Below are 46,308 nucleotides of genomic sequence, written 5' to 3'. Positions count from 1 at the left end.
GGAAAAATGGTGAAGCTGCCGGTACGAAGAGAAAGGGCCTTTCCTAGAGTGGTGAAGGAAAGGCCGCATAAATATGGCAAAGCTAGGAACAAAAAAGCCAGTCAGTTGCTTAACTGACTGGCATTACCACCTTTACAGGCAGCGGTTCAAATTTAACCGCTTACATCCGCATAACTAACCTTTCGCGTGGGCTATCGCTTCGCGGGCTAATTCGGTTATCCGGGCAAAGTCGCCTTTAGCAATGGCATCGGCCGGTACTAACCATGAACCGCCAACGCAAAGCACGCCGCTTAACGCCAGATAATCACGGCAGTTGTTTAACGTGATACCGCCGGTCGGGCAAAAACGCACCTCAGAGACCACGCTACAGATAGCCTGCAGCGCTTTTACGCCGCCGTTAGCTTCTGCCGGGAAGAATTTAAATTCACGCAGACCGTAGTCCATACCCAGCATCAGTTCAGAAACGCTGCTGATACCCGGAATTAACGGGATATTGCCTTCCACGGCCGCTTTTAATAATGGCTCTGTCAATCCAGGGCTAATGGCGAACTGGCCGCCTGCGGCAACGACGTCGGCCAACTGCTGCGGATTTAGCACCGTACCGGCACCAATAATGGCTTCAGGCACTTCTTTTGCAATAGCGCGGATAGCGTCAATGGCGCACGGCGTACGTAATGTGACTTCCAGAACGCGAACGCCGCCGGCAACTAACGCCTTGGCTAACGGAACGGCATCTTTAAGCTCTTTAATCACAATAACCGGCACAACCGGCCCATCGGACAGAATTTTTTCAGCGCTTACTTTCCAGTTCTTCATTTACTCAACTCTCCATAAAGCCAATCAACATCGATTATCGCTATTGTTATAGCGGCGAGCGTCAAAGCCGTTCTAAATTAACGTGTAACGGATCACACGCGGATACTAAATTTGTTTATGCGGACCAGAACACGTCTACCGGCGTTTTATCCTGATGTATTACGCTACGAACCGGCATCTCATTAACGTCATGCCCTTCCTGTGCCTGATGGTAAACGGCTCGTTTCGCTTCACCAACCAAGTGCAGGAATATGTGGCGGCTGTTAAGCAGCGCCGGTAAGGTGAGCGTGATTCTGTCGAGCGGTGCGGTTAACGGCGTCATTCCCATACACAGGCGGCCAGACTTCATATCTAGCGCAGGGAGCAAATTCTCGGCCCCGGGAAACAGTGACGCGGTGTGGCCATCGTCACCCATGCCCAAAATCACAACGTCAAACGGTCTGGCCATAGCCTTAATCGATGACTCAACGTCGCTAGCCCCTTCGAACGGCGTTTTTGCCGCACTCTTTAACGAGACAAAGCGAGCGGCCGCGGCTTTACCCTGTAATAAATTTTCACGCACTAACTTTTCATTGCTGGATTCATGATGCTCATCAACCCAACGTTCATCGGCCAGCGTGATGGTGACTTTATCCCACGCCAAAGGCTGCTGACTGAGCAGTTTAAATAACCCTAATGGCGTTTTGCCGCCGGAAACCACCAGACTTGCATTTCCCTTTGCGTCTATTCCTTTTTGCAACTCACTGGAAACCCGCTGGGCTAAGCGACGATTTAATTCATCCGTTGTGGGAAAGTTGGTAAAGTTTGCCATGATAGTTACCTTCATTAGCGGACCTTAATAACACCGGAATAACCGATGAACCACCCGATAACCTCAGGTGGCGTACTGATTTAGCCAACGTGCTGGCTAAGCGAGTTACTCAAATTCGCTCCATGACCGCCCGTCTCGGGTGATCATCGCCACCGATGCAACCGGCCCCCACGTACCCGCCTGATATGGCTTAGGCGGCTCGTTATCGGCAGCCCAAGCGTTCATGATTGAATCAACCCACGTCCAGGCTTCTTCCACTTCATCACGACGCACAAACAGCGCCTGAATGCCGCGCATCGTTTCAAGCAGTAAGCGCTCGTAGGCATCGGCCACGTGCTGCTCGTGGAAGGTGTCAGAGAAGCTTAAATCAAGCTTAGTCGTTTGTAAGCGGTGCTTGTGGTCTAAACCCGGTACTTTATTCAGAATTTGAACTTCAACGCCTTCATCGGGCTGGAGACGAATGGTCAGCGTGTTAGGCGGTAGCTGCTGGTAAGACTCTCTGAACAGGTTTAGCGGCGGATTTTTAAAGTAGATAACCACTTCTGAGCATTTAGACGGTAAGCGTTTACCGGTTCTCAGATAGAAAGGCACGCCAGCCCAGCGCCAGTTGTCGATATCAACGCGTATCGAAACAAACGTTTCGGTGGTACTGCGCTTATTGGCACCCTCTTCGTCCAGATAGCCGGGCACTTTTTGCCCCTGCACAAAACCGGCCGTGTACTGACCACGCACGGTGGTTTCGCGAATATTGGTGTGATCGATGCGGCGCAGAGAACGTAAAATTTTCACTTTTTCATCGCGGATGCGATCGGCGCTGAGATCGGCCGGCGGAGACATCGCAATCATGGTCAGAATTTGTAGCAGGTGGTTTTGCACCATGTCGCGCATTTGGCCAGCTTTGTCGAAATATCCCCAACGACCTTCGATACCCACTTCTTCTGAGACCGTAATCTGTACGTGGTCGATGGCGCTGTTGTCCCATTTAGCGGCAAACAGCGAGTTGGCAAAGCGCAGGGCCAATAGGTTCAGAACGGTTTCTTTACCCAAATAGTGGTCAATACGATAAACCTGGGATTCATCAAAATATTCAGCAACCTGATTATTAATTTCCTGAGATGACTTGAGGTCCGTTCCCAGCGGTTTTTCCATCACCACCCGGCTTGGATACTTGTTCAGACCGGCTTCGCCTAAACCACGGCAAATCGCGCCAAAGGTGCTTGGCGGCATAGCAAAATAGTTGATTGTCGCGCGATTTTCCTGATCCAGCATTTCACCAAGCTGCTTAAATGATGCGCTGTCATTGACGTCCAGATTGCAGAAATCTAAACGGCTGCTGAGCTTTTGCCACACTTCAGGAACAATGGCTTCTTTCATAAAGGTCGTGAGGGCTTTTTCGATAACCGCCGTATATTCAGCCTTATCCCAATCAGCGCGGCCAACGCCAAGAATGCGCGTGTCCGGATGGATATGACCGGCCTTTTCCAACTGATAAAGTGATGGTAATAGCTTGCGGCGGGCTAAATCGCCTTTTGCACCAAAAATAACTAAATCACAGGCCTGAGCTATTGAGTCATCAACCATAACTATCTCCTCACAAAGCCCTGCCCGGTGGTTAAACACGGCTTCGAAAAATATGTAATTTTATTACATAAGTAATGTACCTCTTTAATTGCGCGCCGTAAACAGGCGCAATTAAAAGGTCTAAACTTAATAATAAATTCAATTTAAATACGTTTAACTGATTAAATTAACAGGATTTAACCAATTATCTCTCCTCTAACACAACCAAAAGGCAAAAAAATCAGAGGTCAGTCAAATATTATGAAAAAAAACTACAAAATTATTCTCTCTTACTGCATGGTCCGTCATGCCGTAGTATATTTCCATAGATCGGGTATCGATTTCACCTTTGAATGCAATAGGCAAAGAGTAGCGGGATTAAAATATGCTAGAAAGAATTCATAATTTTAGAGAATCATTAAGCAAATCCGAACAAAAAGTTGCCGATGCAATACTGGCCGCTCCTCAAACCGCTATCCATTCAAGTATTGCTACCTTAGCGAAAATAGCTAACGTTAGCGAGCCTACCGTTAACCGGTTTTGCCGTCGTTTAAATACTAAAGGGTTCCCCGATTTTAAGCTGGCATTAGCCCAAAGTCTGGCAAACGGAACCCCCTACGTTAACCGCAACGTAGATGAAAACGACACCACCGATGCGTTTACCTACAAAATATTTGAATCAGCCGTTGCCAGCCTGAATATGGCGAAAAACAGTCTTGATATTATAGCGATTAATCAGTGTGTAAATTTGCTTACCGCGGCTAAAAAGATCTCTTTTTTTGGCTGCGGGGCCTCTTCCGTGGTGGCACACGATGCGATGAACAAATTCTTTCGCTTTAATATTCCGGTTATCTACTTTGACGATCTGGTTATGCAACGCATGAGCTGTATAAATTCTCATGAGGGGGATGTGGTGGTTCTGATATCACACAGCGGCCGGACTAAAAGTCTGGTTGAGCTGGCAGAAGTTGCCCGCCAGAATGGCGCAACCGTGATTGCAATTACCTCTCAGGGTACTCCGCTGGCTAAGGTTGCCAATCTCTCTATTTTATTAGACGTACCGGAAGATACCGATATTTATATGCCAATGGTTTCTCGATTGGCTCAACTTACGGTGATCGATGTGTTGGCGACGGGCTTTACCCTGCACAGCGGTTCTTCATTCAGAAATAATTTAAAGCGGGTAAAAGACGCGCTGAAAGAATCGCGGTTCGATAAAATATAAGCGCCGCACGTTCAATCAAATTAGACCATATTTGAGAACCTAGCTATATAGTGGTATAAATCCCCCAAGAAATTTAGAGATCTACGTTTACTTCATTTGTTTCTCTTGGGCTTAACGCATATAACGCGTAGGTTATCTAGAGAAAACACCATGTTGATAGTAAAACGCAAGAAGCGGCGTTGGAATTAATGCCCTGCATAGGGGCACGGCCATCGCCGGAATTCAGTACTGTAAGGATAAAAACTTTATCATGTTCAATGGAGTTATACATGTCCAGAAGGCTTAGAAGAACCAAGATTGTTACAACGTTAGGCCCGGCAACTGACCGTGACAATAATTTAGAAAAAATTATCGCTGCCGGAGCCAACGTAGTCCGCTTAAACTTCTCCCACGGTACCCCAGAAGATCATCAACTCCGCGCTAACAAAGTCCGAGAAATCTCAGCAAAACTAGGTAAACATGTCGCTATATTAGGCGATCTGCAAGGTCCAAAAATTCGCGTCTCAACCTTTAAAGAAGGGAAAGTATTCCTTAACGTTGGCGACAAATTTCTGCTCGATGCTAACTTATCTATTGGCGACGGTGATAAAGAAAAGGTTGGCATAGATTATAAAGGCCTGCCTGCCGACGTGGTTCCCGGCGACATTCTGTTATTAGACGATGGCCGCGTTCAGCTTAAAGTGCTGGAAGTCCAAGGCATGAAGGTCTTTACCGAAGTCACCGTCGGCGGGCCGCTGTCAAACAACAAAGGCATTAACAAGTTAGGCGGAGGCCTTTCGGCCGCAGCACTAACCGAAAAAGATAAGGCCGACATTCTAACCGCCGCTAAGATCAACGTTGACTATTTAGCTATCTCCTTCCCGCGTACCGGCGAAGATCTAAATTATGCCCGTCGACTGGCGCGCGATGCTGGCTGTAATGCAAAAATTGTCGCTAAAGTTGAACGGGCTGAAGCCGTAGCAACCGACGCGGCAATTGATGACATCATTCTCGCGTCTGATTCCATTATGGTCGCCCGGGGCGATTTGGGCGTAGAAATTGGCGATCCTGAGCTGGTTGCGGTGCAGAAAAAACTGATTCTGCGCGCCCGCCAGCTCAACCGTACCGTGATTACCGCTACGCAAATGATGGAATCGATGATAACTAATCCGATGCCAACTCGTGCAGAAGTCATGGACGTAGCCAACGCCGTACTCGATGGTACCGATGCCGTTATGCTGTCTGCTGAAACCGCAGCCGGTCAATATCCTGCCGAGACCGTTGCCGCCATGGCTGGCGTTTGCCTCGGTGCAGAAAAAATGCCGCGCTTAAATGTGTCTAAGCACCGCCTTGATATCGAATTTGACAATGTCGAAGATACCATTGCCCTGTCGACCATGTATGCGGCAAACCATCTGAAAGGCATCAAAGCCATTATTGCGATGACAGAATCGGGCCGCACGGCGTTAATGATGTCGAGAATCAGCTCCGGTTTACCGATTTTTGCCTTATCTCGTCACGACCATACGCTAACCCTTTGTGCCCTTTACCGCGGCGTTACGCCGGTGAAGTTCAGCGGAGACTGCGATGGCCTACTGGCGGCAACCACGGCCACTAACCAACTGCGTGATAATGGGTTTCTGATGTCAGGAGACTTGGTCATTGTGACTCAGGGTGACGTTATGTCACAGATAGGAAGCACCAATACCTGTCGTATCCTGCGGGTGGAATAATGATGAGCATCGCTGGCTGATAGTCGGTAAAAAAACCGCCCCAATCGTCGTCACCCCGTTGAAAAACGGGGTCTGTCCTTGAGCCAAACGTTAATTTATTAGCTAAAACCTGGGTCCCGGCTTTCGCCGGGATGACGAAGTCGCGGTTTGTCAGTAACCAAAAAGGGCCGTTGAGGCCCTTTTCTGTTATCTACCGTTACCGAACGTTCCGGCTTACCCTTTATCGTTGGGCCAGAGATCCTTTCTTTTATAGGGCTCAATATCACCGTCTTTTCGGGTTTTAAGAAACTTAAGCACCCATACATACTGCTCAGGATTCGAGGTAATCAGTTTTTCAACTTCTTCATTCATCCGGCGAGCAATGGTGTGGTTATCCGCATCGGCGATATCGTCCATTTCTGGGTTGATGTAAATATCCAGAATACCTTCGTCAGCCCGATAAACCGGAAATAGAGGAACAATGGCCGCATGGCACACTTTCATTAAACGCCCTACCGCCGGTAACGTCGCTTTATAGGTGGCGAAGAAATCAACAAACTCACTGTGCTCTGCGCCATGATCCTGATCGGGTAGATAATAGCCCCAATACCCCTGACGAACCGAGCTGATAAACGGTTTAATGCCATCCTGACGGGCGTGCATACGACCACCAAAGCGACGGCGTACGGTATTCCACATCCAGTCAACTAACTCGTTTTTCTGATGATGAAACATAGCGGCCATCGGCTGACCGCGGGCGGCCATCATCATGGCAGGAATATCAACGCTCCAGCCGTGAGGGACCATAAAGATCACGTTGCGGCCAGATGCTCTAATCTCATCAAGCAGTTCGTCACCGTGCCAGCGAACTCGCTTTTTGAGAAATTCAGGGCTGCGTACGCTTTGCTCTACCATCAACATGGTTGAGTGGATCGCGGTGATCCACATTTGCTCAATGATTTTTTCCCGCTGCTGCTCGCTCATTTCAGGAAAACAGTAATATAAGTTTATTCTGGCCCGACGCTTAGCACTGCCAATAAAACGCCCGGCAAACCTACCTAAGGCGTTTAACGCCGGGTTTCGGATCTTAACCGGAACATAGGCCAGCAGCAGCATAACGCCAACGCCAGCCCATACGCCCCAATACTTGGGAAGAAAAAAAGCGCGTTTAAACTGGGGAATAAATTCGATGTTTGCACGTTTTTGTTTTTGCATGCCATAGCTCATTAGGTAGAGAAAGCAGTAATCCGGTGTCCATCGGGTAGTCAACGAATTAAGTTAAATAAAAAATTGGTCAGCGGCTAGCTTAAAAACAAAACGCTACCGAGAAACTGTCTCAGTAGCGTTTTTATTTAACAATCAGAGATGAAGTTGAGGAATCACTTCTTTAGCCAGAGCCATATAATCTGAACGATCTTTACCAATCAGCCCTTCCGAACGAGGCAGGGTTGCGGTCAATGGATTAACCGCTTGGTCGTTCACCCACAGTTCAAAATGTAAATGTGGGCCGGTGGAACGGCCGGTATTACCGGATAATGCGATGCGATCTCCGCGCTTAATCTTCTGACCTTGCTTAACTAAAATTTTATTCAAATGCATATAACGGGTGCTGTACTGGCGACCATGACGGATAGCGACATAGTTACCCGCAGCGCCGCTGAACTTAGCCACCACCACTTCACCATCGCCAACGGCCAGAACGGGCGAACCAATCGGCATTGAGAAATCAACGCCTTTGTGAGGTGCAACGCGGCCGGTAATCGGGTGTAATCGACGAGGGTTAAACGGAGAAGAAACCTTATATTGCTTTGGCGTCGGATAGCGCAGGAAACCTTTCGCCAGCCCGGAACCTTCGCGATCGTAGAATTTGCCGTCGCTAGAAAGAATCGCGTAATAGTCTTTACCCGAATTCTGCATTCTGACGCCAATCAGCTGGCTCTGCTCGCTTTTTCCATCCAGAACCTCTCTGGAAAGCAGCACCGAAAAACGATCGCCTTTACGTAACTTACGAAAATCAAGCTGCCATTGCAGTGCTTTCGTCACCGCATGGATTTCACTGTTGGTTAACCCGGCAGCTCTGGCGCTGGAAACAAAGCTTCCGTCAAGCGTTCCGGTCAAGACGTTATTTTTCCACTCGCCTTTTAACGTATTAATGGTTTCAGTAAAAGCATTACCATTACGCTGGTAAACCCGAGTTTCACGGCGGGAAACCGCCCAGGTGAAACTTTGCAGATCGCCATCATCGTTTAACGTCCAGCTCAGCTGTTGCCCGATTTTTATGTTAGCCAGCGCTGGATTTTTGTTGGTTAACAAATAAACGTCCGAAGAATCAATGCCAAACTGGGTCAAAATAGAACTTAGCGTATCACCGCTTGAAACCACATATTCGTTAGGAACAACCTCACCGCCGATTTTCTCATCCAGCTCGTCTTTAGGAATATCGTCATCCGGCGTTGGCTGATCCATTGGCTCCGCGTTATCGGCCGTTTGGCTGTCGTCAACGGTTGAGGTAGTTGTGGTGGTTGATATAGGGGGAATCGTGTCTTCGGTCTGCGGTTGGTAAATGGCCGCCTGCCATACCAACATGGCCCATGTAAGAAACAACAGGGCCCCAAACGTTAACCGCTGGGCCCGTGACATATTGTTATACTTTAGCGCAATGGTTCTAACTACTTGGAGCACTACTCAAATTCCTCGTTCTGTTACTCCAGACAGCCGGCAAACTGTTGGGATAGCTGAGTTAGAAACTTTACATAGCTATCTTTACCTAACGCGATATTGCTGCCTAGCGGATCCAATGTCCTGATACGTACATCTGTTCCTTGGGCGACAGCATTGATTACGGCTGGCTGGAATTGTGGCTCAGCAAAAACGCAAACGGCTTTATGCTCAACCAACTGTGTTCTAATTTGGTGTAAACGTTGCGCTCCCGGCTGGATTTCTGGATTCACGGTAAAGTGCCCTGCTTGGCTTAAGCCAAAGGCTTTTTCGAAATAACCATACGCGTCGTGAAAAACAAAATACCCTTTGCCGTGCAACGGCTGCAGTATGTTAACAACTTTTTCTTTTGTTTGCTCGAGTTCTTGCTCAAACTGATGAAGATTAGCATCTAATTTGGCCTTATTTTGAGGCATAAGTTCCAATAATTGGTCATGAATAGCGATAGCTGACCGCTTTGCAATCTCCGGTGACATCCAGAGGTGCATATCGTAATCACCATGATCGTGGTCATGTCCGTCACTGTCAGCATGATCGTGCTGAGAATGGTCATCGTGCTCTTCCTGTTCCGTTCCTTTGCTTAATAATGGTTTGACGGAACTCAGTTCAGATAGGGCTATTTTTTTCTTTTCATCGATTTGCTGCAGTGGTTTAGTCAGAAAAGCTTCCATATCCGGGCCAACCCAGATAACCAAATCGGCAGAACGTAAACGCTGGACATCTGACGGGCGAAGAGCATAATCATGCGGCGATGCGCCATCCGGAAGCAGAACTTCAGTAGGCATTATGCCGTCAGTAATTGCTGAAGCAATGAACCCGAGAGGTTTCGTTGTCGTTAAAACCGCCGCTGAAGCTTGAGTTGCTATGCCAGCCATAACAAAGGTGCTTGCCAGTACCGCACGGTTTAGCCATTTAGCATTTGAGATACGCTGCATTTATTTTAACCTCATCATAATAGTCATTGTCATCGATATGTTATATTATAACATATCGTAAATTCTGCAAGAAAAATGAATATGTCCAGTTTGCTTAGTTTAGAACATATCTCTGTTGTTTTCGGTAGCCGCAAGGTGCTGTCTAACGTTTCGCTTACGCTAAACGCGGGGCAGATATTGACAGTGATCGGCCCGAACGGCGCGGGGAAATCAACGCTAGTACGCGTGGTACTCGGCCTGGTTACGCCCTCCGCTGGAAAAATGAACTATCCTGCAGGATTACGCATCGGATACGTTCCACAAAAACTTCACCTCGACCCAACGCTGCCGCTAACCGTCGATCGCTTTATGCGCCTTCGGCCCGGCGTAAAGAAGGCGGATATCATTCCCGCCCTCAACCGCGTGCAGGCTAAGCATCTGCTAAACATGCCGATGCAGAAGCTATCCGGCGGTGAAACCCAGCGAGTGCTGTTAGCCCGAGCTTTGTTAAATCGCCCGCAGCTGTTAGTGCTCGATGAGCCTACGCAAGGCGTGGATATTAACGGCCAGCTGGCGCTGTATGATTTAATTGAGAAACTACGTTCGGAGCTGAACTGCGGGGTTCTTATGGTATCTCATGACCTGCATTTAGTGATGGCAAAAACCGATGAAGTGCTTTGCCTTAATCAGCACATATGCTGCTCAGGTGCCCCTGAGGCGGTTTCAGAGCATCCGGAATTTATTGCGATGTTTGGCCAACGCGGAGCTCAAAAGCTGGCCGTTTATCACCATCATCATAACCATCAGCACGACCTTAAAGGCCGTATTATTCTTAAGAATTCAGGCGGCAATAAACATGATTGAACTGTTATTTCCGGGGTGGATGGCGGGTGTTTTACTGGCGTTAGCTGCCGGTCCGTTGGGGTCGTTTGTTGTCTGGCGTCGAATGTCCTATTTTGGCGATACGTTAGCCCACTCCTCACTGTTGGGCGTAGCCTTTGGACTATTGTTAAACATCAATCCTTTTTACGCGGTTATCGTTATTACGCTGCTTTTAGCTATCGGATTGGTATGGCTTGAACGCCGCCCACAGTTTGCCGTAGATACCCTACTCGGTATTCTGGCCCATAGCTCACTCTCGCTGGGCTTGGTCACCATCAGCCTGATGTCTAACGTCAGAGTTGACCTGATGGCTTACCTGTTTGGCGATCTGCTGTCTGTCACCATGACCGACCTGTGGATGATTGCTGCCGGTGTAGTAATCGTATTACTTACGCTTTGGTGGCAATGGCGCCCGTTACTGTCAGTAACCGTTAGCCCTGAGCTTGCTCACGTAGATGGCATAAACCCCGAGCGGGTACGGTTATTACTGATGCTGGTCACGGCGCTCACTATTGGTCTGGCAATGAAATTTGTCGGAGCGCTGATTATTACGTCATTGCTGATCATTCCGGCTGCCACCGCCCGACGCTTTTCCCGCACGCCAGAACAAATGGCTGGTTTTGCAGTGATAATTGGCATAATTGCCGTAACCGGTGGGTTAACCTTCTCATCTTTCTATGACACGCCCGCGGGCCCTTCCGTTGTGCTTTGCTCCTGCTGTTTGTTTATTCTTAGCCTGATAAAGAAACAGACGGATTAACATAATGGAAAATAACAACAAAATTTTTTTACCATTGGCCAATAGAAAACCGAAGATTTTAGTATAAATCGGGCCACAATAGCGTTTAAAATAGCAGCATATAAAAGCCTTGCTTTCGTGATTTGATCATTAACGCAAGGCTCTTTTTATGTGTGGTGATATAACATTGCTTCTTTTCTCAACCAACCGCAGATAACCGTAAAGTTAACATTGTGAATATTGATATTATCGGCCTACTGAACAGTAACTATATCCTCCTGTTATTCGTCGTATTAGCATTAGGCTTATGCTTAGGAAAGATAAAGTTAGGTTCTATTCAGCTAGGTAGTTCCATCGGCGTATTAGTGGTATCCCTACTGCTTGGTCAACAGCATTTCGAGCTCAATACTGAAGCGCTAAGCTTAGGCTTTATGCTATTTATTTTCTGCGTTGGCGTGGAAGCCGGGCCAAACTTTTTTGCTATTTTCTTTCGAGACGGTAAAAACTATTTGATGCTGGCACTGGTGCTAGTTGGTAGCGCAATGTGCATCGCGCTTGGCATCGGTAAATTCCTTAAATGGGATATCGGCCTGACCGCAGGAATGCTAGCCGGCTCGATGACTTCAACGCCAGTATTGGTCGGTGCAGGCGATGCGTTAAGGCACACCACGGACAATGCTCAACAGCTTGCCGCGGCTCAAGATCACCTCAGTCTGGGCTATGCATTAACCTATTTGATTGGTTTGGTCAGTCTGGTTTTTGCCTCCCGCTATTTACCTAAGCTACAGCGCCAGGATCTTCCTACCTGTGCCCAACAAATTGCCAGAGAGCGCGGTTTAGATCATAACAGCCAGCGTAAAGTCTACCTTCCGGTTATCCGAGCCTATCGGGTCGGTTCTGAACTGGTGGCTTGGGCTGCGGGGAAAAACCTGCGTGAGTTAGGTATTTATCGTCAGACCGGCTGCTATATCGAGCGTATCCGCCGTAACGGAATCATTGCCTCGCCCGATGGCGATGCGGTATTGCAAATCAATGATGAAATCGCGCTGGTTGGTTACCCTGATGCGCACGCCCGTTTAGATCCTAGCTTTCGCAACGGCAAAGAGGTTTTTGAGCGTGATTTATTAGATACCCGCATCGTGACCGAAGAGATTGTGGTTAAAAACAATAATGCCGTAGGAAAACGCCTAAGCCAAATCAATCTGACCGATCACGGCTGTTTCCTTAATCGGGTCATTCGCAGTCAGATTGAAATGCCGATTGACGACAATATCGTTTTAAATAAAGGCGATGTTCTGCAAATTAGCGGCGATGCGCATCGGGTAAAAGGCGTGGCCGACCGCATTGGTTTCATCTCCATTCACAGTCAGGTTACCGATCTGCTGGCCTTCTGCGCCTTCTTTATTCTAGGTTTGATGATTGGCCAAATTACCTTCCAGTTCAGTAATTTCTCATTTGGTATCGGTAATGCCGCCGGATTATTATTCTCAGGCATCATGCTGGGCTTTATGCGGGCCAACCACCCGACTTTCGGCTACATCCCTCAGGGTGCGCTAAATATGGTTAAAGAGTTTGGTCTAATGGTATTTATGGCCGGTGTCGGTCTGAGTGCCGGTAGCGGAATTAGCCATAATCTGGGGCTGGTTGGCGGTCAGATTTTGATTGCCGGATTGATCGTCAGCTTAGCGCCGGTAGTGATTTGTTATCTGTTTGGCGCTTATGTACTGCGCATGAACCGTGCATTGCTATTCGGAGCCATTATGGGCGCCCGTACCTGTGCTCCGGCCATGGAGATTATCAGCGATGCCTCGCGCAGTAACATTCCGGCGTTAGGATATGCAGGGACTTATGCCATCGCCAACGTGTTACTGACCCTAGCAGGTTCACTGATCGTTATTATTTGGCCTGAATTTTTATAAAAATTTATTGTTAATTAGCTGGTTATAGATTTTTTTCAAATTTATTATATTTGAGATGAACTATTTATCACCGTCAGCGTCTTAATTAGTGCCACTGCTTTACTTTAGAACTCCCTCATTGAGGTTGGCCCGATAAGCCCTTATTTACGTTTCATGCTTATCGGGCTTTTTATTGTCTTAAATTCCTGCACGTTCATTTTTCCCCATGCATGTGATACAACAATGACATACAATGATTGGATGCATTATTCAGCATAAGCCACCCTAAACCGTCATGATAAGTGGATTCCTATGTCATTAATGAAAAAGATTTTTATCGGCTACATCCTGTGTTTTGCTATCGGCACGGCCATGCTGTGTTTGTACTATTTACCATCAACAGATATTGTCAAAATAACCGGTTCTGAAGTAAAACGCGTTGATAACGACGGCCCTATTTCTGCCGATAATCCGGCCGATGGCCCAACCCGTGACGTTTACTATATTTATACCAGCGACGTGAATAAGAAGATCATGGTATACCGTAACGAAGATACTGGCTGGAGCGTTCCGTGGTACTTCAAATTTAACAGTGCCGATATTCAGGCTCAGGCCCAGTCTGCCAACGATGCAAATCAAATGTCGCGCATTGTCTATTACGGATGGCGCTTCAATATGGTGAATATGTTTAAAAACATCGTATCCATTAAGCCCGTTGAAGGCTTTGGCGCATCAACCTTTTCGTTCTATACCATTTTGAAATTCGCAGGCTGGATTATCTGGCTGGCGCTTATTTTAGTGCAGCTAGCGATTCCAATGATGATTCGCCGCAGAAGAGAACGCAGAGAACTGGCCCGCCCTGACGGCTCAATTGTTGAGTAATCTGAAGTAAATTAACAATGCTTAACGGCAGCCGAATAGAAATCGGTCTGCCGTTATTTTTTACTCTAATCAAAACTGTGTTCCTGCACCCTACCGACCTGAACCTAATACTTCGAAAGAATATCGATTATCTTATTTTACGGTCATACCAACGGAAATAGTCTTCCGTACACTCACGCCCCGATTTAACCAACGCTATCTTATTCTCGTCAGTCAGATGAAAATCTGTCGTTTTGACGTCCAGAGTATCGATATAAATGGTTCTTTGCTTATCATCGCTTAAAGCATGGCTTAATTCCTGAGCATCAAGAACCGTATGAACAAGCGCCTGCGCATAATCAATAATATTATTAATTTTTGCATGCTCATTGATGTTGTTCCTGAAATTAGAAATTTCTTCTTTCGTATCTAGCCTGAAACCCAGCGTCTCCTCATTATATATGCTATTGGAAGTAAATCTCTTGGGTAATCGGCAGGTGGTATATATATATCTCCTGCTATCGAATAGTTTGATGGGATAATTATTCACCACGCCGCCATCAATATATACGTCTCCACGTTGGCTATTGATCGGAACAAAAAATAGTGGAATTGACATTGAGATCCTCATTGCATCGGCAACGATCATTTGTGGCGTATGCTCAGCCGAGAATATTTCTTGAGAGGATGTCGATAAATTAGTGCCAATGAGATAAAGCAATTTGAATCCCTTCTCTTTCTTCATAATATCCATATCATAGAAAGTAGCTTCACTGTTCCCAGTTTTTCGACCAATTAAATCACCAATCCAGCTTCTGAGATATTCTCCCTGATACCAGCCAAATTTACTCAATAGCCTATTGGTATCCCTGACAACACCCCATGTATCATCCATAAATTCGCTGAAATCCAGATCCCATAATATCTTTTCGGCTTCTTCTAACGTATAGCCTAAGCTAATAATCGTCGCCCATAGAGCCCCGGAGGATGTCCCTCCGGTTCTAATGATATTGTTTATTATTCCTCGTTTAGTAAGCACTTCAAATGCGCCTAAATAAGCGACGCTCTTCACGCCACCGCCCTCAAAAACAAGATTGCTAAAATTATAGCTCATAACCCTATTCCCTTTAATAGTATGATCTTAGTTAATATATAACCAGTATCATTAATGAATAATAAGAACGCCCATTTTCATCTATAAAATTACTCTTATAGATTCTCTGCGGATTAATAACCAAGGTTTATATAACTCCCAGAATTAATATTTAACCAACGCAAAATCATTATTCTAAATATAATGATTTGGTTAGCTCCAAGCAAAAAGATAATTATAATTAATAAAATATAATAATTATTAAAGATTTATTGCATCCATTGCGTGTTTAAATGAGATTTTTTATTATGATTGTTAATCCATTAGCGTTATCCTGATAAGTAATAGTTATTTTGATGTACCGTTGTTATTGTCTGCATTGAGTGTAATTCAGAGGAAAATACGATATGCCAGTATCATCAATGTAAATATGGAGGTGTATAATGAATAACAGGATAATAATAGAAGGTGTAGTATTTGATTTTGAGAGTTACTTCCTTCGGAAAGGTGATTTCTCAGTATATCTGTCTGAGATGGAAATGAAACTCTTAAAACTATTAATTGATAATAGAGGGAGAGTAGTAACTAAACAGGAAATATCTGAGGTGATATGGGGGGTTACTGAGGGTAATGATGAGAATGTGGTTCAACTAACCCATAAAATTAGAAGGGTTATGAAAAATTTGTCTATCGAACATTTGATCAAAACCAAAAGAAATATGGGCTACATCTTTAGTGGCGAAGATGACGATATTAATAATGATATGAGATACCAGAGTGACGATAGCATTCATCACCAAGACAATGTTCACATAGGCTCTAAGATTTTAGGAGTGGTGAACAAGAGTAATCTACTGATTGCCGTTGTTACCGTTATTGTTGTTTTTATTTTATCTCTTCTTATTCTTAATATTATTAATACTCTTGGAATACAAACACTGATTGATAGGCTTAATATAAAATAGGCCATCACTATTTCCTGACATTCAAGCCTCATATTGGGAGTTTATAGCTCCCAACATCCCTACATATTTATGATGCATGTTATACGTTGACTTTATAAATAATATTACTGCGATGCTATTTAATAATTAATGATAAATTGCTTTTAATCTTAAAAAGGCATACCTGCTATTATCCCACATAACCAGAAATAGCAAGTTGTGTAATATGGAAAAATGAAATGCCGATCTGTCCCTGAAATTAATTCTACCTAATTATGCTGCCGCCTTATAATCAACCGGAGACAAATAGACCAACGTTGAATGTTTGCGACGGCGACTATAGAACACCGCTATATAATTGAATATTAAATTCATTGCTTCTGCTCAGGTAATAAATATCTTTCCCTGTATCAGCGCTATTTTTAACGTGTGATAAAAACCTTCCATCACCGCATTGTCATAGCAGCAGCCCTTACCACTCATTAAGTTAATTAAACACTACCCCCCCAATCTTTTACTCGCAAATATAATTGCCCACATTAGAAGTGGGCAATTATATTTGCGAGTAAGACTACCTAATCTTCCCTATATAATGAGTATCTTAATTTATCATCGCATTAGCATTACGCGCAGTTACAACCCATAAAGTATCTTTTAAAGCACTCTGCCCCTGGGATGAACACGCTTTAAGCCCCAAGCGAGACCAGCTTTGGCTCAAACTGCTTATATACATACATTTTTGTGTCCTTAGATTTTTTAATTGTACCGCCCCAGTGGATGTGTATACCATATTCCAATGAGTTTCACTTCCACCACAATCACGTTGAACGACCACGTCTCCATACACTTCTTCAAGAACGCCAGAAGCTAAACATTGCATAGAGCTTTTATTTTTGAATATTAATGCTGCCGTTCCGTTATCAAGACCTATATATGACAATGTAAAGTTCTGGGCACTTGAATTTTCTGCCGCCCTATAGTCATAAGCACTATAAGTAAATACACCGCCCTCCGAACCGTTAATAACGGTTATATTTTGACCTGTTTGGATGTTATATATAGAGGCTATCTCATTTTCTGCATCCTCAGCATAAGAGCTATGAGTAAAACCAGTTAATAAAAAGACAATAGTTGCTGTAACGTAATATAAATATTTGTTCATATTATTTTCCTCGATTATAAATATTAATTAATGTTTGTTGTAAAATAAAACAGGTGCGTGATCGGAAGCCATAACGTAACCGGCAAGTTGAGCAAGATAAAGCGTTGCGACAATTGCCGGAGTCCATTGAGCACCAATTTGGCCGACAATAGCATAATCTAAATTACCGCCCCCGGAATGGGTGGCAGAACCCTGACTAATAACGGTTACATTGCTGGCAACAGTAGGACTTAAAGTCGTTAATGCCTGTATGAAGTTAGCCGAAGCCCGGTTGTAGTCACCCATTACGATCCATTGGTAACTTGTTGACTGAGGCAGTCTAGAGTAATAGTTTCGAATGTCTGCTATTACCTGTGGTGCTTCGTTATTTGGATGTGCTCCTGCATGATAAGTGTAATAATCATCGTTACCATATCGAATACCCATAATATCTCTTGCTGTCCGTCCTGTTGACGGATTTCTAAAGAGCAGGATTCTGCTTGGTGCTTGCGTGGTTGCAATAGCAAGATTTACGCGGCTTAGCCCAGTACTCAGGAAATAAATATAAATATTATTGGGCCTAGTTGCTGTCCCCAAATTCCAAATATATTGACTTACCTGCTGAAGACTATTGTTTACATTATCAACGGGCACCGGATTTGGATTAATCACTGCTGATATAGGTGGGGCTCCGACCTCCTGTAAAGCAAGAATATCAACATGCCCCTGACCATTAATTAAACTCCTAACGGCCGTTTGCCATTTATTTTCCGAACTAGCATTAATTCCCTGCATATTCCAGGTTGCTGTGGATTTTTTATTAACGCCAGCCTGCACATTAGCAATTGCACAAAGACTTAATATAAAAATCTGGAATAGCAACCATCTTTTAGATGTGAATTTCATAGTCTCTCCTAGGTATACATTGTTAAAGAATCTATCTTATTCCTCTGTCATTCATATCGAATGTTGTATTATGCAATGAAAATAAATCCAGACGATAATATAACCACCTTGTTCTATATCATGCAAAGTTGATAATATAAACATTCTCCGAAGACACAAGGAATTTTATTATTAAAAATATATTTCTATAATTAATAATAATTGGTAATTATTTAATGATAATATTATATCAATCCATTCTCTTTATTACTCCCTCAGCAAAGTAGAATATTTAGCGATATTTTTCATATTCAGAGGAGTATAAATTTAATGGAGTGGAAATGGCTGAACGATAATGTTGATGTCGTTTGTCACCAGAGCGCCTAACATAGCTATATAAATTTCTCCTCAAGATCGGTAGAATTCGCTCTAATTCCCAACGGTCATCAACACCGAAGAATCCCTCTTCTACCGTATGACGAAATCAATGAGTTTTAAGTAATGTCCAATACTACGTCCCAAGCTCCAACAATCGGCTTTGTTTCGCTCGGCTGCCCAAAAAATCTGGTGGATTCTGAGCGCATTTTGACGGAGCTACGCACCGATGGTTATCAGGTAGTGTCAAGCTACGAAGGCGCAGATCTCGTCATCGTAAATACCTGCGGTTTTATTGAGGGCGCAGTGCAAGAGTCCCTTGAAGCCATTGGTGAAGCGCTAAACGAAAACGGTAAAGTGATTGTGACCGGCTGTTTGGGCGCGAAAGAAAATCAGATTCGGGAAGTACACCCAAAAGTACTGGAGATAACCGGGCCGCACAGCTATGAGCAGGTACTCAAACACGTTCATACCTATGCGCCGAAACCGGAATATAACCCCTTTACCAGCTTGGTTCCTGCTCAGGGTATTAAGCTTACCCCTAAGCACTACGCCTACTTAAAAATCTCTGAAGGCTGCAATCATCGTTGTACTTTCTGCATTATTCCGTCCATGCGTGGCGATCTTGACAGCCGCCCTATTGGCTCAGTGCTTGATGAGGCTAAACGCTTAGCCGAAGCGGGCGTAAAAGAGCTATTGGTTATCTCTCAGGACACTTCAGCCTACGGCGTTGATATTAAACATCGTACCGGCTTTTGGAACGGTCAACCGGTTAAAACGGATATGGTCAGCCTGTGTGAGCAGCTGTCGGCGTTGGGGATTTGGGTTCGTTTGCACTATGTTTACCCTTATCCACACGTTGACGATGTCATTCCGTTAATGGCTGAAGGTAAAATTCTGCCTTATCTGGATATTCCGCTCCAGCACGCCAGTCCGAAAATTCTGAAAGCGATGAAGCGCCCGGGTTCTGTAGAACGCACGCTGGAACGCATTAAGCGCTGGAGAGAAATATGCCCCGAGCTGACGCTGCGCTCAACCTTTATTGTTGGATTTCCGGGCGAAACCGAAGAAGACTTTACCATGCTGCTAGACTTCCTAAGCGAAGCGAAGCTGGATCGCGTTGGCTGCTTCAAATACAGCCCGGTTGAAGGCGCTACGGCCAACGAACTTGACGATCAGGTTCCTGAAGAGGTTAAAGAACAACGATTCCATCGTTTTATGCAGCTTCAGCAGAAAATTTCAGCCCAGCGGCTGCAGGATAAGATTGGCCTGACCTATCAGGTTATTATTGATGAAGTGGATGAAGAAGGCGCAATTGGGCGCAGTATGGCCGATGCGCCTGAAATTGACGGCGTTGTTTACCTTAACGGTGAAACTAAGCTGAAGGTGGGTGATATTGTTCAGGTTAACATTGAGAACGCCGATGAGTACGATTTATGGGGCTGCGTCGCGAAATAAATTGGCTTTATCTTTTGGTGAGTGAAAGGCACTCTTCGGAGTGCTGAAACCGTCGGCAAAGCGGTTTAATTTGGTTTATGCCATTTTCAGTTCAAATGATATCCTGACGGTCCTGATTTTATTGCCGAGCAGAAGGATATTGATCGTGTACCACTTTCTTTATAGCTCCCCCGTTGGCCAGTTAAGGCTTGTCGCCGATGACGTTGGCCTGCGCCAGCTATGGCTGCCGAATGAAGTAGAAAACCGTCAGCCAAACAATAGCTGGTCAGAAAATGCCAACCACCCCACCATTAAACTTGTGATTAAAACCTTAGATGATTACTTTGCGGGTAAACCAGTCAGCTTTAGCGCTATCCCGTGTGCACCGCAAGGGACCGAGTTTCAGAAAAAGGTATGGCGGCAGTTAACCACGATTAATTATGCCAAGGTTATCAGCTATGGCGATATTGCAGCCGCATTAGACAACCCAAAGGCCGTTCGCGCAGTTGGCGGTGCCGTGGGCCGCAATCCTATTGCCATCATTCTGCCCTGTCATCGAGTGCTCGGAAAAGATAATTCGCTGACCGGATACTCCGGTGGCCTGACGGTAAAAAAAGCACTGTTGGCAATTGAAGGCATAGCCTACAAGGCTTAGCGTAGCCAGAATGTCGATGTGATTACTGGCGCTTTAACAGCGTCAGTACTTCGTAATGAGCGGTGTGCGGAAACATATCAAACAGTTGAGTGTTAATAATCTGGTACCCTGCCAGCCGCTGTATGTCTTTGGCCATGGTTTGAGCGTTACAGCTTGAATAAATAATATAGGCTGGCGACATCTCGGCCAGATACCGGCAAAGTTGCTCACCAATACCCCGGCGAGGCGGGTTAACCAAAACCAAATCCGGTACGGCAAGTTTACTTTCAGCAAACCGGGTTGAATCCAGTGCATCAAAGTGAATATCGGTTAGCCCGATAGACTGCGCCGACTTTTGCGCACATTCAATGGCTTCTGCGCTGATTTCAATGCCGGTCAATGAAATAGTCGGAATCTTTGCCGTCGCGCAGTGCAAACCAAACCCGCCAACGCCACAGAACAGATCCCACATGCTGCTAACGTCTAGCGTCGACACCCACTCTCTTGCCGTCTGATAAAGCTTCTCGGCCACTTCAGGATTAGTCTGGAAAAAACTGCGCGGGCGGATAAACAGCGGAATGTGGTTAAAATGCTCTTCTAACGATTCGTCGGGGGTCAGAATAATCTCCCGATCGCCTTCCAGCACCGCCATATGCACCGGTTGAATATTGGCAGAAATAACGCACAGTAAAGGTAACTGAGATTGCAACCACGGTAAGGCGGTTCTGAGTTGGTCCAGTTTGGCCTCTGAACGCAGCACAAAGCGCAGCATTAGTCGACCGTTAATCCGGCTTTCAGTTAACAGAATAAACTTCAGCTCGCCCCTTCGGCGTTCAACGTTATAGGGCGTTAACCCCGCTTTGGCGATAAAGGTTTTCAATATCGGAAACGCTGGCATCATCGATGACGTATAAAGCGGGCAGTCGCACAGGTCAACGACAGTTCCCTCTTTTACCGGTAGCCCCAACGCAGGTCGTTCAACGCTGCCGCTGACCACCATTTTTGCTTTATTACGAAAGGCCGATTCACTACTGCCAACCGGTGCCAACGAATGTTGAGTCGTTTGCCCAGCCATCAGCATGGCTAAATCATTCTGCTTGTCGGTAAGCTGCTGTGGGTAAGGTTTATCAATCCACCGGCACGAATAGCACAGCCCTGCGGCATGAAGATCGCACTGCATCAGCGTTGGCTCCGGGGCTTATGGTTGAAAGAGCATATTGAATCAAAAAAGGACATGAATTAGTGCAGACGATGAGCAACCGGTGCAATAACCTGAATATCTTCTTCACCGTCGTTATCACTGACGGTCAGAAGATCGTTAGCTTTGGCTTCCATAATGATCTGAGTCGTCTGCTCTTCGCCTTCTTGCAGCAATAGGCTGAACTGTTCAAGCGTAATACCCGCGCTAACGCTTATAGACTGACAAATAACCATTTTAGGTAGGTTATCATCCTGAATATCGATAAATACTTTCATCGTGAGCGAAGAGGCATTGATTTGGCTAAGATCGGCAACCAGAGGAATTAACGCAACCGGACGGATTTCCGCTACGGCAGAAAACAGAATCACATTATCCAGCAGGTCCACTTTAGCATCAAAAATTCCGTCAATGCTCTGTAGATGCGGTAAATGCAACGCCTGGCAAGAGTCGCATTCAAAGAAGGACACGCCCAACTGCTCAAGCCAGCTACGAATTAAGGCTAAGTCAGGAACTATCAGCGTTTCCATGGGGTATGCCCTCAGTAGATCAAAAAGGAAGTGCAATAGGATACGGAATATTACCTTATTTAGCACCTATTGAGGTAAGTTATTATGAATTCTTATGTGAAACTGGAGAGAAATGTGGCCTTACAACATTTTCAGAATATGGATCCTCACCTACTGCTTAGCATCGTTAATATGAAACTGAGAGACCAGTACCCATCGTTGAACGATCTGGCCCGCAGCTATGATATTGACGCCAACGCGCTTTGTCGCAAGCTGTCTGAAGCAGGCTATGAATATCAGCCTACCAACAATCAGTTTAAATAGCGCGAAATTACCTAGCGGGTTGCCCAACCCTGCTTATGTAAATAGGCCAAAATAAACGGACGACTCTCTTTACGTACCGTTGCCGATATTTGATCGCTCCAGCTAACCTGCTTCTGGTTATCAGTACGAGTTTGATAATAAGCAACAATATGGGCATCGTACTCGGCCAACAATGCCCGGTTTAGCGGTTGGTAACTATTTTCATGTACAAGAATGCCCGCAGGTAATCTCGGTTTTAGCTCCGGATTTTGAGCCGGATAGCCTAAACATAAACCAAATAAGGGTAAAACGTGGTCGGGCAATTTCAGCAACTCCGTCACCGCACCGATATGATTTCTTAAACCGCCAATATATACACCACCCAACCCTAATGATTCAGCCGCCGTTAATGCATTTTGTGCCATCATCGCGGTATCCACCGCCCCAAGCAGTAGCTGTTCAGCATAGCCGAGCTCTGCATCGGGGCAAATCTCTTTACTGCGGTGAAAGTCTGCGCAAAACACCCAAAATTCAGCAGCCTGAGCCACATACTGCTGCCCTCCGCTGGCTTCCACCAACGCTTGACGTATATTGTGATCGGTCACCCGAATAATCGACGTACACTGCAAAAAGCTAGAACTGGAGGTTGATTGAGCCGCCCGGATAATGGCTTCCCTCTGCGGCTCACTGATAGCCTGTGGAGTAAAAGCGCGAATAGAACGATGCGAACAGAGTAATTCGATAGTTGGTGTCATTGGCAAAACCTCAGGATTCAGACAAATATTTTCAAACGAATTTATTGCGAAATTATATGCGGTTAACACCCGATAGATAATAATTATTAAACTAACAGGTAATTCCTGCTTTTTTTTATTACTGATGGAAGGCATAGTAACGCCAGCGTTATTATGTTATTGGTCAACGGCTAAAGGCCAAAAAGAAATTAAACCGTTAAGGAGTATTCATGTTTGTAGTTATTTTTGGTCGCCCGGGCTGTCCTTACTGCGTTCGCGCTAAAGAATTAGCAGAAAAACTAAGTCAAGAACGTGAAGACTTCAGCTACAACTATATCGATATTCATGCAGAAGGTATTACCAAAGCCGATCTGGAAAAAACCGTCGGTAAACCGGTAGAAACCGTACCTCAAATCTTTATCGATCAGGTTCATATCGGCGGTTGTACTGATTTTGAAGCCTATGCAAAAGAGAATTTAAGCCTGTATCAATAAGCATTAATCTACTCTTATTTAGCAAAAAACCGGACTGTTTAAACGTCCGGTTTTAGAAGCTACACAAAGTATCTCAATGTAGTTTTATCGTAAGTTTCATCTATCTTTACCCATTCGCATCATTAACGCCGGAATATTGGTTTCCCCTAGCGGCCGAAGCGCCATATTTTCAAGTATGAAGCACTTCGCTTACCATCTCGAGTGCCTTTAGCTATCGGGCTGCTCTCTGGAAATCCCAAAGTGCCTATAGGCATGCTGAGTTGCCATTCGCCCTCTCGGCGTACGCTGAATAAACCCCTGTTGAATCAAATAAGGTTCGATTACGTCTTCGATGGTTTCTCGTTCTTCGCCAATGGCCGCCGCCAGGTTATCTAGCCCCACCGGCCCGCCCATAAACTTATCAATAATTGCCAGCAACAGCTTTCGATCCATAAAGTCGAAGCCTTCAGCGTCGACATCAAGCATGTCTAACGCGCGGGTCGCCACATCGCCACAGATAGCGCCGTTGGCCCGGACCTCGGCAAAATCTCGTACCCGACGTAATAAACGGTTTGCGATACGCGGCGTACCTCTGGCCCGACGGGCAATATGGTTGGCCCCTTCATCGCTCATATCCAGACCTAAACACTGGGCGCTGCGGGCAACGATATATTCCAGATCTTTAACCTGATAGAACTCAAGCCGCTGCACGATGCCAAAACGATCGCGTAGAGGCGAAGTCAATGAGCCCGCTCTGGTGGTTGCGCCTATCAGCGTAAAGGGCGGTAAATCTATCTTAATCGAACGGGCCGCTGGCCCTTCACCGATCATAATATCTAGCTGATAGTCTTCCATGGCAGGATAGAGAATCTCTTCAACCACCGGTGAAAGACGATGAATTTCATCGATAAACAGAACGTCATGGGGTTCAAGATTGGTCAGCATCGCCGCCAAATCGCCCGCTTTCTCTAATACAGGACCCGACGTGGTGCGTAAATTCACGCCCATTTCGTTAGCCACAATGTTAGCCAACGTGGTTTTACCTAGGCCTGGAGGCCCGAAGATAAGCAAATGATCGAGCGCATCACCGCGCATTTTTGCCGCCTGAATAAAAATTTCCATTTGCTCACGTACGTGGGGCTGGCCCACGTATTCGCTAAGCAGTTTCGGCCGCATCGCGCGATCGATAGGATCTTCTTCTTCAAACTGTGCTGCAGGTGAAATTAAGCGGTCAGCTTCAATCATGCTATATCTCTTTCAACTTAAAGTGCCGCACGAAGTGCTTCACGAATGAGCGTTTCACAGTCCGTGTCCGGTTTCATCACTTTGCTGACTAATCGGCTGGCTTCCTGAGGCTTATAGCCCAGCGCAACCAGCGCAGAAACGGCTTCGGCTTCGGCGTCATTGTCGGCGCTCTTAGATGGGCTTAGCGGTGGTAAATCTGAATTATTATTGAACAGATCGCCGTTAAGGCCTTTGAAGCGGTCTTTCATTTCAACAACCAAACGCTCGGCAGTTTTCTTACCGACGCCCGGTAATTTAACCAGAATACTAACCTGTTCTTGCTCAACGGCATGAACAAACTGCTGTGCAGACATGCCGGATAAGATCGCCAGAGCTAGCTTAGGGCCAACGCCGTTAACTTTTATCAGTTCGCGAAACAGCGCCCGCTCTTGCTTGTCATTAAAACCATATAATAGCTGAGCGTCTTCACGCACCACAAAATGGGTAAAGATAATCGCTTCTTGCCCCCGATCGGGTAATTCATAAAAACAGCTCATTGGCATAAACACTTCATAGCCCACGCCGTTAATTTCGATTAACACTTCAGGCGGCTGCTTTTCTAGAATAATTCCACGTAAACGACCAATCACGATTCGGACTCCTTATACCCACTCACGGTGATTCTATATCATAGCAATCTTTATACGGGTATTACACAACAAAACTGTATAAATAAACAGTTAAAATTAGTGATAGCCCTAAGATTGGTCTAATATCGTTCAAAGTCACCGCTCTTTATCCGTCAGAAAACGGTTATTTTCTAACGCTATCGACGCGAGCGAAATTTATACTGAAACCAAAACTAAACGCTAATTTGTTAGCTAAAACCTGAATCCCGACTTTCGTCGGGATGACGGAAGTAAGGTGCGGATGCAGAGATACTGTTCCAAAATGACGAAGGTCAGGTACGGGTGCAAACCAAATGATTTTATCTATAAACCCAGTCTAACTCATCCGCCCGCGTGCCAACGTTAACCTACCGTTGCCCATTCTCAATGCATTCTGATTCATATGACAATGCGTAATCGCAATAGCTAAGGCATCCGCAGCATCAGCCTGCGGATTAGCCGCCAGCTTCAACAGCGAACGGACCATGTGCTGAACCTGTGCTTTGTCTGCCGCACCGGTACCAACAACGGTTTGTTTTACCTGACGGGCAGCATATTCAAACACCGGTAAATCGGCATTTACGGCGGCAACGATGGCCGCGCCGCGCGCCTGACCCAGCTTCAGGGCTGAATCCGCATTGCGCGCCATAAATACCTGCTCGATAGCAAAACAGTCTGGCTGGAACTGGGTGATAATTTCGCTGACGCCGGCATATACCAGCTTAAGTCGGGTAGGAAGATCGTCGACAGCGGTACGGATACAGCCGCTGCCGAGATACTCTAACTTGCGCCCCAGCTGGCGAATCACACCGTAACCGGTAATTCGCGAGCCGGGGTCAATACCAAGGATAATGGTCATTAAAGGGTAGCTGCGACCTCATCAGAGATTTCACCGTTATGGTAAACCTCTTGAACGTCGTCTGAATCTTCCAGCATATCAATCAGCCGCAGTAGCTTAGGCGCTGATTCTTCATCCAGATCGGCTTTAGTCGATGGAATAAGCGAGACTTCAGCGCCAATAGACACCAGCCCGGCCGCATCTAATGCGTCTTTAACGTCACCAAATGCTTCTGGCGTAGTGTAAACGTCAATAGCACCGTCGTCATAAGTGACAACGTCATCCGCTCCCGCTTCCAGTGCCACGTCCATAACCGCATCTTCATCGGTACCGTCGGCAAAGGAGATTACGCCTTTTTTGGTGAACAGATAAGAAACAGAACCGTCAGTACCTAAGTTGCCGCCGGTTTTGGTAAACGCATGACGCACTTCAGACACGGTACGGTTGCGGTTATCGCTCAGGCATTCCACCATGACGGCAGTGCCGCCGGGGCCATAGCCTTCGTAAATAATGGTTTCCATGTTGGTGTCTTCATCACCACCAACGCCGCGGGCAACCGCACGGTTTAGCGTATCCCGCGTCATATTGTTTGATAACGCTTTATCGATAGCGGCACGTAAACGCGGATTCGAACCCGGATCGCCACCGCCTAATTTGGCTGCGGTAACCAGCTCACGAATAATTTTAGTAAAAATTTTGCCACGTTTTGAGTCCTGCGCCGCTTTGCGATGCTTGGTATTGGCCCATTTACTATGACCTGCCATAAAAAATCTCCATTAGAAAGCCGCTATGGGCTTAATGACAAATAACAAATTCTTTAATCGCCTGCCGGTTGCTCCATGACTTTGTCAGTTGAGCAGCCTGTTGTACATCCAGCCACTGATAGGCCCGGTGCTCAGTGAGCACGATACTACGCTCTTGCGGTAACGCTAAACAGAACCAGTGTTCTAAATTATACGCGGTATCTGGGGCATAACGGTGGCGAAAATGGGCGAATATTTCAAACTCCACGCTACGTTGGCAGTCCTGCAAGACTAAGCGTTCGGCTAAGATATCAATCCCAGTCTCTTCTTTGACTTCACGCAGCGCCGTTTGTTGCGCTGACTCCCCGTCTTCTAGGCTACCGGTTACCGATTGCCAAAAGTCAGGGTCGTCATTACGCTGTAGCATAAGCACCCGACCGCTACTGACGCTATAAATCACAATCAGCGCAGATTCCGGATGCTTATATTGCTTCATCCTACTTTTCAGACTTAGGCAAATTAACGCAGATCGCTAATTCGTTAAGCGAAGCCTGATTAGCAAAACTCGGCGCATCGGTCATCAGACACGCCGCTGCCGTTGTTTTAGGAAATGCGATAACGTCACGTATATTATCGGTACCGGTTATCAGCATCACTAAGCGGTCAAGGCCGAAAGCGATACCGGCATGCGGCGGAGTACCATACTTCAGAGCATCTAATAAGAAGCCAAACTTCTCGCGCTGCTCCTGTTCGGTAATGCCAAGAATGCCGAATACCGCCTGTTGCATTTCGCTACTATAAATACGAACCGAACCACCGCCAACTTCATAGCCGTTCAACACCATATCATAGGCATTGGCAATCGCGGTTTCAGGATCGGCTAATAGCTGGGCTGGCGTCATATCTTTTGGCGAAGTGAACGGGTGGTGCATCGCCGTTAAACCGCCTTCCCCGTCGTCTTCAAACATCGGGAAGTCAACAACCCACAGCGGAGCCCACGCATTCTCTTTGGTAATCTTGAGGTCGCGGCCCACTTTTAAGCGCAGCGCACCAATGGCGTCGGTAACTACTTTGAAGCTGTCAGCGCCAAACAGTAAAATATCACCGTCCTGCGCTTGGGTGCGATCCAAAATCGCTTCCAGCACTTCAGGGCTAAGGAACTTGGCCACCGGGCTTTGAACCCCTTCCATTCCGGCTTTACGGTCGTTGACCTTAAGCCATGCCAAACCTTTTGCACCATAAATAGAAACAAACTGGGTGTATTCATCAATTTGCTTACGGGTTAACTGAGCGCCGCCCGGCACGCAAATTGCCGCCACCCGGCCTTTAGGATCGTTAGCTGGCCCGGCGAAAACGTTGAAATCAACGTTTTTCAGCAAGTCGGCCACGTCAACCAATTCAATCGGGTTGCGCAGATCGGGCTTGTCGGAACCATAGCGGCGCATGGCTTCAGCAAAGGTCATCACCGGGAAATCGCCCAGCTCAACGCCCTTCACTTCATTCCACAGTTCGCGCACCATTTTTTCCATAATAGCGCGAACCTGATCGGCACTCATAAACGAGGTTTCAACGTCGATTTGGGTAAATTCTGGCTGACGATCGGCCCGTAAGTCTTCATCACGGAAGCATTTTACGATTTGATAATAACGGTCAAAACCGGACATCATCAGTAGCTGCTTAAACAGCTGAGGAGACTGAGGCAAGGCGTAGAATTTACCTTTGTGAACCCGGCTTGGCACTAAATAGTCACGGGCACCTTCCGGCGTAGCCTTGGTTAACATAGGCGTTTCGATATCGAGGAAACCGTTGCTGTCCATATAGCGGCGAACAAAAGCGGTAATGCGCGCACGGGTTTTTAGGCGATCGGCCATTTCCGGGCGGCGCAGGTCCAAGTAGCGGAATTTCAGGCGTTGTTCTTCAGTATTGGTCTGGTTGGAGTCAAGAGGCAACGGCTCAGAGCGGTTGATGATGTTCAACCGGTCGGCAAAAATTTCAACGCCGCCGGTGGCCATATCTTTATTTACCTGACTTTCAGGGCGGGCACGCACGGTGCCGGTAATCTGTACGCAGAACTCATTACGTAGCTCAGAAGCCTGTTCAAAAGCCGCTTTGTGGTCAGGATCAAAAAACACCTGCACGATGCCTTCACGATCGCGCATATCAATAAAAATCAAACCACCGAGATCGCGGCGGCGGTTGACCCAACCGCATAAAGTTACATCTTGCCCAACGTGAGAGGTGTTGATTTGTCCACAATAATGAGTACGCATAACGCTATCCTTTTATTCAGCCGATGCTGCGCCCGGGCAATTTGCCTGACAGGCCGATCCAGCACATGATTTATCTGATGCATTTTTTTTAGAAGTTTTTGGAGCTTCGCTCGCATACCAGCCGGAGCCTTTTAGCTGAAAGCTTCCGGGGGAAATTAATTTCTTTAGCGCCGCCTGACCACACTCGGGGCAATCAACCAAAGGAGCATCAGCAAACTTCTGTAGTTTATCCAAACGATAGTGGCATGCACCACATTGATATTCATAAATTGGCATAATGGTTATTCTGAGTGCTGGTAACGTAATTAATGTTGTTTAATCGGCCGAAAGGCTATCAGCGCCTCGACAGACAAAAAGGGGTCTATTATAAAGGAAATAATGTCCGCCGATAAGTGCGCAAGTTCAAGTCGACCACTGTATTTCACACTAATTGATGCTTAACCGTATAAAAAAGCAGCACTCAAACCCTCTAATTCCAATACTGTCCGGCTATAAAACAATTTTATTTATCTAAATGCCACCGCTATCGTTGATAAAGGAGTACAAATGTTGAACAATATTAATGAATTGTAAATTTTAGCTATTTTTTACTTTATAAATTAGGAAGTAATAGATTTATTACTATTTTATAGTAAAAATTTTTGCTATTACCCGTTATTATTCTGTGGTGAAAATCAAATTTAGCGAGGTAGAGAATGGTTAGCGCACTGTATGCCGTGCTGGGTGCACTACTATTGTTCAAGCTGTCTTTGGATGTCATAAAACAGCGATCGCAGTATCGGGTTCCTTTCGGAGACGGTGGCTTTTACGATCTGCAAATTGCTATCCGCATTCACGGCAATGCGGTGGAATACATCCCTATTGCTCTCATTCTAATGGTTATTATGGAAATGAACGGTGCTAACGCTTGGCTGGTTCATACCAGTGGCATCATGCTGTTCGTTGGTCGTTTGTGCCATTACCATGGTTTAAAGCATCGCGACTGGCGCTGGCGCCGTTCCGGTATGAGCGCCACCTACATTTCGTTAGTGATGATGATTTTTGCAAATATCTATTATTTACCATGGGAACAGGTTTTTATTCTATATTAGCCGCTGTAGATAGGCGCAATTCAGGTAGAACCATGAATTTGTCTGCCAAAAGAGGGGTTTTACAGACTTTTTTTTATTGCTCTGGTAGACTACGCGCCTGTTTCATTTGCCCTATTTATATCTATCGCTATGTCAAATCGCGACACTCTATTTTCTGCCCCAATTAACAAACTTGGCGACTGGACCTTTGATGAACAGGTTGCTGAAGTTTTCCCTGACATGATCCAGCGTTCAGTGCCCGGCTATTCCAACATTATTTCAATGATCGGGATGTTAACCGAACGTTTTGCTCAGCCAAACAGTACGCTCTACGACCTCGGCTGTTCGCTCGGTGCTGCAACCCTCTCTATGCGGCGCAATATTCAGGTTGAGCATTGTCGTATTGTCGCCGTAGATAACTCGCCGGCTATGGTTGAACGCTGTCGCCGCCATATCGACTCCTTCAGGGCGGAAACGCCGGTTCAGGTTATTGAAGCCGATATTCGCGATATTGAAATAGAAAAAGCCTCGGTGGTAGTACTCAATTTTACCCTTCAGTTCCTTGAGCCAGACGACCGCCAGCTGTTACTCAATAAAGTGTGCAAAGGTATGCTACCCGGCGGCATTTTAGTGTTATCGGAAAAGTTTAACTTTGCCGATCGGCCAATCGGCGAGCTGCTGTTTGATATGCACCATGACTTTAAACGGGCTAATGGGTATAGCGAGCTGGAGATAAGCCAAAAGCGCAGCATGCTGGAAAACGTCATGCGTACCGATACGGTTGAAACCCATAAAAACCGGCTGCATAATGCCGGTTTCAACCATGCTGAAATCTGGTTCCAGTGCTTTAACTTCGGCTCTTTAATCGCAATAAAAGACGGAGTAACCCGATGATCGATTTTGGTGATTTTTACCGTCTGATAGCTAAAAGCCCGCTAAGCCACTGGCTAAACACCCTGCCCCCACAGCTTTCTGAATGGCAGAAAAACTCACTGCACGGCAAATTTAAACAATGGTTTAACGCCGTTGAATATATGCCCGACGTGACGCCAGAGAGTGTGGATTTATTACACAGCGTTACGGTTGACAATGCCGCGCTCAGTGAAGGCCAGAGAAAAGGCATTGAAACCCATCTTCGTAATCTAATGCCGTGGCGTAAAGGCCCTTTCAGCCTATACGGCACTAATATCGACACCGAATGGCGTTCCGACTGGAAGTGGGAACGGGTCGTTCCCCACATCAGCAATCTTGAAGGCCGAACCATTCTCGACGTTGGCTGTGGTAGTGGTTATCATCTATGGCGAATGGTTGGCGCCGGGGCGCATTTAGCGGTTGGCATCGACCCTATGCAGCTGTTTCTTTGCCAGTTTGAAGCGGTAAGAAAGCTATTGGGCGGCGATTTGCGGGCCCACGTTTTACCGCTCGGCATTGAGCAACTTCCCGAACTACAGGCTTTTGACACCGTTTTTTCAATGGGCGTGCTTTATCATCGCCGCTCCCCGTTGGATCATCTGTATCAGCTTAAAAACCAACTGGTTTCAGAGGGTGAGCTGGTTCTTGAAACGCTAGTCATCGACGGTGATGCTCAGCAGGTTCTGGTACCCGGTGACCGCTATGCTCAAATGCGAAACGTTTACTTTATTCCGTCTGCGGCTGCGTTAGTTAACTGGCTTGAAAAGTGCGGCTTCGTGGATATTCGCATTGTGGATATTTGCCCGACCACCACCGAAGAACAGCGCAGAACTGACTGGATGACCAGCGAATCATTGGCTGAGTTTTTAGACCCGCAGGATCCGACTAAAACTATAGAAGGCTACCCAGCACCAATGCGCGCCGTCATTGTGGCGAAAAAGCCATAGCATCGAAATAACATACGAGTATAAGGGATTAACCATGAACGGACGGACCTTCCGACTGATAGCGCTGGCGACAGGCATTCTGGTACTGCTGAGTGGTTGTACCATGCAGGTTTCAGGCAATAGCGCTATACAGGAAGGTAGCGACGGTAAAACGGCCCTGCTGCCGGTTGATATCCAGCTCCAGCGTATTCACTCTTACCCCAACGGCGGCAGCCAGCTAATTACCGCGTCGTCTATGAATGCCGGCGACATCATTCTGTCATCGGCCGCTGGCCCCACCTCTATGGGCATTCGCCTGTTCAGTATTTCCGGCGTAAGCCATGCGGCAATTTATCTGGGTGACGATCGGGTTGCCGAAGCCGTTGGCAGCGGTGTACAAATCGTGTCTCTTGAACAAGCAATGCAGCACAGTAGTAAATTGATCGTCTTTCGCTATCCGGGCCTAACGCCGGAACATGCTTTAGCCATTCGGCAGTTTTCACAAGATAAGGTCGGCATACGCTACAACTATAATGGCGTAGCCTTGATGGCGCCGTTTATGCTGACCCGAAAAGTGTGCGACCTTAACCCATTTTCATCGACGTTTCGAAACTATTGCCTGAATACGTTAGCAAAAATTCAACTTGGTACCGACGACGATGCCAAAGGCACCTTCTTCTGCTCTCAATTTGTACTCGAAGCTTATAAATACGCCGGATATCCGATTACCGATTCAGCGCCGGTTTGGGTCAGCCCCGCCGATCTGCTTCATATGCGTGAAGGTGACGTTGCGTCACTAACGCCGATTAAGCCTTTGCTATATGTCGGGCACTTAAAGCAGGGAATGCTGGAAACGACCACCACGTCCGTACAGGATTTTTTCAGCTTTAATTAGCCTAATACACTTTTATACCCTGCTGATTTGATTTTTATCCCTTCACCGACAATCATTAGTCAATATTAAAACAATACGTTTTAGCCTATTCCCATTAATACAGTGATGTATTAGATGCCGGGTTCATGACTACGATTGGAGATCATATGAAGCAACAGCTAATGGAGTTTTCAATATCAGCGACAATATGTAGAAGCATAATTTTAGGGTTATCCGCCTTTTCATCCTTTTCTATCTTAGCCGACCAACAGCCAACAACGCCTACCCGATTCGCCTACGTTGCGACCTATAGTCCCAATGGCGAAGGCGTCTATTTGATGTCCGTCAGTGCCAAAGATGGGAGTTTATTCAAAGACAAAGTGGTCAGCACGGCACCCAATGCAGCCCAGTTGGTTTTGGATACCAACGGCGAATATCTGTATGTTGCCAGCGAAGTGGCTAACTTCGGTGACAGCGGCCACGGCTCGTTAATTGCCTATAGCGTCAATAAGCAAGATGGCTCGCTGACTAAGCTAAATGAAATTGACTCGCAGGGCGCAGGCCCGGTCTATTTATCCATTCATCCGGACGGTAAATACCTGCTGGTCGCGAACTATATTAGTGGCTCGATTGCCAGCTTTCCGATTAATCGTAACGGGGGTTTAGGTAGACCGGCGTCGATCAAACAAAGTACCGGCGAGCCCGGAGCGGCTCAACCCAAGGGTGCCGTTGAAGGCAGCTTTGCTTTCGGCGATCGCAAAGGCCCTCATGCCCATATGATAGCCAGCGATCCAAGTGGAAAATTTGTCTATTCCACCGATCTGGGCCTGAATCGTATCTACCAGTGGAAGTTTAACGAGTCAACCGGCGTTCTGTCAGCGAATAACCCGCCGTTTATTGAAGCGTCATCACCGGGTGCGGGCCCTCGTCACTGGGTATTTCACCCAAGTAACCATCATCTTTACCTGATTAATGAAGAGTCATCGACCCTGACATCTTACCGGATCGATCAGGATAAAGGCTTACTGACTCAGCAACAAACGCTATCATCATTGCCGCTGAATTATAAAGGAACCAGCTTCGCGTCAGGCATTATTCTAAGTGCAGATAACCGTTATCTGTACGTTGCCAACCGGTTGCACAACAGCATTTCGCAGTTCGCTATCGATCAAAGCGGTGATTTAATGCTGATTGATAACGTCTGGGTCCACGGCGACTACACCCGATCTATCGTCATTTCTCCTGACGGCGGTTCTCTTTACGCCATGAATCAACGCAGCGACCATATCGTGCAGTTCTCAATTGATAAAGATTCGGGAAAGCTTACCTTTACTAACCGATTCACGCCGGTGGGCAGCCCTTCCCAAATGGTATTCCTGCCAGAATAACTTTCCCATAAAAAAAACCGGATACTGGGTTAACAGGTATCCGGCTTTTTATTTTCCATTCGTATTGCACATGTGATAAACGCTTGGCGAATAAACGTTTTAGCTCATTCGCTGGTGAAACCTGACCACGCTGGGGGCAAACACTTCTTTGATTGCCGCCACCATGTCGCTGTCAACGCAAAACTGCGAAAACTCATCGGTATCACTATCGGTATTCATGTTCACGCCGGCTTTGCAATAGCGCATCACCGAAGGCGTTGAATGCCCGGCGGAGGTATGAATTTCCTTAACGCCGGCCTCAATAAATTTATGCAGATTAGTTAAGCGAATTCCGCCGCCCGGCATGATAACCGGCCCCCGGCTTTGCTGAATCAGATGTTTAATCAGCGGTAACCCTACTTCTGCGGTTTGCTGCTGGCCGGATGTTAAGATGCGATCAACGCCCATATCGGTCAGCTGTTTCAACGCCAACAGCGGATTTACACACATATCGAAGGCCCGGTGGAAGGTAATGGATAGGCCTTGGGCTTCGTCGCTTACCTGCTGCATTTTATCTAAATCAATATGGCCATCTTCATTTAAAACGCCAATCACAATACCGGGAAAACCAAGCTCTTTGATTTGCGCTATATCGCTTTTGATAATTTCAAACTCGCTTTTGCTATAGCAGAAATCCCCACCCCGTGGGCGAATAATTGGGTGAATAGGAATAGAAACCTGTTTTTTAACCCAGATTAACGTGCCAATGCTGGGCGTTATTCCGCCCTCAGCCTTAGAGGAACACAGCTCAATACGGTCTGCGCCAGACTGTTCAGCGATAAGAGCACAATCAGCGTTATAACAACATATTTCCAGCTTCGGCATTTCCCCTCCTAAATCAAAACAATTCTTGAGCAAGAGAGCCTATCTGACGTAGTCTACACTCCGGTAATTACATCCATCAAAGGCGCATCGAAGGTTTATTATGGCACTTAATTTTGATCCGTATGTGGAGCGACGTCACACAGATAGTGATAAGTGGCACAAATACGAAGGTAAAGAGATTATTCCACTATGGGTTGCGGATAGTGACTTCAAATCTCCTCCGGCTGTAATCGATGCGTTACAAAAGCGGGTTGCTCACGGCGTGTTTGGCTATGGCTTTCCATCACCTGAACTGAAAGACGTTTTTATTCAGCGAATGAAGCAGCGCTATCAGTGGGAAGTAAAACCCGAATGGTTAGTGTTTCTGCCGGGCATGGTGTGCGGATTAAATTTGAGCATTCGGGCATTAACCACCCCAGAGCAGGGTTCAATCGCTCCCCATCCTATTTATCCGCCGTTTATGAAATCTGCCCGTTCGGCCGATCGCCATCAAATCTCAGCGCCGGTTAAGCTACAGAATAAACGTTGGGTACTCGATCTTGACGCTGCTGAACAGCAGCTCTCCGGCACGGAACGGCTATTGATGCTGTGTAATCCGCACAACCCGGGCGGTACCGTTTATCGCCGCAGTGAGCTGTTAACGCAGTTAGATTTCGCCCAGCGCCATAATCTGATTGTTTGTTCTGATGAAATCCATTGCGATCTGATTCTGGAGCAGGGGTTAGAACATATCCCGTTCGCAAGCCTCAGCGAAGACGCCGCGCAACGCTCCATCACCTTAATGGCTCCGTCGAAAACGTTTAACATTGCAGGATTAGGCGCGACCATTGCCGTTATACCTAATGCCGTGCTTCGAAATCGTTTTACCGAGGCGCGCGCGGGTATTATTCCCAGCGTGGACGTTTTAGCCTACGTAGCCGCTACCGCAGCATACCGCGATGGTGAAGCATGGTTACAAGGGCAGCTGAATTACCTGCGCGAAAACCGTGATATCGTAATGGAAAGAATTAATGCTATTGCGGGGCTAAAGTTAATGCCGATTGAAGCAACCTATTTAGCCTGGATTGATGCCAGCGCGTTACAGGTTGCTAATCCTCATGCCTTCTTTGAGCAGGCTGGCGTTGGTTTATCGCCCGGCAGTGATTTCGGAAACGCACAGTTTGTGCGCCTGAACTTTGCCTGTCACCGGGATTTATTAGAAAAGGCGCTAACGCTGATGGCTAAGGCCGTGGCCAATCTTCCCGTCACGGATTAAGCGCTTGTCGGCTGCTTTATTTAATAATTTCTCGAATACTGTACGGGTGAAACTTAATGGTGATCCCGTCTTGCGTAGCGGCCAACGTTGGGTTGGCTAGCTGCTCCCCTTCGCCCTGTGGGTTGCTGAATTTTAGTTTCAGCTGGGGCAGCTGTAAAATCCGATCGGAAAAAAGGGCTAATGCCGTTTGATGGAAGTTTTCCGGCGTTTCCGGTATCACCCACTCCACGTGTTCCCATCCCTCTTGCGGATAAAGCTTATCTCCGGGGTAAGGCAATTCGACGCAGTCAATCAGCCATGGTCCAACCCGTAACGGTTGATTCAGGCTAAATAGGCAGATGGGCCGCCCGTTAATATTCTTTTCTGAAATCAGTTCACCACACTGCAACAGCCCGTCTTTCCAGCGTTTCGCCGTGGATTGTTGGTAACAACGAACTGAAATGTGATCCGCAACCCTTTGTTCCAAAGATAAATCTAACCGCTGTATGAAACCAAGTAACTTAGCTTCAAACTCAGGCAAGCTTTGATGCAAATCATCTAATTCGGCAACGTTCTCAAATGACAACACTCTAATTGACTCCTACTAACAATAAGGCTTTAGTGACATTCATCATGTAACTATTTCTCATTCAGTAAGCTTATCATCACTAGTAATTTATTGAATAAAATCTGCACATGTAAACTAGGGTCCCAAATGAGCACATAAAGTATACCAAAACGCCATTTTTTCGGGTTAACATCATTAAGTAAAAAGTTAAGTAAAGCGATTTGTACTGATATGCCATCAGTACAATTTTCAACCCACTTATTTTAGCTTTACTGCGCAATATCTATACGCATCAATAAATATGTTATCTGTATCGATGTCTAAAATCGTTACGCGAAAAGTGACAAAAATGAGTTATTTTTAGTCAAAAACATGTTGCTGTTCACATTATGACATCGTTAGAAATAAGCCGTAATAATTTATTGAAAAGCGCCATGGAATATTGTGCAATCAGGATTGAGTATTAGTCCTCACTAAGGTAAGGTATGCCGAGGTTATCTATAATGGATGATAGATGAACATGTCTAGCAGTAAGTATGCAACGCTAAAATCGGAAAATACACATGAGTGTAACGATGTGTGCCATTTGACTAAAATGTCACTCAAACATGCGCACAATATGAAGAAGTCGGAAGCTCTTTCTTATCGGCGTCGGTGTATGTTTTTTTTGGCCCTTAGTACTGTATCTACCTTCTTTTTCGGCATTATATTTTTTACTACGCCAACCCTAATTACCTATTTTATTGAAATGGTGATATCCATTATGGGTATTACAATTTCTCATGCCTGGTATCGCACGACCCTCAATAACAACCACTGGCATAAAAGCTGGGAACGGCACATTGAGCAGTTAGAGGGGCAAATGTCGCAGTGTAAAAAAGGCGCAGCCCACATTATTCCGCCGCTTAAACCAAGCAATAGCATGCATAACTCACTGATGCTAAACCAAACGTTTAACCTACTGCTATTTGGTTTTTGGTGCATTTTGCCTATCATCTCGCTGCTAAAATTCTTTTATTATTTCGTTTACGTTAACGGTACGTCCCTTTCGCTGGTGAGTACGCTATTTCTGTGTATTCCATTCTTAATCATGATGTTTTTGTCTATCGCCCTGAACGTGTTTATGTGTATGTTCTCATCGAAAGATGACGCAGAACTAGACAATAAAGAGTTGGACATCTCCCTGCGGTATAATAAAAGCCATCATTCATAAATAGCCGCGTCATGCGCTATCCTTTCCGTGCTTTAACATGATTCTGTCCCTGCTTTTACTCTAAACAACCTTCAAATACCCTCGCGTAACGTTCATAACGCCTTTTTTCGTATCAATATAGCCACCCCATTCATCTACGGCAAAGCTGACGACGCGCCCGATATCGGGTATCATCCTCCCGTTTTGCTGCGCAATATAAAAAATGGGTGAGATAACCCCCAATTGAACGGTATCATAGCCCTACTCGTTATCGAGTTTTATACTAAAGACATTAAATCGTAACTAAGGTAACCCGGTGAATATACAGGCTCTTCTATCAGATAAAATTACTCAGGCACTTATTGCTGCTGGTGCACCTTCAGATTGCGAAGCGCAGGTTCGCCAGTCTGCTAAGTCCCAGTTTGGTGATTATCAGGCTAATGGCATTATGTCCGTGGCTAAAAAGCTCGGTCTTCCTCCCCGCCAGCTGGCCGAGCAGGTATTAACTCACCTAGACCTTTCTCCGATTGCGAATAAAGTAGAAATTGCCGGGCCCGGCTTTATTAATATTTTTCTGGCGGCGGAATGGCTAGCGGAACAAACGAAGCTAGCGCTGGCCGATGATAAACTTGGCGTAACGCCGGCACCGAAACAAACCATCGTCGTTGACTATTCTGCGCCAAACGTTGCTAAAGAAATGCACGTGGGTCATTTACGTTCAACTATCATTGGCGATGCCGTTGTCCGTACGCTTGAGTTTCTGGGCCACCACGTTATTCGTGCAAACCACGTCGGTGACTGGGGAACCCAGTTCGGTATGCTGATTGCCTATCTTGAGAAAATGGAAAACGAGCATGCCGACAATATGTCGCTATCGGATCTTGAAGTCTTCTATCGCTCCGCAAAACAGCATTATGATCAAGACCCCGCCTTTGCAGAACGCGCCCGTAACTACGTAGTAAAACTTCAGGGTGGCGATGAATATTGTCGCGCCATGTGGCGTAAGCTGGTTGATGTCACAATGCATCAAAACATTCTGACCTATAAGCGTTTAAACGTGACCTTAACCGTTAACAACGTTATGGGTGAAAGCCTCTATAACTCAATGCTCCCTGGCATCGTTGCCGATCTGAAAGCTAAAGGGCTGGCAGTTCAAAGCGACGGCGCAACCGTGGTTTATCTTGACGAATTCAAGAATAAAGAAGGTGAACCGATGGGCGTTATCATTCAGAAAAATGATGGCGGTTACCTGTATACCACCACCGATATTGCCTGCGCTAAATATCGTTATGAAACCTTAAAAGCCGATCGGGTACTTTACTATATCGACTCTCGCCAGCATCAACACCTGATGCAGGCATGGGCTATTGTGCATAAAGCGGGTTATGTTCCTGACTCCGTCAGCTTAGAACACCACATGTTCGGCATGATGCTGGGTAAAGACGGTAAGCCGTTCAAAACCCGTTCTGGTGGCACTATCAAGCTGTCTGACCTGTTAGACGAAGCCATTGAAAATGCCGATAGTAAGCTGCACGCGTTGATTATGGATAAAAACCCGGATATGCCGGAAGATGAACTGCGTCGCGTCATCAATGCGGTAGGTATCGGCGCAGTAAAATATGCCGACCTGTCTAAAAACCGCACCACCGACTACATTTTTGACTGGGATAACATGCTCGCGCTGGAAGGCAACACCGCGCCTTATATGCAATATGCCTATACTCGCGTGGCGTCTATTTTCAAACGTGCAGACATTGATGAAAGCCGCTTAAGCGGCGATTTGTATCTGGTTGATGAACGCGAGAAAGCGCTGGCAACCCGCTTACTCCAGTTTGAAGAAACGCTGTATGCCGTAGCCCGTGAAGGCACGCCGCATACCATGTGTTCTTACCTCTATGACGTAGCGGGTTTGTTCTCAGGCTTCTATGAAAATTGCCCGATTCTGAACAATGACGATTGGACAATACGTCATAGCCGTTTACAGCTGGCGGCATTAACCGCCAGAACGCTAAAGCGGGGTTTAGATACCTTAGGTATTGAGACCGTTGAGCGGATGTAATTTTTTGCGCCATGTCTAAAAGTAAAGGCGCCTTATGGCTAATGCCAGTCAGCTAAGGGCTGCCAGTATGCTTGAAATGGTAATCCGCGTGATTATCATCGGCCCCTCCCCGTCGTCACCCCGGTGGAAACCGAGGTCAGGTCGTTAAGCCAAGTACCCGTTTGTTAGCAAAAATCTGGGTCCCGGCGTTCGCCGGGATGACGACGGTAGGGCCACATAGTGTGAAAACGCTTAACTGACAAACATTACGCCTTATGGCGCCTTAAGTTGCTGACAAAGCGGTTTAATTTGATTTCAGCGCAAGTTTCGTCCGCGAAAACAATGTCGAAATATTATCTTTTATCTGGCGGCCGAGGGGCGGTGTTTTTGAGCGTATCGGGCTCCGGGCCTTATCACTAGAATCCCTAAAGGCTCTTCTGCAATTGGCGGGCAAAATCTCTAGGCCGGAACCCCAAAACGCCAAGCGTACCAAAATAGGCAACCACGCCAATAATCACCACGGCCAGCAGGCGCAAAATTCTAAACAGCATACTGCCGGAATCCCACGCGGGCATCACCAGCATCATTCCCACCAGCGCAGCCGTCATAACCAACAGAGCAACCGCCAGTTTAAACAGGAAGATAGCCCACCCGGCTTTCGGCTGGAAATAGTTGCGTTTATGCAGTTGCCAGTAAAGCAGCGCGGCGTTCAGACAGGCCGCAACGCCGATAGACAGCGCCAGACCGGCGTGCTTTAGCGGGCCGATAAAGGCCAAATTCATCATTTGAGTGGCAAACAGCGTGAACAGCGCGATTTTTACCGGCGTTTTAATGTCCTGACGGGAATAGAACCCCGGAGCCAGCACCTTCACTAAAATCAGCCCCATCAGCCCGATTGAATAGGCAATTAACGCTCTCTGGGTCATCAGCGAGTCATACGCAGTAAATTCACCGTACTGGAATAATGATTTAATCAACGGCTCAGACAGCACGCCTAACGCAACGGAACAAGGCAGCGCCAATAAGAAACAAAGGCGAAGCCCCCAATCCATTAAGCTTGAATATTCCTTGGTATCGCCGCTGGAAAAGCTTTTGGCCAATGACGGCAATAAAATAGTTCCTAACGCCACGCCAAGCACGCCAGAAGGCAGCTCCATCAGGCGATCGGCGTAGTACATCCAAGAGACCGAACCCGACTGTAGAAAGGAAGCAAAGATGGTATTAATAATTAACGAAATTTGACTAACGGACACACCGAGAATCGCTGGCCCCATCTGCTTTAGCACTCGCCATACGCCGCTATCGCGCACGTTAACTCTTGGCAACACCAGCATGCCAATCTTTTTCAAATGCGGTAGTTGATATAATAATTGCAGAATACCGCCAACCACCACCGCCCACGCCATCGCGATAATCGGGGGGTTAAAATACGGCGCGGCAAACAGCGCAAAGCCAATCATGCTGACGTTCAGCAGCGTTGGGGCAAATGCAGGAACGGAAAAACGGTTCCAGGTATTAAGAATCGCACCGGCTAATGATGCCAATGAGATAAGCAGAATATACGGAAAGGTAATACGCAGTAGGTCGGTGGTCAGGAGGAACTTATCGGGCTCATCGGTAAATCCGGGAGCGGTTATCATAATGACCCAAGGCGCGGCAATAATGCCCAGCAGCGTAACCAGCGCTAATATCAACGTCAGCAAACCGGACACATAAGCGACAAAAATCTTGGTCGCCTCTTCGCCCTGCTTGGTTTTATACTCCGCCAGAATCGGCACAAATGCTTGAGAAAACGCGCCCTCGGCAAATATCCGGCGCAGCAAATTGGGCAGCTTAAAAGCAACAAAGAAGGCATCGGTTGCCATACCTGCGCCGAATGCACGGGCAACGATCGCATCGCGGGCAAAGCCTAAAATGCGGGAAACCATCGTCATGGAGCTGACGGCAGCCAGCGCTCTTAATAAATTCATATAATTACGTTGTTCTTATTTTAAATGGCATCGAGCGATCGCTCGATGGCTGACTGATGCGTAGTTTACGGATAAGCAAAATAATCACCAGTTTAAACCAGTATAAAAATGTTTTTTATCATAATATTCTGGCCTGACGGAACGTCAAAGCCTGAAGCTATGCTCAAAACCTTGTCAGGCCTGTATGAAAGCAGAACCAAATGTGACATTGTCACTCAAGGATTTAACTCATCAGGAAATCGACTTTCTCAGTTAATTCAGCAACCTGCTGTTGTAGAATCTCAATTTCGCCTTCCAGATACTTCACCTGTTCAGCCAGTTCGCTATTTTGTCGTAGCGTTACCTCAGCGTCGGCCAACTCGCCAACCATGTTGATATCTACCGGACCACTTAACAAATGAGCAAAACGGCTTTCTCTACGCCCCGCTTCCCGCGCAAGCTTAACCACAAAAGGCCCATCTTCCCGCATGGATAGTTCGGCTAACGTCTGCTCAACCTCATTGATATCAGAAAACTCATGCAAACGGTTAGAACGCGTTCTTAACTCACCCGCAGTCTGAGGGCCGCGTAATAATAACAGACAAATAATCGCCAGCTCGGCCGACGACAGTTTAAGATCGCCAAACTCGGTATTACAGAAACGATGAACGTATTTTACTACCCGACCGCCGGTACCCGATGCGTGGCGAACCAGATGCTTTTTCTGCAGGCCATCTAACGTTTGCTGGATCTCACTCTCATTCAGCTCCATTACCGGTTCACGGCTGGTTTTTTGGTTACAGGCAATCATCAGCCCATTGAGCGACAGCGGATACTGATCCGGCGTTGTCACCTCTTTTTCCAGCATACAGCCGATAACCCGCGCTTCTTTATCGGTTAACTGATATTTCATAGTGAGTTCCTTAAATAGCTGGTTTCCAGTCAGAATTGGTTAACGCCATTAATACGTGATCCTGCCAATGGCCATCAATTCTCAGGTAGTCTTTAGCATAGCCTTCACGTTCAAAGCCTAAACGCACCAGCAAATTGCCACTGCGCAGATTGTGCGGCATATAGTTAGCCATAATCCGGTGCATCCGCTGTTGGTTAAGCATATAGCGCAGTGCGGGCCTGAGCGCTTCATACATCAGCCCTTGCCCCTGCCATTTTTGCCCCAACGAGTAGCCTAAAAAGCAGGCGTGAAAGTCGCCCCGCAAAACGTTACTAAAATTGACCACGCCGATTACCTCGTTATCTTCAAGATCCAATAACAAAAAGTAGTATGCGAGGCCCTGTTTATGTAGCTCACCGATCGTGTTCAAACGCACTTGCCAGCCGGACGGGTAACAATAGCTTTGATCCCTGACCGGTTCCCAAGGCTTAAGAAAATCCCGATTTTCGGTGTAATAATCGGCCAGACGGTAGGCATCCCGTTCATTCGCAAGGCGAATAGTAAGGCGTTCCGTTGTTAATGATACCTTAGGCACATTAGAGCGATAACCAAACATCCGGAATTCCTTATTAGCATTCGAAGATAAAGATAGTTTACTAAAATAGTATCGTTATTCAGCAATTAAGTTCAAAATAACAGGCCAGTTCCCTCTGTTATTTATCCTTTCGCTTACGGTGAAACTATGCCTCGGGTATCGCGGGTCAGAAACTTAGGTAAGTATTTTCTATTATTAGATAACCTGCTAGTTGTTCTTGGCTTTTTTATCGTTTTCCCGCTGATTTCTATCCGCTTTGTTGACCAGCTTGGTTGGGCGGCGCTAGTAGTCGGTTTAGCGCTAGGCCTGCGCCAGTTTCTTCAACAGGGGCTAGGCATTTTTGGCGGCGCACTGGCTGACCGTTTTGGCGCTAAGCCGCTGATCGTCACCGGCATGCTATTACGCGCCGCTGGCTTTGCCTGCATGGCGATGGCCGATGAGCCTTGGATTCTAATGCTCTCCTGCGCCCTTTCTGCCTTTGGAGGAACGCTGTTTGATCCACCGCGCGTGGCGTTAGTGATTAAGCTTACCCGCCCCCATGAGCGCAGCCGATTTTATTCTATTTTGATGATGCAAGACAGTGCCGGCGTGGTGATTGGTGCAATGCTTGGAAGCTGGTTGCTTCAGTACGATTTTCACTGGGTTTGCTGGTCAGGTTCGGTTTTTTTTATCTTAGCCGCAGCGCTGAATGCGTTTGTACTGCCTGCCTATCGCGTATCCGCCTGCGTACGAACCCCGATTATGAGCGGAATTAAAGCCGCCATTCAGGATAATCATTTCCGCCGCTATGTTCTTATGCTGACCGGCTACTATATTTTGTCGATACAGGTGATGCTCATGCTTCCCCTGCTGGTTAATGAAGTTTCCGGTACGCCAACCACCATCCGCTGGATGTACTTAATTCAGGCGGTATTATCTCTTGCGCTGCTCTACCCGATTGCCCGCTGGAGCGAGAAGCACTTCCGCCTCGATCAACGCCTGATTGTGGGGCTATTACTGATGACGCTCAGCCTGATGCCGTTGGGCTTTATTACCTCACTCCCGGCGGTACTGGCGCTGATTTTCTTTTTCTATCTGGGGCTGATTATTGCTGAACCCGCACGGGAAACGCTGAGTGCGTCGTTGGCTAACCCTTACGCCCGCGCCAGCTATATGGGGTTCAGTAAGCTAGGCTTGGCCTTTGGCGGTGCCATTGGCTATACCGGCGGCGGTTGGCTGTATGATATCGGCCACCAGCTTAACGTACCTCAGGTGCCCTGGATCCTGCTCGGCGTGATTGGTCTGGCGACGGCAATGGCTTTACACCGCCAGTTTTCACCTCGAGAGATTCCTCCAAAAGCGCTGCCTTCCTGATTTTCAATAGAATTTGCGTCGCCAACGTATAGATTGTTACTCTATATGCCTTGGCTTTATTACTTAACCCTTTGAGGTTTTCATGCTCAATCTGATTTGCCGTATTTTTGCCGTCGCTTTTATTGGTCTGATGTTTGGCTGTAACCAAATGACCCAGTATTCGTTGACTGAACAATCAATTAATAATTATTTAGACACCCATGCTCAAAACGTTTCGCGCAGCTTTAACTTAAGCGGTCTGGTAAACGCAGATTTAAAATTAAATAACCTGAGCGCTAAAATTGGCCAGGACCAGCCAAACAAAATTACCCTGACCGGCAACGCCATTTTTGCCATTTCGTCTCTACTGGGTAACCAAGATGCCAATCTACAGCTGACCATTAACGCTCGCCCGGACTTTGATCCGGTTAAAGGGGCGATTTATCTACGGGATTTAGAGCTGGGCGATTACGATCTGACTACCAGTCAGGGTAATGTAAAAAACGTAAAAACCTTTATTCCGTTGCTGAATAAAGCGCTACAGGTTTATTTTAACGATCAGCCGGTTTATGTATTAAACCCAGCGAACGGCACGTTAGAAGCTACGGCTCAAAAGCTGGCTAAAGACATTGAAGTTCAGAAAGGAAAGCTGGTGTTTTCGTTTATTAAATAGCGGTGAACAACCCGAAATCTGAATGTAAAAAAGGCGCAAATTAATGCGCCTTTTACTTTACAGCATGACTACGATCAGAATCTCACGTTGACGTTCATATTCAGACCCTTATCGCTGGCGCTGTCTTCCCGCCAGTTGTAAGCGTCCAGACCCATCGTGGTGTTGCCCTGATTATAATGCACGCCTATCTGTGCCAGTCCGTTTACGCCGCCGCCTT

46 protein-coding genes are annotated in these 46,308 nt (G+C 46.6%); 22 read left to right on the top strand and 24 right to left on the bottom strand.

The genetic code is table 11. The features are described 5' to 3' along the window. Positions 1 to 117 (top strand): hypothetical protein (locus GVI43_RS15930; protein WP_246201862.1); only part of this gene is annotated, 117 nt, incomplete at its 5' end. Between the two features lie 57 nt (positions 118 to 174). Here GVI43_RS15930 and GVI43_RS14580 read toward each other — a convergent pair. The 3 genes from GVI43_RS14580 to zwf all read right to left on the bottom strand — a co-directional run bounded on the left by GVI43_RS14580 (position 175) and on the right by zwf (position 3,208). Continuing rightward, a complete protein-coding gene (locus tag GVI43_RS14580) occupies positions 175 to 816 on the bottom strand; it encodes a bifunctional 4-hydroxy-2-oxoglutarate aldolase/2-dehydro-3-deoxy-phosphogluconate aldolase (protein WP_159567588.1) in 642 nt (213 codons plus the stop codon). A gap of 115 nt (positions 817 to 931) precedes the next feature. After that, positions 932 to 1,627, bottom strand: coding sequence for a 6-phosphogluconolactonase (gene pgl / locus GVI43_RS14575; protein ID WP_159567587.1), 696 nt, complete (start codon positions 1,625 to 1,627; stop codon positions 932 to 934). Between the two features lie 105 nt (positions 1,628 to 1,732). Continuing rightward, positions 1,733 to 3,208 (bottom strand): glucose-6-phosphate dehydrogenase, encoded by a 1,476-nt coding sequence (gene zwf, locus GVI43_RS14570; RefSeq protein ID WP_159567586.1) that lies wholly within the window; start codon positions 3,206 to 3,208, stop codon positions 1,733 to 1,735. 364 nt (positions 3,209 to 3,572) lie between these two features. Here zwf and GVI43_RS14565 point away from each other — a divergent pair, with 364 nt between their 5' ends. Both GVI43_RS14565 and pyk read left to right on the top strand, forming a co-directional pair. Next, the gene (locus tag GVI43_RS14565) at positions 3,573 to 4,412 is read left to right on the top strand and encodes a MurR/RpiR family transcriptional regulator (protein WP_159567585.1); all 840 of its coding nucleotides are present in this window, start codon (positions 3,573 to 3,575) and stop codon (positions 4,410 to 4,412) included. Positions 4,413 to 4,681: 269 nt separating this feature from the next. Beyond that, positions 4,682 to 6,124 (top strand): pyruvate kinase, encoded by a 1,443-nt coding sequence (gene pyk / locus GVI43_RS14560; protein WP_159567584.1) that lies wholly within the window; start codon positions 4,682 to 4,684, stop codon positions 6,122 to 6,124. 213 nt (positions 6,125 to 6,337) lie between these two features. Here pyk and lpxM read toward each other — a convergent pair whose 3' ends face one another. The 3 genes from lpxM to znuA all read right to left on the bottom strand — a co-directional run bounded on the left by lpxM (position 6,338) and on the right by znuA (position 9,756). Continuing rightward, on the bottom strand, positions 6,338 to 7,318 hold the full coding sequence (lpxM, locus tag GVI43_RS14555) for a lauroyl-Kdo(2)-lipid IV(A) myristoyltransferase (protein WP_159567583.1): 981 nt from the start codon (positions 7,316 to 7,318) through the stop codon (positions 6,338 to 6,340). Between the two features lie 144 nt (positions 7,319 to 7,462). Further along, positions 7,463 to 8,785, bottom strand: a complete 1,323-nt coding sequence (mepM, locus tag GVI43_RS14550; protein ID WP_159567582.1) for a murein DD-endopeptidase MepM — start codon at positions 8,783 to 8,785, stop codon at positions 7,463 to 7,465. 20 nt (positions 8,786 to 8,805) lie between these two features. Next, entirely contained in the window at positions 8,806 to 9,756 is a 951-nt protein-coding gene (znuA, locus tag GVI43_RS14545; protein ID WP_159567581.1) for a zinc ABC transporter substrate-binding protein ZnuA, read from the bottom strand. Positions 9,757 to 9,837: 81 nt separating this feature from the next. Here znuA and znuC point away from each other — a divergent pair, with 81 nt between their 5' ends. The 4 genes from znuC to GVI43_RS14525 all read left to right on the top strand — a co-directional run bounded on the left by znuC (position 9,838) and on the right by GVI43_RS14525 (position 14,136). Next, positions 9,838 to 10,599 carry a zinc ABC transporter ATP-binding protein ZnuC gene (znuC, locus tag GVI43_RS14540; protein ID WP_159567580.1) on the top strand — a complete coding sequence of 254 codons (762 nt, stop codon included), beginning with the start codon at positions 9,838 to 9,840 and terminating at the stop codon, positions 10,597 to 10,599. Beyond that, complete coding sequence (gene znuB / locus GVI43_RS14535) at positions 10,592 to 11,377, top strand: zinc ABC transporter permease subunit ZnuB (RefSeq protein ID WP_159567579.1); 786 nt, start codon at positions 10,592 to 10,594, stop codon at positions 11,375 to 11,377. Before znuC ends, znuB begins: the two co-directional genes overlap by 8 nt. Before the next feature lie 212 nt (positions 11,378 to 11,589). Beyond that, positions 11,590 to 13,275, top strand: coding sequence for an aspartate:alanine antiporter (locus tag GVI43_RS14530; RefSeq protein ID WP_159567578.1), 1,686 nt, complete (start codon positions 11,590 to 11,592; stop codon positions 13,273 to 13,275). 300 nt (positions 13,276 to 13,575) lie between these two features. Beyond that, positions 13,576 to 14,136: a DUF1523 family protein gene (locus GVI43_RS14525; protein ID WP_211959106.1), complete on the top strand. Its 561-nt coding sequence runs from the start codon at positions 13,576 to 13,578 to the stop codon at positions 14,134 to 14,136. A 127-nt stretch (positions 14,137 to 14,263) separates the two neighbouring features. Here GVI43_RS14525 and GVI43_RS14520 read toward each other — a convergent pair whose 3' ends face one another. Further along, positions 14,264 to 15,229, bottom strand: a complete 966-nt coding sequence (locus GVI43_RS14520) for a patatin-like phospholipase family protein (protein WP_159567576.1) — start codon at positions 15,227 to 15,229, stop codon at positions 14,264 to 14,266. A 422-nt stretch (positions 15,230 to 15,651) separates the two neighbouring features. Here GVI43_RS14520 and GVI43_RS14515 point away from each other — a divergent pair, with 422 nt between their 5' ends. Then, entirely contained in the window at positions 15,652 to 16,173 is a 522-nt protein-coding gene (locus GVI43_RS14515) for a winged helix-turn-helix domain-containing protein (protein WP_159567575.1), read from the top strand. Positions 16,174 to 16,753: 580 nt separating this feature from the next. On the opposite strand, the gene GVI43_RS14510 is transcribed toward GVI43_RS14515, so the two are convergent. Both GVI43_RS14510 and GVI43_RS14505 read right to left on the bottom strand, forming a co-directional pair. Beyond that, complete coding sequence (locus GVI43_RS14510) at positions 16,754 to 17,314, bottom strand: RICIN domain-containing protein (RefSeq protein ID WP_159567574.1); 561 nt, start codon at positions 17,312 to 17,314, stop codon at positions 16,754 to 16,756. Positions 17,315 to 17,341: 27 nt separating this feature from the next. Beyond that, entirely contained in the window at positions 17,342 to 18,199 is an 858-nt protein-coding gene (locus GVI43_RS14505; protein WP_159567573.1) for a cytolethal distending toxin subunit B family protein, read from the bottom strand. Positions 18,200 to 18,679: 480 nt separating this feature from the next. Here GVI43_RS14505 and rimO point away from each other — a divergent pair, with 480 nt between their 5' ends. Both rimO and GVI43_RS14495 read left to right on the top strand, forming a co-directional pair. Continuing rightward, complete coding sequence (gene rimO / locus GVI43_RS14500) at positions 18,680 to 20,011, top strand: 30S ribosomal protein S12 methylthiotransferase RimO (protein WP_159567572.1); 1,332 nt, start codon at positions 18,680 to 18,682, stop codon at positions 20,009 to 20,011. A 145-nt stretch (positions 20,012 to 20,156) separates the two neighbouring features. Next, the gene (locus tag GVI43_RS14495) at positions 20,157 to 20,645 is read left to right on the top strand and encodes a methylated-DNA--[protein]-cysteine S-methyltransferase (protein ID WP_159567571.1); all 489 of its coding nucleotides are present in this window, start codon (positions 20,157 to 20,159) and stop codon (positions 20,643 to 20,645) included. Positions 20,646 to 20,667: 22 nt separating this feature from the next. Here the strand turns inward: GVI43_RS14495 and rlmC are convergent, their stop codons facing one another. Further along, the gene (gene rlmC / locus GVI43_RS14490; protein ID WP_159567570.1) at positions 20,668 to 21,804 is read right to left on the bottom strand and encodes a 23S rRNA (uracil(747)-C(5))-methyltransferase RlmC; all 1,137 of its coding nucleotides are present in this window, start codon (positions 21,802 to 21,804) and stop codon (positions 20,668 to 20,670) included. Between the two features lie 59 nt (positions 21,805 to 21,863). Beyond that, a complete protein-coding gene (locus tag GVI43_RS14485; protein WP_159567569.1) occupies positions 21,864 to 22,352 on the bottom strand; it encodes a type III secretion system chaperone family protein in 489 nt (162 codons plus the stop codon). Between the two features lie 84 nt (positions 22,353 to 22,436). Here GVI43_RS14485 and GVI43_RS14480 point away from each other — a divergent pair, with 84 nt between their 5' ends. Further along, positions 22,437 to 22,655: a DUF4250 domain-containing protein gene (locus GVI43_RS14480; RefSeq protein WP_246201870.1), complete on the top strand. Its 219-nt coding sequence runs from the start codon at positions 22,437 to 22,439 to the stop codon at positions 22,653 to 22,655. 11 nt (positions 22,656 to 22,666) lie between these two features. On the opposite strand, the gene nfsA is transcribed toward GVI43_RS14480, so the two are convergent. Then, on the bottom strand, positions 22,667 to 23,389 hold the full coding sequence (gene nfsA / locus GVI43_RS14475) for an oxygen-insensitive NADPH nitroreductase (protein ID WP_159567568.1): 723 nt from the start codon (positions 23,387 to 23,389) through the stop codon (positions 22,667 to 22,669). A gap of 209 nt (positions 23,390 to 23,598) precedes the next feature. On the opposite strand from nfsA, the gene GVI43_RS14470 reads away from it, so the two are divergent. After that, on the top strand, positions 23,599 to 23,862 hold the full coding sequence (locus GVI43_RS14470) for a GrxA family glutaredoxin (protein WP_159567567.1): 264 nt from the start codon (positions 23,599 to 23,601) through the stop codon (positions 23,860 to 23,862). A 207-nt stretch (positions 23,863 to 24,069) separates the two neighbouring features. On the opposite strand, the gene ruvB is transcribed toward GVI43_RS14470, so the two are convergent. The 7 genes from ruvB to GVI43_RS14435 form a co-directional block, all read right to left on the bottom strand. Next, positions 24,070 to 25,086: a Holliday junction branch migration DNA helicase RuvB gene (gene ruvB, locus GVI43_RS14465; RefSeq protein ID WP_159567566.1), complete on the bottom strand. Its 1,017-nt coding sequence runs from the start codon at positions 25,084 to 25,086 to the stop codon at positions 24,070 to 24,072. A 17-nt stretch (positions 25,087 to 25,103) separates the two neighbouring features. Beyond that, positions 25,104 to 25,715 (bottom strand): Holliday junction branch migration protein RuvA, encoded by a 612-nt coding sequence (gene ruvA / locus GVI43_RS14460; RefSeq protein ID WP_159567565.1) that lies wholly within the window; start codon positions 25,713 to 25,715, stop codon positions 25,104 to 25,106. Between the two features lie 355 nt (positions 25,716 to 26,070). Then, positions 26,071 to 26,592, bottom strand: a complete 522-nt coding sequence (gene ruvC / locus GVI43_RS14455; RefSeq protein WP_159567564.1) for a crossover junction endodeoxyribonuclease RuvC — start codon at positions 26,590 to 26,592, stop codon at positions 26,071 to 26,073. Continuing rightward, complete coding sequence (locus GVI43_RS14450) at positions 26,592 to 27,335, bottom strand: YebC/PmpR family DNA-binding transcriptional regulator (RefSeq protein ID WP_159567563.1); 744 nt, start codon at positions 27,333 to 27,335, stop codon at positions 26,592 to 26,594. Before GVI43_RS14450 ends, ruvC begins: the two co-directional genes overlap by 1 nt. Positions 27,336 to 27,366: 31 nt before the next feature. Then, a complete protein-coding gene (gene nudB, locus GVI43_RS14445; RefSeq protein WP_159567562.1) occupies positions 27,367 to 27,810 on the bottom strand; it encodes a dihydroneopterin triphosphate diphosphatase in 444 nt (147 codons plus the stop codon). 1 nt (position 27,811) lies between these two features. Next, positions 27,812 to 29,584, bottom strand: coding sequence for an aspartate--tRNA ligase (gene aspS, locus GVI43_RS14440; RefSeq protein WP_159567561.1), 1,773 nt, complete (start codon positions 29,582 to 29,584; stop codon positions 27,812 to 27,814). Between the two features lie 12 nt (positions 29,585 to 29,596). After that, a complete protein-coding gene (locus GVI43_RS14435) occupies positions 29,597 to 29,860 on the bottom strand; it encodes an FmdB family zinc ribbon protein (RefSeq protein WP_159567560.1) in 264 nt (87 codons plus the stop codon). Positions 29,861 to 30,279: 419 nt separating this feature from the next. Here GVI43_RS14435 and GVI43_RS14430 point away from each other — a divergent pair, with 419 nt between their 5' ends. From GVI43_RS14430 to GVI43_RS14410, 5 genes are all read left to right on the top strand, one after another. Further along, positions 30,280 to 30,675: an MAPEG family protein gene (locus GVI43_RS14430; protein ID WP_159567559.1), complete on the top strand. Its 396-nt coding sequence runs from the start codon at positions 30,280 to 30,282 to the stop codon at positions 30,673 to 30,675. 129 nt (positions 30,676 to 30,804) lie between these two features. Next, the gene (gene cmoA / locus GVI43_RS14425; RefSeq protein WP_159567558.1) at positions 30,805 to 31,548 is read left to right on the top strand and encodes a carboxy-S-adenosyl-L-methionine synthase CmoA; all 744 of its coding nucleotides are present in this window, start codon (positions 30,805 to 30,807) and stop codon (positions 31,546 to 31,548) included. Then, positions 31,545 to 32,513 carry a tRNA 5-methoxyuridine(34)/uridine 5-oxyacetic acid(34) synthase CmoB gene (cmoB, locus tag GVI43_RS14420; RefSeq protein WP_159567557.1) on the top strand — a complete coding sequence of 323 codons (969 nt, stop codon included), beginning with the start codon at positions 31,545 to 31,547 and terminating at the stop codon, positions 32,511 to 32,513. The genes cmoA and cmoB overlap by 4 nt, the downstream gene beginning before the upstream one ends. A 34-nt stretch (positions 32,514 to 32,547) precedes the next feature. Next, entirely contained in the window at positions 32,548 to 33,387 is an 840-nt protein-coding gene (locus GVI43_RS14415) for a YaeF family permuted papain-like enzyme (RefSeq protein ID WP_246201869.1), read from the top strand. 146 nt (positions 33,388 to 33,533) lie between these two features. Continuing rightward, positions 33,534 to 34,754, top strand: a complete 1,221-nt coding sequence (locus tag GVI43_RS14410; protein WP_246201868.1) for a lactonase family protein — start codon at positions 33,534 to 33,536, stop codon at positions 34,752 to 34,754. A 99-nt stretch (positions 34,755 to 34,853) separates the two neighbouring features. On the opposite strand, the gene cutC is transcribed toward GVI43_RS14410, so the two are convergent. Continuing rightward, positions 34,854 to 35,618, bottom strand: a complete 765-nt coding sequence (gene cutC, locus GVI43_RS14405) for a copper homeostasis protein CutC (RefSeq protein WP_159567556.1) — start codon at positions 35,616 to 35,618, stop codon at positions 34,854 to 34,856. Positions 35,619 to 35,718: 100 nt separating this feature from the next. On the opposite strand from cutC, the gene GVI43_RS14400 reads away from it, so the two are divergent. Continuing rightward, positions 35,719 to 36,873: a MalY/PatB family protein gene (locus GVI43_RS14400; RefSeq protein ID WP_159567555.1), complete on the top strand. Its 1,155-nt coding sequence runs from the start codon at positions 35,719 to 35,721 to the stop codon at positions 36,871 to 36,873. 16 nt (positions 36,874 to 36,889) lie between these two features. On the opposite strand, the gene GVI43_RS14395 is transcribed toward GVI43_RS14400, so the two are convergent. Then, positions 36,890 to 37,441: a VOC family protein gene (locus GVI43_RS14395; protein ID WP_159567554.1), complete on the bottom strand. Its 552-nt coding sequence runs from the start codon at positions 37,439 to 37,441 to the stop codon at positions 36,890 to 36,892. A gap of 493 nt (positions 37,442 to 37,934) precedes the next feature. Between GVI43_RS14395 and GVI43_RS16110 the strand changes: the two genes are divergently transcribed. Both GVI43_RS16110 and argS read left to right on the top strand, forming a co-directional pair. Next, entirely contained in the window at positions 37,935 to 38,633 is a 699-nt protein-coding gene (locus GVI43_RS16110) for a RipA family octameric membrane protein (protein WP_484478970.1), read from the top strand. A gap of 295 nt (positions 38,634 to 38,928) precedes the next feature. Next, positions 38,929 to 40,671 (top strand): arginine--tRNA ligase, encoded by a 1,743-nt coding sequence (gene argS / locus GVI43_RS14385; RefSeq protein WP_159567552.1) that lies wholly within the window; start codon positions 38,929 to 38,931, stop codon positions 40,669 to 40,671. A gap of 404 nt (positions 40,672 to 41,075) precedes the next feature. Here argS and murJ read toward each other — a convergent pair whose 3' ends face one another. The 3 genes from murJ to rimJ all read right to left on the bottom strand — a co-directional run bounded on the left by murJ (position 41,076) and on the right by rimJ (position 44,107). Continuing rightward, on the bottom strand, positions 41,076 to 42,620 hold the full coding sequence (gene murJ, locus GVI43_RS14380) for a murein biosynthesis integral membrane protein MurJ (protein ID WP_159567551.1): 1,545 nt from the start codon (positions 42,618 to 42,620) through the stop codon (positions 41,076 to 41,078). A gap of 223 nt (positions 42,621 to 42,843) precedes the next feature. After that, positions 42,844 to 43,512 (bottom strand): YceH family protein, encoded by a 669-nt coding sequence (locus tag GVI43_RS14375; RefSeq protein ID WP_159567550.1) that lies wholly within the window; start codon positions 43,510 to 43,512, stop codon positions 42,844 to 42,846. Positions 43,513 to 43,522: 10 nt separating this feature from the next. Next, positions 43,523 to 44,107 carry a ribosomal protein S5-alanine N-acetyltransferase gene (gene rimJ, locus GVI43_RS14370; protein ID WP_159567549.1) on the bottom strand — a complete coding sequence of 195 codons (585 nt, stop codon included), beginning with the start codon at positions 44,105 to 44,107 and terminating at the stop codon, positions 43,523 to 43,525. Positions 44,108 to 44,233: 126 nt separating this feature from the next. Between rimJ and mdtH the strand changes: the two genes are divergently transcribed. Beyond that, positions 44,234 to 45,439 (top strand): multidrug efflux MFS transporter MdtH, encoded by a 1,206-nt coding sequence (mdtH, locus tag GVI43_RS14365; RefSeq protein WP_159567548.1) that lies wholly within the window; start codon positions 44,234 to 44,236, stop codon positions 45,437 to 45,439. An 82-nt stretch (positions 45,440 to 45,521) separates the two neighbouring features. Further along, positions 45,522 to 46,091, top strand: coding sequence for a lipoprotein (locus GVI43_RS14360; protein WP_159567547.1), 570 nt, complete (start codon positions 45,522 to 45,524; stop codon positions 46,089 to 46,091). Positions 46,092 to 46,308 lie beyond the last annotated feature (217 nt).

The organism is Budvicia diplopodorum, assembly GCF_009800925.1.
Classification (GTDB): domain Bacteria; phylum Pseudomonadota; class Gammaproteobacteria; order Enterobacterales; family Enterobacteriaceae; genus Budvicia; species Budvicia diplopodorum.
Note: the sequence above shows the minus strand (reverse complement) of the source record. Positions and strands in the feature narration are given on the sequence as shown.

Coding starts and splice junctions, on each gene's coding strand:
- GVI43_RS14580 (WP_159567588.1), bottom strand. CDS start 816: ATGAAGAACTGGAAAGTAAGCGCTGAAAAAATTCTGTCCGATGGGCCG.
- pgl (WP_159567587.1), bottom strand. CDS start 1,627: ATGGCAAACTTTACCAACTTTCCCACAACGGATGAATTAAATCGTCGC.
- zwf (WP_159567586.1), bottom strand. CDS start 3,208: ATGGTTGATGACTCAATAGCTCAGGCCTGTGATTTAGTTATTTTTGGT.
- GVI43_RS14565 (WP_159567585.1), top strand. CDS start 3,573: ATGCTAGAAAGAATTCATAATTTTAGAGAATCATTAAGCAAATCCGAA.
- pyk (WP_159567584.1), top strand. CDS start 4,682: ATGTCCAGAAGGCTTAGAAGAACCAAGATTGTTACAACGTTAGGCCCG.
- lpxM (WP_159567583.1), bottom strand. CDS start 7,318: ATGCAAAAACAAAAACGTGCAAACATCGAATTTATTCCCCAGTTTAAA.
- znuA (WP_159567581.1), bottom strand. CDS start 9,756: ATGCAGCGTATCTCAAATGCTAAATGGCTAAACCGTGCGGTACTGGCA.
- znuC (WP_159567580.1), top strand. CDS start 9,838: ATGTCCAGTTTGCTTAGTTTAGAACATATCTCTGTTGTTTTCGGTAGC.
- znuB (WP_159567579.1), top strand. CDS start 10,592: ATGATTGAACTGTTATTTCCGGGGTGGATGGCGGGTGTTTTACTGGCG.
- GVI43_RS14525 (WP_211959106.1), top strand. CDS start 13,576: ATGAAAAAGATTTTTATCGGCTACATCCTGTGTTTTGCTATCGGCACG.
- GVI43_RS14520 (WP_159567576.1), bottom strand. CDS start 15,229: ATGAGCTATAATTTTAGCAATCTTGTTTTTGAGGGCGGTGGCGTGAAG.
- GVI43_RS14515 (WP_159567575.1), top strand. CDS start 15,652: ATGAATAACAGGATAATAATAGAAGGTGTAGTATTTGATTTTGAGAGT.
- GVI43_RS14510 (WP_159567574.1), bottom strand. CDS start 17,314: ATGAACAAATATTTATATTACGTTACAGCAACTATTGTCTTTTTATTA.
- GVI43_RS14505 (WP_159567573.1), bottom strand. CDS start 18,199: ATGAAATTCACATCTAAAAGATGGTTGCTATTCCAGATTTTTATATTA.
- rimO (WP_159567572.1), top strand. CDS start 18,680: ATGTCCAATACTACGTCCCAAGCTCCAACAATCGGCTTTGTTTCGCTC.
- rlmC (WP_159567570.1), bottom strand. CDS start 21,804: ATGCAGTGCGATCTTCATGCCGCAGGGCTGTGCTATTCGTGCCGGTGG.
- GVI43_RS14485 (WP_159567569.1), bottom strand. CDS start 22,352: ATGGAAACGCTGATAGTTCCTGACTTAGCCTTAATTCGTAGCTGGCTT.
- GVI43_RS14480 (WP_246201870.1), top strand. CDS start 22,437: ATGAATTCTTATGTGAAACTGGAGAGAAATGTGGCCTTACAACATTTT.
- nfsA (WP_159567568.1), bottom strand. CDS start 23,389: ATGACACCAACTATCGAATTACTCTGTTCGCATCGTTCTATTCGCGCT.
- GVI43_RS14470 (WP_159567567.1), top strand. CDS start 23,599: ATGTTTGTAGTTATTTTTGGTCGCCCGGGCTGTCCTTACTGCGTTCGC.
- ruvB (WP_159567566.1), bottom strand. CDS start 25,086: ATGATTGAAGCTGACCGCTTAATTTCACCTGCAGCACAGTTTGAAGAA.
- ruvC (WP_159567564.1), bottom strand. CDS start 26,592: ATGACCATTATCCTTGGTATTGACCCCGGCTCGCGAATTACCGGTTAC.
- GVI43_RS14450 (WP_159567563.1), bottom strand. CDS start 27,335: ATGGCAGGTCATAGTAAATGGGCCAATACCAAGCATCGCAAAGCGGCG.
- nudB (WP_159567562.1), bottom strand. CDS start 27,810: ATGAAGCAATATAAGCATCCGGAATCTGCGCTGATTGTGATTTATAGC.
- aspS (WP_159567561.1), bottom strand. CDS start 29,584: ATGCGTACTCATTATTGTGGACAAATCAACACCTCTCACGTTGGGCAA.
- GVI43_RS14435 (WP_159567560.1), bottom strand. CDS start 29,860: ATGCCAATTTATGAATATCAATGTGGTGCATGCCACTATCGTTTGGAT.
- GVI43_RS14430 (WP_159567559.1), top strand. CDS start 30,280: ATGGTTAGCGCACTGTATGCCGTGCTGGGTGCACTACTATTGTTCAAG.
- cmoA (WP_159567558.1), top strand. CDS start 30,805: ATGTCAAATCGCGACACTCTATTTTCTGCCCCAATTAACAAACTTGGC.
- cmoB (WP_159567557.1), top strand. CDS start 31,545: ATGATCGATTTTGGTGATTTTTACCGTCTGATAGCTAAAAGCCCGCTA.
- GVI43_RS14415 (WP_246201869.1), top strand. CDS start 32,548: ATGAACGGACGGACCTTCCGACTGATAGCGCTGGCGACAGGCATTCTG.
- GVI43_RS14410 (WP_246201868.1), top strand. CDS start 33,534: ATGAAGCAACAGCTAATGGAGTTTTCAATATCAGCGACAATATGTAGA.
- cutC (WP_159567556.1), bottom strand. CDS start 35,618: ATGCCGAAGCTGGAAATATGTTGTTATAACGCTGATTGTGCTCTTATC.
- GVI43_RS14400 (WP_159567555.1), top strand. CDS start 35,719: ATGGCACTTAATTTTGATCCGTATGTGGAGCGACGTCACACAGATAGT.
- GVI43_RS16110 (WP_484478970.1), top strand. CDS start 37,935: ATGAACATGTCTAGCAGTAAGTATGCAACGCTAAAATCGGAAAATACA.
- murJ (WP_159567551.1), bottom strand. CDS start 42,620: ATGAATTTATTAAGAGCGCTGGCTGCCGTCAGCTCCATGACGATGGTT.
- GVI43_RS14375 (WP_159567550.1), bottom strand. CDS start 43,512: ATGAAATATCAGTTAACCGATAAAGAAGCGCGGGTTATCGGCTGTATG.
- rimJ (WP_159567549.1), bottom strand. CDS start 44,107: ATGTTTGGTTATCGCTCTAATGTGCCTAAGGTATCATTAACAACGGAA.
- mdtH (WP_159567548.1), top strand. CDS start 44,234: ATGCCTCGGGTATCGCGGGTCAGAAACTTAGGTAAGTATTTTCTATTA.
- GVI43_RS14360 (WP_159567547.1), top strand. CDS start 45,522: ATGCTCAATCTGATTTGCCGTATTTTTGCCGTCGCTTTTATTGGTCTG.